Below are 55,776 nucleotides of genomic sequence, written 5' to 3' on the forward strand. Positions count from 1 at the left end.
AGGGCGGTCACCGCGTCACCTCTCCTTCTGCAGCACGGACAGCGCGGCGATCAGTTCCGCCTGGGGTTCCGGGGTCACTTCGAGTGCTTCGAGGGGCGCGAGGCGGCGGTCGCGTTCGGCACGCAGCACCTGGTCGAGGTGGGCGCCGACCAGCTCCCCGCCGCGGTCGCGCAGCCGCAGGGCGACCTGTACGCCGACCCGCTCGGCCAACTTCTCGCCCGCCACGCGGGCCCGCTTGCCGCCGAGCAGCACCGCGACGAGCAGCGCGGCCACGCCGTCCGGGTCCGGCCCGGGCTGCTTCTCCAACTGGGCCACCTCCTCCTCGGCCAGCTCCTCCAGGACGCGCCGCCAGCGGCGTACGGCCATCCCGATCCGCTCGGCCGCCTCCTGGTCGGGGGCCGGCATCGCAACCGCGGCCGCGGCCGGTTCCCGGCGCCACGCCTGCGCGATCCGCTCGTCCGCGGCGGCCACGGCGCACTGCAACAGCGCGCCGAGCGACTCGGCGAGGGAGTCGAGGAGTTCGTCGGGGGTGGTGTCGAGGGGGTAGCCGCGCCAGCGGGTGAGGGCGTCCCCGGCGAGCACCGCGCCGCCGTCGAGCCGGGTGCGGACCCGCTTGCCCTCCCGCTTGTACGCGTCCTCGACGGCCGAGGTCAGGCGTACGGCGGCCGCGTGCTGGGCGGCGACGGCGGAGGCCAGTTCGGGCATCCGGCGCGAGAGCGAGTCCAGCATGCCGAGCGCGGTCCGCCCGACGGCCTGCTGCCGCGCGGCGGGGTCCTGCGCGTGGTGGCTGAGCCAGGCGAACAGCGGCGCCACCGCGCTGGCCGGCAGCAGCCCGCCGTCACCGGCCGACTCGGGCAGCTCCGGAACGGTGAAGCGCGGTACGTCGCCCAACCCGGCCCGGGTGAGCAGCGCGGCGTACTGCCGCGAGACCTCGCCCAGGACCTGGTGCGGCACCCGGTCCAGGACGGTGACCAGGGTCGCCTTGTACTCCTTGGCGGTGCGCAGCAGGTGCCAGGGGACGGCGTCGGCGTAGCGGGAGGCGGTGGTGACCATGACCCAGACGTCGGCGGCGCAGATCAGTTCGGCGGCCAGGGTCCGGTTGTCGACGACGAGGGAATCGATGTCGGGGGCGTCGAGGACGGCCAGGCCGCGCGGCAGGGTGCTGACGGTCTCGATGCGCACCTCGCGCGGCTGCCCGCCGCCCGCGGCGGCCGAGCGGCGACCGAGCCCCTTCAGGCCGACCGGAACGGCCTCCTCCTCGCCCTGCGGGAGCCAGACGCGCATCAGGTCGGGGAGCACGCGCATGCCGGCGAACCAGTGGTGGTCATCCGGATGGCAGACGAGAACGGGCGTGCGGGTGGTGGGCCGGAGCACTCCGGCTTCACTCACCTGGCGGCCCACCAGAGAGTTGACGAGGGTGGACTTCCCGGCTCCGGTGGACCCGCCGACGACGGCGAGGAGCGGGGCTTCGGGGGCTTTGAGCCGGGGCACGAGGTAGTCGTCGAGCTGTGCGAGCAACTCTGACCTGGTCTGACGGGCGCGCGGGGCACCGGGCAGGGGCAGCGGTAGACGCACGGAGGCTACCCGGTCGCGCACGGCGGAGAGGGCATCGAGCAGCTGAGGCCGAACATCCAAGGTCACCACATGTGAAGAATGCCCAATTTGTGACCTTTTTTGAAGCTTATACGCCTCCTGCGCGGCGAACGCGACTCGGGTGGTGCATCAAAGCCACTTCCGACGGGCTCCGGACGGCCCCCACGCGGGCGGGCGACGGGCGGGCGGCACGCGGCCGCCGGGGCGGCGCCCGACGGTGGATGCGCCCCCTGCCGAGACATCACAGACAGACGGGACGAGTGGGGCACAGGCATAACGAGTGCACAACACCCGGGGCGCCGCGGCGCAAAAGCGATGCGAGAATCGCACCTGCCTGCGATTATCGGGACCGCTTCACCGAACCTCCACATCGTGGCACGCGGGGGAAGCAACCGGGACAAGGCGGCCGGAGCCCTATCCTTGACCCGGCACGGACCGCAGCCCCACCCCCACCCCGGGGCTCCAGGCCCCACAAGGCCACCTTCCGGCCCCCGTAGCTCAGTGGATAGAGCAGGTGCCTTCTAAGCACTTGGCCGCAGGTTCGAGTCCTGCCGGGGGCACTTTTTCTCCACCACCTCAAGCCCTCCCCCCGGGGAGGGCTTTCGTGCAGGTCAGAGCACCCTAGCGAACGCGCCATAGCGATGACGTAAGCGCCCGACGACCCTTTTGGTGATCTTGCGGGCGGTCCGGCGCTGTCCGGCTGTCACCGGCTTCCTGCGGGTGGCTGCGGAGAATACGCGGAGAAGTTTCCGCGTCGGATCCTCAACCCGCCGGACCCACTTCGGGGAGGTCGCCACCAGCCTCGATCCGCTTCTTCAGGTCGGCGAGGTGCCCGGTGATGCACCGGGCGTAGACGGCCAGCAGGACAGGGACGCTGTTACCGGCCCACTCCGCCACCTGCGCCGGCGGCACACCGTCATTGAGCCAGTTCGTCAGGCAGGTGTGCCGCAGGTCGTAGACCTTCTTGGCCAAGGGCGACGCGTAGTCCTCCGGTGACAGCACCCCCTTGCGCGAGGTGGTCCATGCTCGCCGGATGACCGATCCGGCGAGCATGTCCCCCTTCTCCCCCTGGAACACGAGATCCCCGGCCTTCAGGCCCTCCGCCGCGATGTGGTCCCGCAGGATCCTCGTCAGCGCCGGGCGGCACGGGACCGTCCTCATGTCATCGGACGCGCGCCCCTTGAGCCCCCGTTCCTCGTGGATCGCACCGGAGTCCGTCCAGTGCTTCCCCACCTCGGGCTGGGCAGTGTGGACCAACAGCTCCCCCCACTGGTCCGCAGCTTCGGGGGCGGGCAGTCGAACATCGGAGACCCGGAGCGCCACCGCCTCCTCCGGGCGCGTACCGACGTAGTACATCGTCGCGAAGAAGGGGTACAGCCGCGCGCCGCCTCGCGTACGTCCCTTGATCGCGCCCAGCAGTCGCGCCGCCTGGTCCGGGCTCATCAACGCCCGCTTGTCCACGGCCAACGAGGTCTTCGGCGCGCTCCCCTTGCCCTTCGGGAGAGGATTCTGGCCCAAGACTCCGTCTTTGACTGCCTGCTCCATCGCCACGTTCATGACCCGCCTGCTGCGCTTGACCGAACTCGCCGCGACCGGAGTGCCGTCGAGCTTCCTAGACAGGCAGCGGAGTACACCGTCGACCTTGCCCGCGTCCTCCCATGCCGCCATCGAAAGGGTGTTCCGCTCGACCCACTTGAGAATGGCCGCAGTCTCCGGGGGTGCCTCCTCCCGTCGCCTGGCGTTGAACCCGTATTCGCGAAGTGCGGTCCGCAGGTCCACTGGAAGGATGTGGCCCGGCACTGGCGCCCGGAGCAAGGCCACGGTGGCAGCCATCAATACCTTCGACACCACTTTGCGGTTGTTCGCCGACGTGCGCTCCCACTGCGCATCGGCGAACCCGACCGCGAAGGTGTACCAGTTGGTCTCGCTAGCCTTCGACTCCTTCGAGAGCGGGCGGCCGGTCGTCGTGCTGAATGCCTTGCCGCGGCTTGTCGCGAGGACGAGTTCCGCGCGGAAGGAATCCGCGAGGGCGACCGTGGCGAAGGGCTGGCGCCATTCTTTGCCGTCAAGCTCCCACCGCACCGTGTACGTGGTCTTGCGGGTGCCCTTGTAGACCGAGGTCTTCCAGAGCTTGACGTTGTAGGTGGTCTCCATCAGGCAGCGTCCTCGCAGTCGCCAAGCCACATCTCCAGGTCACCGCGACGAACCCGCAGGTCTCCGTTCGGGAGTTTGATGCAGCGAGGTGCACGTCGCTTTTGGCGCCAGTCGTAGAAGGTGGATCGCGAGATCCCGAGTTCCTCACAAACCTCGGGGACGGTGAGCATCACACGGCTCCCGCTGTGGCTGGGCAAGGCTGCCTCCGCGTAGTCACTTTGAAGCATTCGAGGGGTGAAGAGACATCTCGCCTCTCCTAGCAATCCGCTACTGCCGCTACCTCCGCTACCGCCCTGGTCAGGGGCTTGATCTCGGTAGCGGATTGGGTAGCGGTAGCGGATAGATACGCGACCGGCCCGGCCGTTGGGGGCCGGGCCGGTAGCGGGTGTTGCTGTCGAGGTAGCGGATGATTTTGCGCTTCCCGCTACCTCGTCATGCCCTCTGACCTGCGAGGTAGCGGCGGTAGCGGAAGTAGCGGATTCTCAGGGGGTGGGGGGCGGGCAGTACCGCGTCCACGCGTCCGCGAGGTCGGCGGCGTAGTAGCCCTTGAGGACCGCGCCGCCGTTCTTGATGTTGCGGGGCTCGATCGGCTTGTTGGCCCCGGTCATGTACTCGCCGAGCATCTTCGCGAGGCTTCGGGAAGTCAGGGGCTTGCCGCCCATGTCCGCCCACGGCGCTTCCTCCAGCGCGTACAGGCGGTCCAGTACGGCGACGGTGGGCAGGCGCTCGATCCCGTTGAGGACGTGGTCGCGCAGGTCGGTGAGCAGCCGGATCCCGATGCTGCCCTTGTCGTCGACCTTGGACGCGGCGACGATTTCTGCGCACGCGGTGCGGGCTCGTGCCGGCCAGTCGCCTCCGGCAGCGTCGGCGACGGCGATGAGCGGCTCCCAGACGTCGGCAGGCCGGTCGGTGACCTCGTCGGGCATTTCGGGGAAGACCCCGTCGACGAGGTGGCGGACGCTGTCGGCCCATTCGGCGAGGCGGTCGCGCAGAGCGTGGCCTTCGGGGGCGTGCAGGCGGCGGCGGAACGGCTGAACGTGCTCGTTGCGGGCCCTGCGTCGCATCCGGATGATGACCGACCGGGTCAGGATCGTGTCGGGCAGCGAGCCGAGTCCGGCCATGGCGACCACGCAGAAGCTGGGGAACTCCTGGACGGTCTGGTTGGTGCCGTCGCCGACGCAGCGCCACATGCCGGCGCCCCGGTGGTGGCCTGCGTTCATGAAGCCGCGGAGCGGCTCGTTGTCCCCGGCCTTGGGGCCGAAGATGGTGTCGACCTCGTCGAAGAGGATCGTGGGCCGGGTATCGAGGGTGGAGACAGCGCGGAAGAGGACCGGGGCGGACGCGTTCGCGGCGACCAGCGGCTGGGGGACCAGGGTTTCTACAATCTCCAGCGCGCGGGACTTCCCCGACCCCGGTTCGGGGGAAAGGAAGGCGAGGCGCGGGGTGGAGTCGAAGCAGTCGAGCAGGTGCGCGTGGGCGTCCCACAGGGTGACGGCGACGTAGGCGGCTTCGGTGGGGAAGACGTTGAACCGGCGGTGGAAGGCTTCGACCGCGTCCAGCAGGGCGGAGCCGTCCGTGGCCGTGTGCATGGGCGCGGGCAGGGTCTGGGTGTCGGCGGTCATGCGGCCTTCCTCCGGTCGGTGGTGGCGGTGCGGCCCAGGGGGCACACGGCGCGGTGGTTCTCGTGGGCCTTGATGAGGACGAGGACGGCGCGCTGACCAACCGCGCTGCGGTCGTGGCCGCCGCACTCGCACTTCGAGGTGGCGGTGGGGACGGCGCCGCGCGGGGCGCAGATGTGGAGGACGGCGACGATGTACCGGCCGTCCGCCGGGTGCGAGTCAGGGCGAACAGCAGAAGGGACGCCTTCGGCGACGACCTTCGGCGCCCCACCGCCGTCCGTGGCGGGGGCCGGTTCGGCGAGGCGGGGGCCGGTGGGGGCCGGGGTGAGGCTCTTCAAGGAGGAGCGGGGGAGGTCGCTCATGCCGCCCGCCGCATCGCGTTGCGTGTGATGGACCAGTTCAGACCGGAGCGGATCGTGCTGCGGCACTCGGCAGCCGGCAGACCCGCCGACTCCCCCGCCCATTGAAGAGCCTCCTCCACCACGTCGCGGGGAAGGTCGCCCGCGGCGATGAACCGCCCCAGAGCACGAGCGGCCCGCAGCAAGGTCCCATTGCGCTCCCCGGTCGGGGCGGACTCGACCGACGCGGTCTCGGCAGTCAGCGCGGCGGCCGCGTACCTACCGGTCCGGTGAGTGGCGGGGCGGCCGGTGAGCTGGCGCAGAGCCTGCTTGGGCGCGAGCAGGGCGTACAGCCACGAGGGAAACGGGGCCGGGGCCGCGGGGTGGGTGACCTCGTAGGCTCCTCCCGCGCCCACGCTGCCGGGTGCGACGACGTATCCGCCCCAGGCCCGGGTATCGATGAGCCGGCCGAGACGCCCCGCCGTGTTCCCGAGCCGGACCGCATGCGGGGCGGAGAAGTACAGGTGCGTCCCGCCGGTGGGAGTCCGCACCGTCAGCGTGGCGGGGACGGTCTGCCCGGCGCGCCCGCAGAGCGCCAAGAAGGTGTCCGCGCCGCAAGGCGCGTCCGCACTTCCCTTGCCCTTAGGCATGTCGAGGTCGACGACCACCAGTTGGGAGGGGCCGGTGGCGATGCCGACGTTGAAGGGGATCCGGTCCCACGCGCGGCGGATCCGGTCCGGGTCGCTGGTGGCCCGATCCTCCCACTTGCGGTGGCCTCCGGCGCAGTCACCAAGGGCGGGGCAGTGCTCTGCGGGGTGAAGAGCGGGCCGCTTCTGTCCGGGGCGGAGCGGGAACACGCTCCAGCCAAGTGCGGCAGCATCAAGCGCGGCAGTCAGCAGCGCGGATGCGGGTCGATGGGTCATGCTGGATTCCTCCAGTGGTTGCTGGAAGAGAGCGGCCCCAGTTCATTGGCGTGAGAGGGGGCCGCTCTCGGCGTTGTCAGGAAGGCCCGTAGCCGCTATAGCTCATGGGACGGTTCAGGGGTCTGGCCGCCGTGGGGCAGGCTGAGGGGGAGAACTGAATTGGCTGATCTCTGGAGTGCGGCTATCGGTGCAGGCAGCGCCTTGATCGGCGTGGCCTTGACCGGGGGGTTCAATCTCCTCAAGGGAAGGCAGGACTTCCGAGAGAAAGAGGCAGAGCGGCGAGAGCAGCGCAGAGTGATGCACCGCACGACCCGACGCGATGTCTATCTGGAAGCGCTCAGGGCCTACCACGCGGCTGACAGAGAGATACAGGACCTGCTTAGGGCCTATCCGGGCATCGCGCCCGATGCCCCTGCCGATCCCGCGTTTGGGGAGACAGAAGCTGCGATCCTTGTTCTTCGCGAGGCGTGTGCCGCAGTCGTCCTTGAAGGCCCGGACCTCGTATCTGAAGCCGCTCATAATGTTTGGACTTCTTGTCTGGACGTTTATACGACGGCGGCCGATGTTTCCAATTCAAACCCCGGAAGCACCTCTCGCATCTTTATGCTGATGACCGATGAGCAAAGCGAAGTTGAGTACGCCCGGCATCACGCGCGTGGACAGTTCATCCGAGCGGCTAGCGACGCTATTGGGGGCCGAGCTCCCAATTTCTATTAGTGGGCTGCCCCCTTTCAGCGGTGGTTGTCCTCATGCGGCCACCGCCCCGGAGAGGACGTGGGCAAGGAGGGCCTGGCCGATCCATTCGGTGTAGGCGGGCGGGATGGCTTCGGTGAGTTCCTCGCGGACGTCGGTCCAGCCGATGCCCATGGCCGTCTGCATCTCGGCCACGGTGGCCTTGCCGCCGCCGGTCCCGTAGGCGGCGACGTAGGGGCCGTCGAAGTAGCGGCCGTGTCGCCAACCGCGGACCCGGCCCCGGTGCGGCTTGTGGGCCGGCTGGGGGGTGGTCCAGCCGCCGAGTTCGAAGTTCCTGTGCCTGAGGACGCCGAGGTCGAACATCTCCCCGCACAGGCTGATGTCCTTGCGGACGTCGGCCTTTCCGTCGGGCTGCTCGATGACGTACGGGAGTCCGGATGCGTCGAGGAGTTCGCGTGTCGGCGCGACGAGGTCGAGGTGGGTGCCGCCCCAGCCCTGGGACCGGTTGGTCCCCACGGTCAGCGCGCATCCGGCCTGACAGGGCGGGGAAGCGTGAACGGCCGCGTACCGGCGGATCTCCCCGGAAGCGATCAGAGCGGCGAGGAAGGTCAGGGCGTCGCCCTGGCGGAAGGTGAACGGGTAGCGGGCGGAGCGGTCGACGATGTCGACGCCCTCGACCGTGAACCCGGCCTGGTGGTAGCCGGTGGCTGCGCCGCCGGCGCAGCAGAACAGGTCCAGGAGCAACGGCCGATCGCCGTGGCCCTCTCCCCTGATCAAGGTGGGGTGGGTCATGCTGGACTCCTCAGCTTGGGCTCTCTGTTGAGTTGTGCTGGGGGAAGGCGGCCCGGGCTTTGGCGAGAGCGGGCCGCCTTCGTTGTGTCTGGTCTGGTGGTGCGGGTTATGCGGGTGCGATGACGAGGGTGGTGGCGTCGTCGCGGTAGCCGTCGTGGTCGGGTTGGGCGACCGCGGTGAGGCTCTGCACGAGCGCCCTGGGGGTGTTCGCGTGCTTCGCGACAAGGTGCTGCATGTGGTCGTGGGTGATCTGGTCGTGGATTCCGTCGGAGGTCAGCAGGACCAGGTGGCCGGCGGGGATGGTCACGTGGTGGACGGTGGCGGGGCTGGCGTCCACGAGGGCGATGTTGATGCGGTTGGCGAACCGGTCCGCGATCTCGGCCGGGATGCCGTGGGTGGTCAGGTAGGTAGTGACGTTGTGGTCGGTGGTGTAGCGGGTGAGGGTGGTGCCGTCCCAGCCGTAGGCGCGGGCGTCTCCTGCCCAGCAGATCCAGGTGGCGTGCCCGGGGCGGGCGCGGGCGGTGACGGCGACGGCGTCCACGCGGGGCGTGACCGGGACGGCGCCGGGGTCACGGACCAGGAGGGACGCGGTCAGGAGCCCGCTGAGCGCGCCGTCGGTGGCGCTGGTCCGCGCGGCGGCGACGGCCAGGACCGGGACGAGGTCGTGCAGGGGGTCGCTGTGGCCGATGCCGTCGATCACGGCGGCCCCGACGGCCCCGTCGGCCGCGGTCCAGGTGTGGGCGGCGTCGGCGTTGGTACCGCGGGTGCCGGTCCGGGTGGCGACGGCAGTGACAAAGCTGCTGGGCACAGGGTCTCCCGGTTCGGGTCAGTGGGTGCCGGTGACGTGGGCGACGTAGCCGGGGCACGGGGTGTCGGGGCAGTCGCAGCCGCCGCACTCGGTGCAGAGGTCGCCGTCGCAGTCCTCGCACCAGGAGTGGTCGCCGTCGTGGTAGTCGCCGCACTCGTCGCAGTAGATGTCCTCCACGGACGGTCCTTTCAGCGGTGGTTGATGGTGCCGGTGGCGCGGCCGAAGAGGCCGGTGGCGCTGATGTTCTGCGTGACGTGCTGGACCGGTGCGGCCCCCCGTCCCGCGCCGCGTCCGGCGCGGAGGAGGAGCGGGGCGAGGGTGCCGGCAGCGATGAGGGTGATGGCGGCCCAGAGGGCGTCGGTCATGGCGATCAGTCCCGGGGCGGCGTAGGAGATCCCGAACCCGGCGGCGGCGATCCCGCCGCCGACGGTGGGGGCGAGGAGCGCGGTCGTCTTGGCCCATGCGGGGATCTGCTGGGCAACGGGGGCGGGCGCGGGGGTGGGGTGGGTGTAGGCGAGGGTGCGGTGGCCGCCGGGCAGGGTGACCAGTTCGACGCCGGGCGGGAGTTCGGCGGGCAGCATCGCGGGGTGCTGGATGGTGGTCGGGTAGAGGACCGGGTCGCCGTAGCGGGCGGGCGCGGGGGTGCTCGTGCGGGTGCGTTCATGCACGACGGGGCTCCCTGATGAGCGCGACGAGCACCCCTTAACGGTTAAGGGGTGGTTGCCGCGTGGCTTGTCGTCTGCTTGTCGTGTGGCTTGTCGCTTGTCTTGTCTTGTCGCTTGTCGCCTCCCAGGTCAGCCACCGTTTGCAAGCCCCCAGGAGGGCTAGCGGCGGTGTCTGCTGGTGGTGGGGCGACAAGCGACAAGGTCAGTCCTCACAGGGCCCTTCAGGGGCGTGCTGGCGGTGGACGTAGCGGGTTTTGGTGCCGGTCCCGATCCGGATGGCTTCGCCTTCCTCGGTCCAGGTCTTGAGCCATCCGGCGACGGTCTGGCGGGAGGTGCCGTACCGGTCGAGGTGGCGGGCGATCGCGGACGCTCCGGTCCCCTCGGGTCCCGCGGCGAGCAGGAGGGTGAACGCGGCCTGTTGGGCGGCGTTGTCCTCGGCGCGGTGCGCGGAGAGGTTCAGCCCCGGGTGCGCCGGTCGCTCGGCCGGGGTGTCGGGGTCGGTGGTGGTGGCGAACTGGGCGTCGATCTGCCGCATGAACTCCGCCGCGAGGGCGTCCTCGTCCAGGACCGCCGGGCCGGTGGCGGCGCGGTGGGCGGAGAGGTTGAGCCCTGCGGGCCGCCCCTCTGCAGCCGGGTCCGGGAGGCCGGTGGTGGGCTGCTGGTGGTCGGTGATCCAGGCGGTGCGGTTGTGGTCCCAGCGGCGGGCGTAGTCGGTGCCCGCGGCCTTCGCGGAGATGGCGTCGAGGTAGGGGTGGCGGTCGCTGGTGGCGTGGACGATGTCACGGATCTGGTTGGGCAGGATCCGCCACGTCCCGAACAGCGCGGCCGGGGACTCAGGGGTCCCCATGAACCCGGTCCCCTTGTAGGGGGCCTGCTCGATCCGCAGACCCCGGCCGCCGGGGAACAGCTTCGAGAGGTCCATGCCCTCCGTCGCCCCGCCCGTGAGGGCGATGCGTGTCTTGGCTTCGCGGCGGATCATCATGTTCCCCAGCACGGACCCGGTCGCGCCGAGCGCGGTGAGTACGGTGCGGATGCCCATGGCGCGGAGCATGCGGATCACTTCGAGGATCTTCTTCGCGAGCCGCTTCTTCTCCGGCTCATTACTGATGAGGATCTCGGCGCCCTCGTCGATGACCAGCATGATCTGCGGGATGTCCGCGCTGATCGGGAGGAGGTCGGTGTTGGCCTGCGCCATGAGGTCTTGGTAGGCGCGCTTGCGGTAGAGGCCGATCCGCAGCGCGGCATCGAGCATCAGGTCGGCTTCCTCGTGGGTGGCGGCCAGCCAGTCGATCCCCGGCCGCACCACCGCGCCGCCCTCCCCGGCGGGTGCCATGGCGGGGCGGACCCAGGGCAGGCCGGCGGAGCCGGCGTTGAGGTCGATGACCCAGGTCAGCATGTCGGTGGCGCGGGCGAACCCGGCCAAGATGACGTGGACGATGTTCGTCTTCCCGGATCCGGTCGGCCCGACCACCAGCGCGCACTGCTCCCGTAGGTAGGCGAGGATCTCGTCCGCGTTGGTCCGGTACCCCCACGGCACCCCGGTGTGGATGGAGAGGGGGCTGTAGTCGGTGGGGTAGGGGACTTCGGCGGCCAGGACGTTGACGGTGGTGACGTCGATCAGGACGCGGCCCTGGTCGATGCCGGGCGTGGCGGCGGCGCTGCATCCGTGCGGCAGGCGGGCGTCGGCCGACAGGCTGGCATTGTGCTGCGCGATCTTCGCGTAGGTGGCGCCGCCGGGCGGCAGTTCGGCGTCGATGGTGAACCCGCTGTTCGTGGGCCACATCTCCACCGCGAGGATCCGGACGGTGATCCCGCACACGCGCTGGATCCGGTCGACCCACTCCGCGGCGATCGCCCGACGCTCCGCGGACAGTTCACGGGCGACGTGCCGTTCGGCAGCGGCGATCGCCTCCAGCTCCCGGGCCTCCTCGTAGAGGCCGACGGAGCGGGCCGTAGCGCCCATGCCGACGCCGATCACGGCGAGGGAACCGAGGGCGGCCCAGGTGAGGGGGCCGGTGGCCAGGGCCCAGGTGGTCCAGCCGGAGCCCAACAACCAGGAGGCGGCGCGGGCGCTGATGGTGCGGGCGGCGAGCTTCTGGCGCAGCCCGGAGGCGGTGTGGCCGATCGCCCCGACCGCGCCGGCGGCGAGGGCCCAGGTGGGGGGCATGTGGGCGAGGGTGCCGACGGTGGCGATCGCGTAGGCGCCGGTGGTCGCGGAGAGGGCGCCGGTCACGGGTCCGTGACCGGCCGCCCAGTCCAGCGCCAGCCCGTTGTGCGTGACGGTCTGGGAGGTAGCCATGATCAGACGTTCCAGCCCTTCTCGGCCTCGGGCCCGTTACGGGGGTCCTCGTGACGGGCGATGTCCGGCTCGTGCACCAGGCGGAAGGTCTCGCCGAGGTCCTCGGCGGCGGCGGTGGCCGCGTTGAGGGTGCCGAAGATGTCCGCGAACCCGTCCGCGACCGCCTTGTCCAGGGGGAACTCGTTGTCGGAGCGCTCCGCGAGGATCCGCATGATGTTCGCGATCGACGCCAAGGCTTCGGGCAGGCCCTCGACCATCGCGAGGATCTCCATCGCGCTTTCCGGCTCGTAGGACTGCGCGGCCTGCTCCATCTCGGCGGCCAGTTCCTCGAACCTGAATCCCGTGTCCGTGCTGCTCATACCGGGCTCTCCTTGACTGGTGGGCGGTGCGGGAACATGCGTTGCGGGACGGGCGGCCTGATCCCCGATCTCGACCTCGTCCTCTTCCTCGGCAGCGGCGACCTGCTCCTCGGCCGCTTCTTCGTCGGCGTCCAACTGGGCACGGATGGAACCGTCCTGGTCCTCGCGCTCGATACGGGCCCGCCCCGCAAAGAAGCGGTACAGGCGGCGGCCCGGGTGGATCAGCCAGCCCCAGCCCAGCCACCGCCCCAACGGCGTGGTCACCATGCCGAGCAGGCCAAGGGCGCCGCCCAGGACGGCGGCCAGCGCCCGGCGGGCCTGGAAACGAGCAGCGGAACGACGCAGCGCCCGGCGCGCGGCCTGGCGGGCCGGGGCCTTCGCCGCGGCGATCCGCTGACGACGAGCCGCCTGCCGAATGCCCTGACGACCTGCGTCCACGGTCCGCGCCGCGCTGCGATCCCGGGCACCCCGGGCCGCAGCGGCGGCCTTGTCCCGGAGCGCGACGGCTTTCCCGATGCCCTTGCCCAGGGTGCGGGCGGCGACGCCGCGCGGGTTGCCCCCGGCGCCGGCCGCGCGCTCGTTGGCCTTCGCCGCGCGGCGGGTGTCGGCGACCTGGCGGCGGGCCTGCGTGGCCGCTGTACGGGTAGCGGCCCGGGTCGGCGATTGCGAGCGGGCTTGGGAGCGCAGTGCCCGTACCTGCCCGGCCCGACCACCCGCTGCCGCGTCGACCGCGCGGGCCGCACGCTCGCGGGCCGACACCCGGGACGATCCCGCCGCCGGGCCGCCCGACCGGCCACCGGCCGACGTGCCTGCAGCGCGGTGGCGGGCCTGCCCACCAGCGGTCTTGCGGGCGCCGGTTCCGCCCGCGGTACGTGCTGCGGGGCGGGGCTGGGAGGGGATCTGGCCCAGGAGGCCACGGCCGGCGCTCGTGCCGGTGGTCCGGCCAGCGGCCGGGGCCGGATGCTTGGCGGGGTTCTTCCTCTTGGTGGTTTGGGCGCGGTGTCGGGCGGCGGCGGTGCCTAGGACGGCGGCGCCGGTCATCGCCACGGCGACGGCGACCGGGCCACCGGCCAACGCGGCCGTGGCCAGGAGGCCGGCGGCGGTGTTCGTACCGGACAGGGACAGCGGGACCACGGGGAAACCACCCGTGCTCTGCTCCACCTGCTTGCCCACGGTCGCGGTGCCGGCGTCCAGCGCGGCGACGGGGGGAGGGGTGGATTCTTCGGGGGGAGCCTGCGGATCGGTGACGGTCTCGGTCATGCTGAACGTGCTCCTTCAAGGGAGTTGAGGGCCCGGCCGGTGCTGTAGGAGGCGGTCGGCCGGGCCCTGCTGGAGTTCAGACGGACAGGGCGGTGCGGGCGGCGCCGGTGAAGGCGTCCATCGCGGACAGGGCCTCGGTGCGCCGTGCGGTGAGCTGGTCCAGGTGGGAGGCGTTGCGCAGCGCGTAGGTGGCCTCCACCGCGACGAGTGCGGGGCACTGGAGCGTGGGGAGGAACAGGCTGACGGCCAGATGCGGGGCGGTCAGCGCCGAGCGGGTGACGTGACTGGCCGCTCGGGCGTCCGCGATCTGCTGGCCGGGCGCGCCGTTCAGGCGCAGGTGCTCGCGCACCCACATCGCCCGGCGGTGGTCGGCGAGCACGGAGGCGAAGGCCGTCACCGCGGTGAGACGGTCAGCGGCCGCCTTGTCCTGGCGGGCGATCTCGGCCTGCAAGCGTGAGGCCCGGCGCTGGAGCAGGGCGGTGACCAGGGAACCGGCGAGGGTGCCCAGGACGGCTATGACGGTCTGCCACACGAGGCAACTCCGAGGTAGAAGAGGAGACAGGGCTCAGGCGGCGCTCTGTTCTTCGGGGTAGGCGCAGGTCACGCACGTGCCGAGGGAGGCCGGTATGACGTATCCGGCATCAGAGCGGCAGGCGGGGCAGGTGCGGCGGGCCGTGTTCGCTTTGGCGAGGGCGGCCCACCGGCCGGGGGTCATCGGACGGACCGGCCGCGCGAGGTCGACGCGGTAGAGGTAGGCGACGAGCGGCCCGCGCCGGTAGCGGGGCCGCTCGACCTGAGCGACGACGTCCTGTCCGCCGGGCCGCAGGCCCAGGGCCCGCAGCTGCCGGCGGGTGGCGAGGCCGTCCGGGGCGAGCCTCCAGCAGTAGACGGCGGTCACCGGGGGCTCTCCTCCTGGGCCATGAGAGTGGCCCAGGCACTCCGAATGCGGGCTTCGCCGCCGGTGAATCCGCTCTCGCGGAACGCGGCGGCGGTCTGCCGGTAGGACAGGGGCGGGTCGGTGGAGTAGCGCAGAAAGCGGAGCACGACCACGATCTGCTCATCGGCCAGCGCCTCACCGATCAACGGTGTCGGCACCCCAGCGATGGCGGCGACCTCGGCGAGCGTCACGGGCGTGACGGCGGGCGTGACGCCCTCTCCCTCGGCACCGGCCAGCGAGTCGCTGACCTGCGTGTCTTCCCCGTCACGGCCCTCCGTGACGGCACCCTTCTCAGGGGCCGGTTCGGGCGCGGACGGCAGGGCGGGCGTCACGGCCGCCGTGACGGCGTCACGGGTGGGCGTGACGGGCTCGCGCGGGGGTGTGACGGTGATCGCGAACATGTCACCGAGGGCGACGTCGGCGCCGGTGGTGATCCGTTCTCGCTGAACCTCCAGCAGCCGGGCACCGAGCGTGGTGTCCGCGGTGCCGACCTTGCGGGCCAGACGCCACGACGCCCGGTCCGAACGCTTGCGCACGTTCTTGTCCGGGTGGTTCTGGGCGCGGGCGCGGTGGTAGGCGAGGGCCTGGACCACGGCGGCCGCGCGGGCTTCCGTTTCGGCGTCGCGGCCATCGACGTGGATCACGATCCTGCGTGCGAGGAAGGCCATACCCTCGGCCGACACCGACATGCCCAGCGGCGTGATCGCGTAGATCACGGTGCGGGGCCCGTCCGGCGCGGCGACGGCGGACATCGCCGACGCCGCGGCGGGCAGGGCCCACAGGCCGGCGCGGACCACGGCCGGGGAGGACTGACCCAACATGGTCAGCCCCAGCAGCACCAACGCCAAGACCGCGGTCGCGCCCTCGCCCGCGGCGACCGCGCCGAGCGCGGTACCGGAGTTGTAGGCGCCCTTGATGTTGGAGAAGGTCCCGTACCCGCCCGCGCCGCCGGTGACGAGCATCGGGACGAACGCGAGCCCGAGTACGAGCTTCTGGGCGAGGGTCAGCGGGCGGCCGCTCACCGCTCGTCCTCGCTCTTCTTGCTCTCCCACGGGGTGTAGGTGACGGGCTCTTCGGCGGTCCGGCGGCGGATCGCGTCCGCCGCCCACCGCGGGTCCCGGCTCACTGCGCGGTTCGCCTCGATGACAATCCGCACCGCGAGGGCCCGGCGCTCCAGCAACCGGAAGTACAGCCGCTCATCCGCATCCGCGATCGACGGAAGCGGCAGGTTCAACGCCTCAACGATCGCGGCCAGCAGGTCGACGTGCGCCGCTTCGGTGCGCTCGTTCATGCCGCGTCCCCCGAGACCTGCGAGCCGACCGTGCGGTTGGCCGCGTCCTTTCGGGCGGTCAGCACCCGGTGGTGGGCCCGGCGGATCCGGCGGGCGTCGAACTCCGACGCCGGCCGGTCCAGCAGCACGATCAACGCGTCCAGCAACTCGACCTCGGCGACGATCAGCGGCATCTCGGCCTCGATCGCGTCCAGCTCCGCGGCCGACGGCTCCAAACCGTCGGACCACGGCGTAACAGCAGCCTGAAGTGCGGCGATGTTCTTCATGAGTCGTGTTCTCCCTAGCAGGTGGACGGCTCGAAGCGGCCCCGGTGTTCCAGCACCGGGGCCGCACGCCGTTAGAGGGTGGAAGGGTCAGGCCGGGCGCGGGAAGTGGAGCGCGCTCGGCGCGGTGTGCGCCGGGTCGCTCTCGCAGTCCGCGGCCCAGCCCTGATGGGACCAGCAGGTCTTGCGGTCGTCGCCGTGCATGCCCGCGTCCTCCAGGTCGTTGTCACGCTGGATGGCCGCGGCGAGCTTCTTGTTCATCTCGAACCCCTTCCGGGGCCGATAACTCCGGCTCCCCTCGACCCCGCCCGTACGGCACCGAAGGGCACCGGACGGGCGGAGGAGGCAGCCGGCCGGTACGCCGAGACGTCCCGGAGGTTGAGGGCAGTGCGAGCTAAGGTCGGCTGAGCCGCCGGTGCCCGCACAGCGGTTGAGCAGTGACGCGAAGGGCGCGGCCAGCCGTACCGGTCTAGTACGGCTGACGCCCGCAGATGTCGGTGGAACACAGCAGCCTCCACATCCGGAGGGGCAAGGCTTCACCGGATCCGTTGCCACGGAGTTCCGGTCCCGAGCCTGAGAGTCGGGCGCGTCATCGTCGCTGCTCTGACGCCAGCAGGGCGGCCTGCACGAATCGGTGCAGGATGGCGTGCCGCCGACGACTTCACCCGGTCGTCTCGGGGGCGGTCTCACTCTTGCCGCCACGTGCGTTGGAGCCTCGCTGTTCCTCCCCACACCCGAGCCCGGGTAGCGCCTGCCAAGCACATAGGGGGAGTCAACGGTGCATCACGGCGGTTTGCCCCCGGACCCTCGCCCTAGGCACCTACCGCGACCGCCGACTCGCGTCAGCCCCGCACGATCACTGTTCAGTTCTCAAGAGAGCAAGACCGCCGGCGGTGCGCGGTAGACCTGTCAGGCCTCCCGTAAGCACGGGGCAACGCCGGAGCCAAAGCGACTGCCACGCACCGCCTAAGCGACGCATGTATTACATGCCTCTCACCGTGACAGATCAAATCCGCGCCGTCAATCGGCTGGCTTCGGGGTGTCGGATCCGCCGCCCTCGGTGGCGACATGACCAGCATGGCTGGGAAGCGCGGGACGTTGGACTCCGCGCATGTACGACTCGGTGCCGACTCGCTAGAGTCAAAGTCGTTCCAGGGCGTCCTAGTTGGGGGAAGTCGTATGGCCAACGAACGTCTTCGCGGAGCCATCGTGGAGAGCAACCTCAAGCTGGAGCAGGTCGCGGCACGTCTGGGCGTATCCCCAAAGACCGTCGAGCGCTGGATCGCCGACCCAAAGCGCAAGCCCTACAGGCGCTTTCAGTACGCCATCGCTTCCCTGCTGCGTCGCGAAGTCTCCTACCTCTGGCCGGACGAACGGACCTCCGAGGAGGTCATGGCGTCCAGCGGATCCGAGGTGCTGACGCTCTACCCGCACCGGTCCGTCGTCCCACCGGACACCTGGACGAAGCTCTACTCGGGCGCCGCCGCTCACTTCGACGTGCTCGTCTACTCGGGCTTCTGGCTGACCGAAGATCCGCGGTTCCACCGTGTCGTGCGCGAGCGCTCGGCAGACGGAGTTCCCGTGCGCTTCATGCTGGGCGACCCCAACAGCCCTGCCGTGGCGGTCCGCGGCGAGGACGAGGGGATCGGTGCGGCCATGGCCTCCAAGGTCCGAAACGCCCTGCTCAACTACGCGCCGCTGTTCAAGCTGCCCGGCGTGGAGTTCAGGCTGCACTCGACCACGCTCTACAACTCGATCTACCGTGCAGACAACGAACTGCTCGCCAACGGACACGTCTACGGAGTCGGCGCCTACATGGCACCCGTGCTCCACCTTCAGCGTGTCCCCGGAGGGGAGCTGTTCGACACCTACGCCGAGAGCGTCGAGCGGGTCTGGGAGTCCTCCCGCCGGATCACCTCGCCCACCGACTACGAAGGCACGTCATGAGCCGTATCGACTACTTCCGCGACCCGAACGCCCCGGCAGCCAACTCGGTTGTTCCGTCCGTGACCGCCATCGTGGTCAATGAGGAGGGGAACCTCCTGCTCATCCACAAGACGGACAACGGGCTATGGGCCCTGCCCGGCGGTGGGCACGATGCGGGCGAGAGCGTCACGCAGACCGTCGCTCGGGAGGTGGACGAGGAGACCGGGATCACGGTCGTCGTCGAGGACATCGTGGGGCTCTACACCGACCCGCAGCACGTCATGGCATACGACGACGGCGAGGTTCGGCAGCAGTTCTCGATCTGCTTCCACGCCCGACCGGTCGGCGGCTCCCTGCGCACCAGCTCCGAATCAAAGGAGGTCCGCTGGTTCTCCCCCGCGGACCTGGACAAGCTGGAGATCCACCCGTCCATGCGACTGCGGATCACCCACGGGCTCGACCGCACCCGGAGCAGGCCCTACATCGGCTAACCGGCCTCCTGGGTCGCGGTCAGACGGCCCTCGACCCGCTGAACCGCAGCGTGAATCTCGGGGGCCGCCCGTTGGATGAACCGGCCCACGATGGTGTCGGGGCCATACCTGCCGACGATCTCCGAAACCCGGGCCTCGGAGGTGGTGTGCCCGCCGTCGGGGGTGGTCGTCATGTCGCAGAACAGCAGCGCGTCCACGAGCGCCGGCCGCTCCAGTTCGAACTCCGCGGCCAGCTCAGTTTTCAGCCCGCGCTCTTCAGCCTCCAGCAGGGCGCAGGAGTGATGAGCCACGAGCCGAACGACCCGCTCGTCCACCCCCTCCTGATCCCTGAGGAAGCGCGCGCCGTCGAGCGGGTGGAAGCCCGTGGACGCGATGCGGGGCGAGTAGCCGACGTCGTGCAGGACCGCGGCCGCCTCCATGAGCGCGGCATCCGTGCCCAGGACCCCCTGGAGAGACCGCGCACGCTGAGCCACCCCGAGGGAGTGGGACCAGCGGCGGGGCAGCGGCTCGGCCAGCAGGGATTCAGCGAGTTCGTAGGCCCGCGCGGTGACATCTGTGATTGCCATGCCTATGAGCCTCCCGACCCGGTAGGGAGGGCGCGAACCTGACGGCGTCGGCTCGGCCCCATCTCGATCAGGCCCCGCCCCTCCAGCAGGGCGATGGCCGTACGCACTGCGGTCCGGGACACCCCGAAGGCCTCGCACAGCTCACCCTCGGAGGGGAACACGTCGCCCACCGCCACGCCGTCAACGCGCAACAAGTCGGTGATCCGCTCGACCAGCGGCCGCCGATCACCCGTGCCGGTCACGTACCACCCGGCGCCCTGTACAGACTCGATCACGCCGTCAGTCTTCAACACCTTGAGTGCACGCCCGACGGTCGACCGGCCGACTCCGTAGGTAGCCATCAGTTCGGCCTCGGAGGGCAGCCGCTCCTCGATCTTGCCCTTCTCGATCTGCAGTCTCAGAGCCTCAGAGACCTGCAAGTACGTACCCCGCGGACTGGCCTGCGGCACCCGGTCTCCCTCGTTCGCGACTCCGCCGGCGGATTCCGGCAGGGCTTTGCCTTCGTCCAGCTTCCCACGGGCACTCCCTGACCAAGCCCCCGCACAGGTCCCGAATTACGGTGCGGGCGGCGGTGGGCAGGTGACTCGGAGTCCCGGAACCCACGGCTCCGGTGAATACGCGGTGAGGTGACGAGCAGATTCCCCACGGGGTTAGACTCCGCCGCAGGTCAGGGGCACTTCGTGAGGGAACCGTGCCGGTCTCTTCTAAGCACTTGGCCGCAGGTTCGAGTCCTGCCGGGGGCACTCTCTTCGCGCCACCTGAAGCCCTCCCTCCGGGGAGGGCTTTCGCGCAGGTCAGAGGCACTTTAGCGTGAGCGCCGTTGCGGTGACGTAAGCCCGCTCGGGGACCCTGGTGCCAGCGCCGGCAGTCCGACTGAAACCGGCTCCGGACGGCTCTCGGCGGCTGTTCTTCCCGAAAACTTCCCGAAGTTCCGCCCCGACCGGTCCGGCGGCGAGACTACGGCGGGCAGCTCCTGCGGTCCCTCGATGCGCTTCTGAAGATCGGCGAGCTGGCCGGTCACGCATCGAGCGTAAGTAGCGAGCAGGACGGGGACGCTGTTGCCCGCCCAAGCGGCCACCTGGGCCGGCGGGACTCCATTGTTCAGCCAGGTCGTCAGACAGGTGTGCCGGAGGTCGTACACGCGCTTGCCGACGGGCGAGGCGTACTCGTGTTCGTCGAGCACGGCTTGCCGCGCCTTGCTCCAGACGCGCCGGAACACGGATCCGGCGAGCAGCCCGCCCTTCTCCCCGGGGAACAGGAGGTCGCCGGGCTCGAGATCGTCACGCGCTACGAGCTCGCGCAGGATCGCGGCGAGCGCCGGGTGGGCGGGCACCGGACGGGTATCGCCAACGGCCCGGCCCTTCAGCTGACGGCTCTCGTGGACCTTGCCGTCGTCCGTCCACTGACTGCCGACCTCGGGCTCCGCCCTATGAGCAAGCAGTTCGCCCCAGCCCATTTCCGGCAGCGTCGCATCGGCGACGCGCAGGGCGACGGCCTCCTCCGGGCGCAGGCCCGCGTAGTAGAGGGTGGCGAAGAAGGCGCGGAGCCGGTATCCGGTGCGGGGACGCCCACCGATCCAGACGAGGAGTCGGGCGACCTGGTCGGGGTTGAGCAGGGAGCGCTTGTCGACGGCGTCCGCCTCCTTGGGCGCAGCGCCCTCCTCCCTCCCCTTGGGCAGCGGGTTGACCTGGAGAATCTTCTGGCGAATCGCGTACTTCATGACGACGTTCATGATCCGCCGGTCTCGGTTGACCGAAGTGGCGGCGGTCGGCGAGCCGTCGAGGCGCGCGCTCAGCGCGTGCATGACGCGGTCGACGTGCTGGACGTCCTCCCAGGAGGACATGTGCAGGGAATTCCGCCGAACCCAGGACAGGATGGTTCGCACCTCCGGCGGGGCCTGGCCGCGGCGCCCTTTGTTGAAGGCGTACTCCCGGAGTGCCGTCCGTACCTCGACCGGATCGAACTGGTCCGGCACCTCGGCACGCAGGAGCACAAGGGTGACTTTGGTCAGGGCCTTCGCTGTGCTCTTGCGGTTGTTCGCTGAAATGCGGGGCCACTTCATGTCGACGTATTGGAGCGCGAACTCGTACCAGCTGACCTCGGCCGTCGGTGGGGCGTGGGACACGGGCCGTCCGGTGTCGTGATCGAAGGGCTCGCCGTTGTTCGCGGCAGTGAGGAGAGAGGCACGGAAGGAATCGGCGAGGGCGCGAGTCTTGTAGCTCTCGCCTCGCCTCTTCCCGTCCACGGACCAACGGACGGTGTAGGTGGCGCCTCGCTTGCCCTTGTAGACCTCCATGTCGTAGATGCGGACCTTGAAGGACCGCTGCGTCACGCGTGGTCCTCGCAGTCGGCGAGCCAGTTCTCCAGGTCACCGCGGCGGATGCGCAGGGCTCCATTGGGGAGCCGTATGCAGCGCGGCGCGCGGCCCTTCTGGCGCCAGTCGTAGAACGTCGATCGTGCGATGCGCAGTTCGGAGCAGAGCTCGTCGACGGTCAACTTGTCGCCGGGCCGACGGGAGGCGGGCGCCGTGCGGATGCCGCTCTCGGCTCGGCGCCCCAAGCCAGGGGATATCGGGGATCGGTGCAACGGGGACGTTCCTTTCGGCGTGCGCACGAGGGCGCGCACGCAGGGAGAGAAAGTCCGACTGCTCCACCACAGGCAGTCGGAGGTAACTCCCACAACGATCCGGAGAATCCCCGGTTTGGCTGACCGGGGATTGCCTGGTATACCGCGCAGCGCACGGCCGATGGAAGCGATTCGCGACCCCCTCGCCGAGGGCTCGCGAGGATGCATCGAGGGTTCGATCGTCCCAATTGCCCGATCTCCCAGAACTCCCGGCCCTACCATACGACGAAGTGCGGTGCTGGTGGGCGCCATTCGCCCGCCACTGGCGCTCCTTCCAGCAGGACAGAAAGAAAGACCAGGTCAGAAGGGATTCGACGAGGGCTCGACGAGCCCTCGCGAGGATGAGGCGTCTGGATCTAGGATCTTGGATCCTGGATCATTCCTTACGGGGCGCCAAGCGCCAGCGCCGCTCGCCATCTCCGAATCTGCAACGAACTCGGCTCCCGGCCGGAATCTGCGTCATTTCGCCGACCGGGGTTTTGGACCCACAGTTGTGGACATCCACCACACCGACTAGCCGCTACCGCCTTTAGGGCGGCCCTGTCGGGCAGCTAACGGCCTTTCGGTTCACTCCGCAAGCGAGGAGGCCGAAGCGCCTCGTTCGGGCGCCAGATCGCCACTAAGCGCGTTTCCTCGCGAGCGACAAGCGGTGACAGGACATCGTCCGGTTGCAGACCACAGGGCAGCTGCCGCATCCGACGCGAGAAACGGAGACTCCTCGACTCCCGCGGACCGTCCCAGCTGACGGAACCCCCGAGCCCACCGTCCCGAAAACAGCTGTTGACGGGCCAGCCTCTCCCAGGATGATCCCGGACCATATGGAAGGGCGGCGGCTGCCCGCGTCCCGGGCGGCCGATCACACCAGCACGTCGGGCTCTCCCCAGGACACAGGGACCGGCAGCGCTTCCGGCCCCCAAGAGTTCACGCTCGGTCCCGCAGGGCGGTCCCATCGATTCGGTCCCCGCCGCAGGCCCGGGGACCGGTCCCCTGAGACGTGCGAACCCGGTCCCCGATCGACCGCGATGTCCTTGGAACCGCTGGCGGGCGGCCTCATACACCGAAGCAGCCAGGCCTCGTCTGCTTCGGTTCCCGTTGACGGCCGGGGACCGGGGATGCGGGAAAGGGACCGAATAGGAGACACCCCGAGTTGGGGACCGTGCTCGGGACCGAGGGCCGGGGACCCGTTGGGGACCGCGCTTGGGGACCGGGGACGGGGACCGGGGACGGGGACCGGCTGGAGCGGGGACCGGGGACCGGGGACCGGGGACCGGGGACCCGTTGGGGACCAAGTCGGGAGCCGGGAGCACGTCGGGGACCAGCCTCCGAAGGGGCAGCCGCCAGAACCCCACACCAGCCGTATCGCTGGCACACCTCGGAACCCCAGCACCCACCGCGCCCAGGCCGTCACGACCCCACGGAACCCGTCGTGCCGCATAAACCCGACACCATCCACCGCGCCGCACAGCCAATGATGCCTGCCAAGAGAAGGACGCCACGTGCACGACCAGAACAACCTCGTCAAACTGCCCGGCTAGCAGCAAGCATCCACAACCCCAGCCATGGGCGGAGCAAGTTGGGACGGAAGCGTAGCTTCCGTCGACCCCGCCCCCGAGAGGGCTGGGGAGGACCTGCACCAGGTGGCACAGGTCCGCGAGGCTTCGACCGAGGGCGGATCGAAGCCTCAGCGGGAAGAGAAGCCGTCCGAGCGCCACAGCCGCCGTACCCGCGCCGATCGTGCCCGAAAGCACCCGCGACAGCCGCATGAGAAGAAGCGCCTGCGCCAGCCCAAGACCACGCCGGTCCGGACCTGGGCCAGGGTGAGGACGGAGCCACCACTTTGGGCGTCCTCGCGCCGCGCCTCCCGCGCAGCCCGTGCTCCACCGGCACACCGCCACCCCTTCGGCGTTCAGTCTCGGAACACTCCCAGCAGGTCTTGGCCGAGCCGGGATGGCCCGCCTTGACTGCCACTCTCGCCGACGCCCTGAGGATCGGACGCGACCCGGCCTCCCTGACCGCCGAGGCCACCCGCCGCCAAGAACTCGACACCGCGGCATCCATTAGCGACGTCCTCGCCTGGCGCCTGCGCCACAGCGCCCACTTGCCCGGCACCCCTGCCCAAGGCAGCCTGCGCGCACCGTTCCCGGCTCCCGCAACACAGTCTGCGTCCAAGGCGGCGAGCGGGCCAGTCCGACGGCTCTGAGCAGAGGCGAGCGGCGAAAGATAGCCGACGACCCCCGGTCAGCCAAACCGGGGATTCTCCAGACCATTAAGACATCACCCGTTCCACACACCCTCGAGGAGCACACCTATGCCCGAACCCGAAATCCGACCCCACATCGTCGCCCTCCTCTGCGACTCGCACCTGAAGTACCGACGCGACACCAACACCTGGTCCCACATAGACGGCCGCCCCTTCACCATGGAGGAACAGGCCACCGCTTTCTCGACCACCCGCGCCGAGTTCGAAGAGTTCGCGGCACAGCACACTCGCTACATGGAGTACCTGCGGATGAAGACAGAGGCCCCAGAAGCCCTGCAGCGGTTCCTCGCCCCGTTCATGGATCAGCTCACCACGAAGACCCTCGGCAATGCCGTAGAGCTCATGGCCAAGGACGACAGGGCAGAATTGGATCGGCTTCTTACCGTCGTGACCGAGCCCGCTCGCCGCTTCACCCCGTACACCTTCTGACGAACACCACCGGGGCCAACGCAACTCACCGTTGGCCCCGTCGGCATGCCCCCATGTCGTACCGCTAGATCACGGCCCCGGACCCGAGTGCGCCGGCATCGATGGCGTCCCGCAGGACGTAGGCAATCTCCTCGGGCTTGAGGTCGATGCCGTCGATCCCCTCCGTGGTCAGCGGGATCTCCTCCAGGGCGTATTCGCCGCGTCCCTCGGCACTGAACTCGGGGCCGGTGCGGTCTGCGAAGGACCACGTCGCGATGCGGGCGAGGTAGAAGAGCTGACGCTCGGCGTCGGACTCCATCGTGTGCAGGAGGCGGACGATGTCCGCCTTCCCCGCGATCTCCTCATGAATCTCCCGGTGGAGAGCGGCCTCCCGGGACATGTCGCCCTCCTCGACCCCGCCGCCGGGCAGCACCCAGTACACGGGGAATCCGGGCCTGGTGCGGCGGATGACCAGCATCGTGTGGTCGGCGGTGACGAGGACGGCTCGGACTCGTTCGATCATGTCGGTCTGTCTCCTTGCTCGTTGACACCTCAGTGGAGCAGCTCGACACCATCGACGTGGACGGACTGCCCAGTGATGAACGACGTTCAGCAGCGCGGGGGGACGCCAGGCAAAGCCCGCCCGGCGATGCGCCCGCTGAGGTCGAACACGCCGAACACAGAAGCAGTTGTGCAAAAACTTCGACATCAACTAAAGTCAAGACCGCACTGGAATGCTTCGATGCGTAGTCCGACCCTAGGAGTCGTCCGCATGAGTGTGCCTCCGTCGCAGTGGGCGACCAACGTGTTCGGCGATCAGGCCGCAGCTGTACGCCTCGGCGTCGGACAGGGCCTTCGCAACATGCAGGCCAACGCACAAGCCGCACAGGAACAAGGCGCAGCTCGCACCACTCGCGCCTACGGCACCAGCCGGTACGAGAACCAGTACGAGCGGCTGCAGGACGAACTCAAGGACCTGCCGGGCGCCCGTGCGGTCCAGCCCTTCGGGTTCCCCTACGAGCTGATGCTCATCGGCAACGGACTGCTCTACCCGTTCCGGTACGCCAAGACCAAGTCCGACGTGCGCAGCGCGCGCATCCCCAACGAGACGCGGCTGGTGAAGGAACTCTTCACCTTCGCGCCGACGCCGAAGCACACCCAGGACCCGTTCGACCTCGACTTCGGGGCGGCTGTCACGGTCGCTGAACCGCGTGGCGCCCTGGCCACAATCCCGCCGGACACCCAGCTGATCCTGGTGCCCTTCGCCTGCAACGCCTCTGAACTGCTGGAGGCGTACTGGGGTATCGCCGCTCTCGGGATGAACCAGCAGCTGGAGTGGACCACCGACCCCGAGGCGCTCCACCTGCCGCAGGCGGTCGCCTCGTACACGTCGCGGCCGATCATCATCCCGGGCCAGATCACGGCGCACACCAGCTTCGCCGACGGAACCGAACCCACCCTTACGCTGTCCTCTCGAACCGCCTCGGACCGGGCCCTGCACGTGCCCGCTCAGACCGAGGCAGAACCCGTCGAGGACCAGACCAGCGAAGACGATGCGACTCACTAAGCAAGACCTGATTCCCGGTACGGAAGAACGAGGCGCCACGCCGCGTGCCATCTCCGACGGCTTCGATCCCACTCGGCTGACGCAAGCCCGTCGGCTGGCGGAGATGACGAAGAAGGACGTGGCGGCGCAGCTCGGAGTGACGCCTGCCGCGGTGGGTCAGTACGAGACAGGGGTCTCCAAGCCACGGCCTGACCTGATTCCCCGTCTCGCGGAGATCCTCGGAGTTCCGGTGACGTTCTTCCTGTTGGGAAGGCCGGCCAACCGGCTCGACGCCTCCATGGCGCACTTCCGAAGCCTGCGCAGTACGCCGAAGTCCCAGCGAGAGCGCGCTCTCGCCTTCGCCGAGCAGGTCTGGGAGCTCACCTACGCGCTGGAACAGCGGATCCAGTTGCCCCTCGTGGATCTGCCCGGCTTCGCCGGCGGGGAAGTCCACCCCGGCGAGGAGCTGTCCACCGATCCCGCGTCCGCCGCCCGCGAGCTTCGCAGGCGCTGGGGTCTCGGCGACGGCCCTGTCACACACCTGGTGCGCCGGATGGAGTCGCACGGCATCGTGGTGGTGATGCCACCAGCCAGTGATCCTTCCGCTGCGAGCGTGGACGCCTTCTCCACCCGGGCCGCGCGGCCGCTCGTCGTTCTGACGGCCAACCGGGCGGACGACATCTACCGGCACCGGTTCACTGCCGCGCATGAACTGGGCCACCTGGTGCTTCACGGCGATGCCACCGGCGACAGCCGCCAGGAGAAAGAGGCCGACGCGTTCGCAGCCGAGTTCCTGACACCTCAGGCCAGCATCCTGCCCCTGTTGCCCAGGCGGATGGATATCGCACGACTGACGGAGCTGAGGGGAGTCTGGGGGGTATCCCTCCAGTCGCTCGTCTACCGATGCCGCGAGCTGGGACTGATCTCCGACGCCACCGCCAGCAGGACGTACCAGCGCCTGCGCGCGCTCGACGGCCAGCCCGGCTTCACGCCAGAGTCGGTCTCGAACTTCTCCGGTGAGCAGCCTTCGCTGCTCGGTCAGGCCTTCGACCTGGCGTCCAAGGAAACGAATCTCTCGGTGTCCGAGCTGGCGCATGAACTGGCTTGGACCAACAGGCGGGTTCGAGATCTACTCGGCGTCCAGGAACAACGGCCCGTACTCCACCTCGTCCAGTAAGGCGAAGGCTCCGACTACCAACACAGTCCACGCCGACCGCGAGGCATCTCAAGGGCGTTCGACCTCGGTGCGGATTGCTGGGGCCAGGAGTTCGACCGCCTCCAGCCAGGGGAAGCGGTCGGCGCCTCCGCCGGACTTGGGAGGGTGGGGCTGGTAGCTGCTGACCAGGACGCCCATCTCGCGGAGCTCGGCCAGGCTTCTCTGGTACGCCCGGTGAGCGGCGAGGGCGCTGTTCACGTACGGGAGGACCACGGTCGGGACTCCCATGCCGGTGGCCTCGCACAGGATGCCGAGGGCGAGGTTGTCCGCGAATCCGGCCGCCCACTTGTTGACCGTGTTGAAGGTGGCCGGCGCGACGGCGATGGCGTCGGCCGGCGGGAACGGCCGCGCCTCGCCGGGTGAGCGCCACGCCGAGCGGATCGGGTACCCGGTCTGAGCCTCGATAGCCGCGGCGTCCAGGAAGCCGAGCCCCTGGGGTGTTGCGACCACACCCACGTCCCAGCCCCGCTCCTGTGCGGCGCTGATCAGTCTGCCGACATCGTCAGCCACCCCGGCCGCGCACACGACGACGTACAGGAAGGGCTTGCGCTGCGGCTCGGTCACGCGGGTACTCCCAGTCGGCGGCTGAAGTGGTGGAGCTCTGGCAGCGTACGACGGCGGTCCCGGGCGGCCATGTCGGCGACCAGTTCGCGGACAGCGGGACGGCGTACATCCTGGGCGGCGCAGGTCTCGGCGATCCGCAGGGCCTGATAGCCGTCGGCGAGACGACCCTGCTGGGCGTAGGCCCGGGCGGTCTCGATCCAGAGGGCGGCTCGGCGCTCGGGTACCGGGATGTGGCGGCGCATGAGCGGGCGGGCCGCGTCGAGGGCGATGCCGGCGTCACCGAAGGACACGGCGGCGCTGATCTGGTGCAGCGTGACGTTGGTCGGGCTGAAGTTGGCCCAGACGTCCGGCTGGTCCAGAGCGATGTACTGCGCGACCTCTTTCGCTTCGGCGACGAACTCGCTGGTCGCAGCTCGGTCGCCGGCGCGGCTCGCGGCCGTGACTCCGCGAAGCAGGAGCAGGCCGAGGACGGCGAGATGGTGCGGAGAGCGGCGGTCGTACGAGCCGGTGAGCTGGGAAGCGGTGTGCTGGACCAGCGTGACCGCCTGGCGAGCATGCTGCTCACGCACCAGGACGTGCGCCTGGAGCCGAACGCTGGCGGCGAGGACGAGCGGGTCACCGAAGCGCTCCGCCTCGGCCATGGCCCGGCCGACGGCGAGCCACGCCGTACCCGCGTCTCCCCGCTTGAGGAAGAGGCTGGCCGAGGTCTGGTAGGCAGTGGCCAGGAAGCGGGACACCTCCTCCGGCTGCCCTGAACTGCGGGCCGCCTGGCGCAGATCCGTGATCAGGCCGGGAAGCGTTCGCTCCAGCTCCGTGTAGTCGCATGTGGTCAGAAGCTGCCGCACGTTCATGGCTCGTTGCCGAAGCTGTTCCGCGGAGGGCGACTCGGTCGTCGAAGCCGCCAGCACGCCGGGAAGTAGAGCCTGGACCAGGGCCGGATGCGCCGCCGCCACGGGTACGGGGGTAGCGAGCATGGTGACACTGGCGGCAAGCAGGGTACGGCGGCGCAGCATGTCCTCGGTCTCCGGATCGTCGGGCTCGGCTTCCAGGGCGGTCTCCGCCAGCCCGAGATGGGCCGGCGGGATCCGCAGGACGCGGGCGACTTCTCGGAGGACTCGGATGTCCTCGGTTCCGCGCCCGCCCTCCAGGCGGCTGATCTTCGACTGGTGGTAGCCCAGATCGGCGGCCACGTCCGCTTGTGAGCGGCCCCGTAAGACCCGCGCTTGGCGGAGCAGCTCACCGACGCGGTGTGCCTCGCCCTGTGTGTCGGCCATCTGCGCCACGGCCCCTTCTGCCGAGACCGATCCTGCCTGCTCAACCGAGCCTAGCGGCAGGGAACTTGCCCGCCATGCACAACCTGCATAAGCGATGCAGCGCCCGCACAGGACATCGCGGAGCCCGTCCACGAACCGGTTGCCTGGTGGAACCGCACCCCTCCAGGAGGAGTTGATCGTGGCACTCACCCAAGCCTCTGCATCGAACCCTGAGGTGATCGCCGTACGCCCTGGGAGCCCGCTGTCCGGCTCCGTCCGCGTCGACGGTTCCAAGAACGCCGCCCTGCCGATGCTGGCCGCAGCGGCGGCCGTGCGACGGACGGTTCAGCTGGACAACGTCCCGGCCAGCGCCGACGTCCAGTCCATGCTGGCACTGCTCCAGGGAGCCGGCTGGCATGTCGCTCAGGCCGTCGGGCAGCAGGGCAGCCTGCTGGTCATGGCACCGGAGACCGCACCCACTGCTCCCGATCTGGGCCGTGCCGCGGGTATCCGGGCTTCCTACTACCTGGTGCCCGCCCTTCTAGCCCTACAGGGCAGCGCCCGGCTGCCCTGGCCCGGTGGCTGCCGGATCGGGGAGCGCGGGATGGACCTGCACTTCAAGGTCTACGAGGCGTTCGGCGACCGCGTGACCGTCCAGGACGCCGGTTACATCGTCGAGGCCGGTGAACGGCGTACCGGCGTGGTCTCCCTCGCACTGCCCTTCCGGTCGCGCGGCGCGACGATCGCCGCCGTGCTCCGTGCGGTCGTCTCCGGCCAGGCCTTGCGCCTGGGTCTGCCGAACCTGTCGCCGGAAGTCCTCGCTGTGCTGGACGCCCTCGGCTCGGCGGGTTGGGAGGCCCGGGTCGGTGAGCAGGTCCTCGACCTCACGACCGCGGTGGTCCCCGCCGAGATCCCCGCCTGGCGAGTACCGGGCGACAAGATCGAGGCGGGGACCCTGGCCTGTGCCGTGGCCGCCACCGGGGGCAACGCTCGGATCGAGGGCATCCGCGGGCGCGACCTCTTGCCATTGCAGGCCGCGCTCCAGCGTCTGGGCATCCCTACCTCAGTCCGAGACGAGGCCCTCCTCGTTGACGGCGGAAACGCCCGGCCGACAGGTCAACCCTTGCGGGCCATCGCCACCCTGTCGCCGGGCGGCCTGGACGCGGACTTCGAGCCCCCGCTGATGGCCCTCGCCCTGAGCCAGCCCGGCACGCACCTGTTCGCCGACTCGATCAACCCCGGCCGACACGGCAACCTGCTTCCCCAGTTGGCCAGGCTCGGCGCCACGATCGAGGAGATCTCGCCCACCGAGTGCCGGCTGACCGGGCCGCAGCGCCTGACCGGGGCCGGCGTCGAGGCCACGGACATCCGCACCGGATCCGCCCTGATGGTCGCCGCTCTGACCGCCCGCGGGATCACCACCCTCGGCGGCGTCGACCAGCTCCGCCGAGGCCACGCCGACCTGCCCGGCAAGCTCCTCCACCTCGGCGCCGACATCTGCGAGGTCACCCCATGACCGCGAGCCGTTCGGTGCGCCAGATCATGGCCACCACCGACGTCCACTCCGCCCTCGGCGCGGGCGACCTGCTGCTCGGCCACCTTCACCAGTCGCGGGCGGACAATCTCCTGGTCGACTGCGGTGACTTCTTCGAGGGCACCGGCTACTACCGGCTTGGCCAGGGCGCCCTGGAAAGGGAGATCCTGCTCGGCCTGTACGACGTCATCGCGCCGGGGAACCATGGCTGGCCGCACTACTTCGAGCCGATGCTCCGGCAGCGGACCGTGTGCGCGAACACGGTCGACGCCGCGAACGGCAGCGCCCTCTTCCGGCGTCTGCGCATCGTGGAGGTCGCAGGTCGGCGTACGGCCGTCACCGGGGTGATCGGTCTCCAGGCATTCGAATCGATCCCCGTCGGCCAGCGGTCCGGACACCGGGCGACCGACCCAGTGCAAGCGCTGCGCGAACTGATGCTCGCGCACCACCACGAGGTCGACTCCTGGGTGCTCCTCAGTCACTCCGGTTTCGAGGAGGACCTCAGGCTCGCCGAAGCCTGCCCCTTCCTGGACGTGATCTTCGCGGGCCACTGCCACAGCCGGCACACGGGCCCTGCCCGCGTCGGCAACACCGTCGTCCTCAAGGGCCGCGAACTCGCCGTCGGCTACGCCATCGCGGCGCCCGGTTCCGCCGGCTGGGTCGGACGTACGGCCCTGTTCCCAGACTCCGCCGAGGCCGTAGCACCGGACCTGCCGCTCGAGCTGGCCTCCTTGCGGGACCGCATGGCCATGGTCGAGGCCCAGCTGGCTGAACCCCTCGGACGGATCGCGAAGCCCTACCGAAATCACCAGCTCGACCGCCGGGCCCTCCTCCAGGCCGTCGCCGACCGGCTCCACAGCGGACTGGGCAGGGAGGCGGTCGTTCTGAACGAGACCACCGTTCGCACGACCCTGCTCGGCGAGGTCCTGACCACGGGTGACCTGCTGACCATCGAGCCGTTCGCGAACACCCTGGTCGAGGCCCGCGTCGCGCTGGCCCACCGCCACGATCCCGAGGCCCTCGTCGCGCACCTCGCCGAACGGGTCGGCCCACTCGTCACCTCCCCCGACCCCCTTCCGGCCGGGCTGACGAGCGTGCTGACCACCGACTACTTGGCCGACAGCTGCCTCGACGGCCGCACCCACCCCGCCGGCCTCGGCCTCGGCTCGGCGATCCGGAGCATGCTGACGAACGGAGACGACCAGTGATCCTGACCGGCCCCGAGATCACGTCCGCGTCGCAGGACGGGCGGTTGCGCATCAGTCCGTTCCTGCCCACCCAGGTCAACCCGAACAGCTACAACGTCCGCCTTGGACCGGTCCTTCTCACCTACACGGAGGAGGTCCTGGACTCCCATCGCCCCAATCCCACGCGCCGCATCCAGATCGGTGACGACGGGTACACGCTGCAGCCCGGCGAGCTCTACCTGGGGCACACCCAGGAGGAGGTGGGCTCCGACTGCTTTGTCCCGCTGCTGTTCGGCCGTTCCTCCGTGGGCCGCCTCGGCCTCTTCGTCGAGATCACCGCACCGATCGGGGACATCGGGTTCCACGGCCAGTGGACGCTGATGCTCACCCCAACCCGTCCCGTCCGTATCTACGCCGGGATGAGGATCGGGCAGATCATGTTCTTCGTCTCCGAAGGCGCGGTGGACCTGTACGCAGGCAAGTACCAGGCGGCCTCCGGTCCCCAGTCCTCCGCCTACTGGCGCGACCTCGACGCGTCGGAGGCGGCGTCGTGATCCTGACCGGACGTGCCATCGCCGCCGCCCACGCCGCGGGCCACCTCGCCATCGACCCGTACGACCCGAGGCGCCTCTCCCCCAACGCGTACGACTGGCGACTGGGAAGCACCCTCCGGGTCTGCGAGGGGGACCTCGACGCCGCCGTTCCCACCGCCTTCCGCGAGCTTGCCCTCCCCGACGACGGATACGTCCTGGAGCCCGGCCACCTCTACCTCGGCCACACCCTGGAGCGCACAGGCTCCGAGACCTACGCCCAGCTCCTCAACGGCGACCGGACCACCGGATCCCTCGGCATCTGGGTCCACGTATCGGCGCCGCTCGGGCACCAGGGCCACGCGATCCGCTGGACCCTGGAGATCCGAGCCACCCGCCCCGTACGCGTCCGGCCCGGCATGACCTTCGGCAAGCTCGTCTTCCTCCGCACCCATGGCTCCCCCGCCAGCTACCAGCAACACGGCCTCAAGTACCGCACCAGCGAAGGCATCGAGACGTCACGCCTCTACGAGGAGAACCCCGGAGGCCGTCGATGAACGCCCTCGTCGCCACCGCCCTCGACCTGCCGTACCCCAGCCCCGGCGGCAGCGTCGAACTCTTCCTCGACCTCTACACCGGCGCACAACCCGCCATCCCCGCCCGTGCCTTCATGCTCGCTCCCGATGGTCCCCGACCCCGCACGCCTGCCGGCCTCGACCTCCTCCACGCTTCAGGCAAGTCCATCAGCGGACCCGCCTTCAGCCGGTACATCACGAACCTGCGCCACGCCATGACGACCGCCATCGACCCGCGTCAGATCGGCATCCTGCACCTGCACCACCTGGCCTTCGGCGCCACCCCCGCTCTCCTGCGGGCGCTGCCCGCTCACCCGCGGATCGCATTCGTCCACGGCACCGACCTGCTGTATGCCGAGAACCACAGCACCCAGCTACGCATCCTGCGCGAGGCCGCCTCCGAAGCCGACGCGATCGTCGTCCCCACCGGTGCCATGGCCGACCGCCTCCTCAAGCTCACTCCCAAGACGGACAGGCGCAAGATCGAGAAGATCCCCTGGGGCGTCCCCGACCACCTCCTGACCAGCCCACCACCCCGGCCCGCCCGGCGCCCCGCCAGCCATCTGCGAGTGCTCTTCGCCGGGCGCCTCAGCTCCGAGAAGGGGCTCGAACCCCTCCTGCAAGCCATCTCGGCCACCCCCTCGGTCGAGCTGAGCATCGCCGCCCCGCGCGCCCAGTTCCACGACCTCACGCCGGTCATCCGCCAGCATGGTGTCCACGTCCGCTACCTCGGCTGGTTCCGCCGGCAACAGCTCTGGAAGGTCTTCGCTGACCACGACGTCCTTGCCGTGCCCTCCACGACCCTGGAGGCCATGGGGCTCGTCGCGCTCGAAGCTCAGGCTTGCGGACTCCCTGTCCTCTACCAACCCGTCCCCGGACTCAGCGAAGCCCTCTCCGGCAGCGGCCTGGCAACCGACTTCACCAACGCCACCACCGCAGCCCACGATCTCCACCGCCTGCGCACGACACCCGGCCTGCTGGAGATGCTCCGGGCATCCGGCCGCACCAACGCCGCCCGCTTCCCTCTCAGCACCACCGTCGCAGCCATCTCCGACCTCGGCCGACGGCTCGCCTGACCCCGCCTGTGGCGCAGCGGGCACTGCCCTGGCCGCGTCACTAACCTGGCCAGTGGACCACCCGCGACCCACGACGATCGGGAGACCATGACCCCCACCAGCGACCGGATCGAAGCCCTCCTGCAGACCGGAGTGCGCGACGAGGTCTATCCCGGCGCGGTGTGGGCGGTCGGGGACGCCGCCGGCATCCAGGCCAGCGGAGCCGTCGGCCTCCTCGACCCCACCCAGCCGGACGAGCCGATGCGGCTGGACACCGTCTTCGACGTGGCCAGCCTCACCAAGATTCTTGCCGTCTGGTCCACGATCGGCACTCTCGTGGAAGAGGGGAAACTCCAGCTCCACGCACCCCTGGGCGCCTTCTGGGACGAAGTCGCGGGTCACTCCCTGGCCGAGGCCACGACCCATCACCTGCTCACCCACACCGCCGGCCTGCCGCTGCGCGCCAACCTGAAGAACCTCTACGGCACCGACCCCCAAGACATCCGCGACGGGGTCCTCCACGAGGCCCTCCACCGCCCGCCGGGCGAAGCCGTCGAGTACACCGACCGAGCCGCCCTCATCCTCGGCTACCTCGCCGAGCACCTCGCGGGCCAGCCCCTGGACCAGCTCGCCACCGACCGGATCTGGCGCCCACTGGGCATGACCGGGACCAGCTTCGGCCCCCTCCCCGATACTGAGGCGGCCCGCTGCGCCCCCACCGAGTACGACGACACCACCGGCACCCACCTCAAGGGCACCGCCCACGACTTCTCCGCCCGTCTCCTCGGCGACGTCTGCGGCATCGCCGGCACCTTCTCCGTCCTCGACGACCTCGCCCTCTTCCTCCGCCACATGCTCGCTCCCACCCAGGCCGCCTTCGGCCCCACCTGGATCAAGGACTCCCTCCGCCTCCACACCGGCGACCTCACCCCCGCCCGCGGCCTCTTCTGGCACCCCGCCCCCGGCACCGACCCCGCCGACGACATCTGGGTCCACTACGGCTTCACAGGCACAGGCATGTGGATCAGCCCTACGCAAGCCCGCTGGGCCGTCCTTCTGACCAACAAGCTCCGCCTCAACCGCGACCGCGAGCCCCTCACGGCTGTCCGCAACGCCTTCCGGGCAACCGCCTTCGACACAAACGATCCGCAGTAGACGCAGCCGGGTCGAAGGCGGCCACATCGGTCCCTCGCCTGATCGAACGTGGAAACACGAGTCCGCCTGCGCCGGTACAGCGGGGTCTCTGAGGTCCAAGAGCTCCGCGAAGTGGGCGTCCCATATCGCGGGCTAACTCCCCTAGACGTCGGAGTCATCCGCGCTTGCGAGAGGGCCCAGGTAAGTGACCTGAGCCTTTCTTCGTTGTCTAGACCTCTTGGGGTCGGCGTGCCACTCGCGTGCCATAGGAGACCTCGCATGACGTCAGGGCGCTGGGTGGCAGGCAGCACGATCCGAAGCCCACCCCGCCGTACGTGCGATTGGGTGATGACGCAGTGATCGTGGATCTGAGCAACTACGAGCTGGTGTGGCCGACATCGCTGTTCGTGTCGTAAGGGGAACGGATCCTGAGGACCAAGGGCTCCCAGCCCTCGTGGGAAGAACACGTGGAGTGCTCCTGACGAAGGCCCTGGTCGGATCGACAGCCGTGACGGACTCCCAGGAGGTCGAGACTCTCCATGCCGGCTGGGGCCCCACGAGGGAAGGCCGGTACAGAGGAGACACCCGGGAGGACGGGTTCTCGGAACTCATGAGCCGTGCTTCGGAGATCCGGCCGCAGCCACGCCCTGACCGTACTGGCCTCAGTGCCAAGGGCGCGGCTCGCCTACCACCGGGAGCGCCCCGGCCCAGGCGTCCGCCAGCACCGTCGGCCAACGCCTGGGCCGGCCGACCAGACCCGCGACGGAGGGAACCTTGGCGATCAGGGGCATCAGCTGGGTGACGTCGTTGCGGTTTCCGCCGGTCAGCGACACGGCGAGCGGGATGCCCTGCCCGTCGACGAGAACGTGGTGCTTGCTGCCCGGCCGTACTCGGTCGACCGGGCTGGGCCCGCTTCTGGGCCGCGTCGAGCGGCCCGGACATGGCTTGAGTCGTTTCCCCGCCCGCGACCAGTCGAGCTGCCTGGCCGTCAGCAGCGTCTTCAGCAGGACCAGGCGGAGCCGGTCCAACACACCGGCCTCGTTCCACGCGGCAAACCGCCGCCAGCACGTCATCCCCGAGCCGAAGCCGAGCTCCTGCGGCAGGTACTCCCACTGGATCCCGGCATGGAGCACGAACAGGATCCCGCACAGAGCCTGCCGGTCCGGCACCCGAGGCCGCCCCGCCAGCAGCTTCGACGCCGGAACCGGAACCGGGAACAACGGCACGACCGGCGGCCGGCGACCACAGTTCGGCCGCGACGACGGCGACGAGGGTCTGGCCGCCCCAGTGGGGAGGGAAGTTGGCCGGCCCGGGAGAGTCGGCCTGCCGCACGGGGCCACCCGGGCGGGGGAGGCGGAGACCAGGGTCTCCGCCTCCCCCGTTGCGGCTCAAGGTGCCGAAGACCGTTACCCAGGGTCGACAGGGCGAGCGAACCCACCACCTGCCGCATGGTGTTGAGCAGGAGGGGGGAAGTGCACCCGACCCTTTCGGTTCGACGTCGGACAGCGCCGTGATGGTTGGCGAGTTCGACAACTCCAGGGGCCCCGCCGCGGCGGGGCACTATTCAGGAGCGGCGCAACTCCACCGCCTTGGACTGCAGTTCCTTCATCATGGCGATGCTGTGGAGCATTTTCCGGAAGGCCGACGTGATCCTGCGTACAGGGCGGCGCATGAGGCGACTGGCGGCACCGATCATGTTGATCATGGCCATGCCCTCCTGGACAGAAGCCGATTCGATCTCGGCGCCCCAGTCCGTCAGGGCGATTTGCTCCAGCACTCCCTCCGCGTCCTCCGACCATTCGGCGCGAGGAGTGGTGGCCAGCCAGTCCAGGAACACCTGGAAGCCGGTGCAGGAGGTGCGCATGCGTTCGGCAAAGCGGTCCGCCGCAGCCTCCAGTTCTCCGGTCGGTCCCTCGATGGCCTTGGCCAGGCGGTTCACCACGGCCATCATCTTGTTCGCCGTGGCCCCGGAGTGGTTGACCCGGGTCATTTCCTCCCCGAGGAGCATCATGAGCTCAGCGAGGTCCGACATGGCCGCTTCCACGTCGGCCATGTCGTCGGCGAGCGCCTCCATCTGGGCCTCGGCCTCCACGATCAGATCGAACAGGCCCGGGAGGTTGTCGTCGGGGCCGCTTTCCGCTCCGGTCGCGGAGCCCGTCTCGATCGCGCCGTCCGTCCGCACCGGGTCCGCCGCCAGCACATCCAGCAGTTGCTTCCGGGCAGTCGCTGTGCCGTCCGGATGGGACAGGAAGGCCAGGCGGAGCACCGTCCGGGGGGTGGGACGGCACTCGGCGTCCTGGGTGACGTGGACGGTGCGCCGGCCGAGGGCGTGGCGCGCGCCGAGGGCAAAGGCCAGGTCCGGGTCGGAACCGCCGAGGTCCGCGACGACGACGTCCGCCTCAGTGAGCAGGTGCAGCAGCTGGTCCAGGGGCAGGCCGGCCTCGGCGAGGCTGCCCGCCCTCAACAGGGTGAGGCCGAGCTGTTCGCACACCGGGCGCACGATGTCCTCGTGGAGGACGGCGGACCGGTGCCGCTCCTCCGGGAGGCAGGGAGTGGCGGAGTAGGCGGTGGTCGCGGTCCCGTCGATGACGAGGCAGGTGGGCATGGTGGTTTCCTTTCGGTGGCGGTCCGGGAGTGGGGCCCTGCCGGCGGCCTCGACCGCCGGCAGGGCGGGAGAGGAATCAGTCGAAGAGCGTGAGTGCCACGCCGTCGGCGACCTCGTCGGCGAAGACGGGACGCTCCTCGATGCCCAGCGCGGCCAGCAGCTCCACGGTCCGCACCCGGTGGCGGCGGCCGACGGACACCGTGGGACAGGGGAACTCGTCTCGGGCGACCAACCGGTAGGCGGTGCCCATGCATATACCGAACGCCCGGGCCGCCGTGCGCAGGTCGACGCTCACCGGCAGGTCGAAGATCTCGCGGAAGGTGAGGGGTGTGTCGTGGCAGCCGCTCATCCCTCCCTCCCGACCCGGCGCAGGGAGAGGGCGGCGACCTGGCGGCCCCGTCCGGAGTACCCGACGCTCGTGGCCGTACCGGCCACGCCCCATGCACTGGCGAGAGCGCCGATCCGTACGCCTTCGACACGGTGCGCGGGTACGGAGATCCGCAGGCTCGCGGAGAGCCCCGAACGGCGCGGGGCCGGGTCGTAGTCCGCCCGCCAGACGTCGTCCCTGCCCGCGCCGGGGGGAGTACCGCCCGCGCGTTCCACGTCCTCCACCGCGTTCTCGCGGTGCGTGTCGCGCCAGACCTCCCAGGCGCGGGAGCAGGCCGACCGCAGCACCGCACTCCCGGGTTCCGGGTCCCGCGGGTCCAGCTTCGCCAGTTCTTCGAGGTAGCAGGTGACGAGCTCCGCCTCGACGTCCTCGCGGTCGGCACGGCGGGACCGGGTGATCCGGGATGCGTTGCCGCGCAGCCCCGGGAGCCCCAGCCACACCACCGCCTCCCGCCAGTCGGGCCCTCCGGTCCGGAAGCGCTCCGCGACTTGGTGCCACAGGGAAGCCCGTGCCAGGGAGCACGCGGTGCGGTCGTAGAGCAATACACGGGCCCGGTCCAGGGAAAGGGGTACGCCCGCCGGTTCTGTGCCGTCGAACAAACGCAGCGGGGGCGTAGGTTCGTTTCCGGCGCACCGGCGCTCGACGGTGGTGAGGATGCCGGGGCGAGAGAAGAAAGTCATGGGTCGCCTCCTGTTCAACCAGCCTGCGAGGCCGGGGTGTTGTCTCGCCAGGTCTTCAGCGCGCGGGCGGCGGGTGCCTTGCCGGGCATCGCGTCCGGGCCTCTTTCCACGGCCAGGAGCCAGCGGAGGACGCCGGGCTCCCGAGCGGTCACCAGCCCGTCGAGGAGCCGGGCGACCGCCCGGGACCGGCCCTTGGCGCCGACCGCCCCGGCGCACCAGGTGAGCAGGGCATCTCCCATGCCGGAGAAGGCGACCGACTCGTTCAGGGAGTGTCCGACGAGGTGGACGGCGACCGCCGCCGAGCCGGCGCGGGCCAGAGCCCGTCCGCTCCACCACAGGGAGTCGGTGCGGGCCATGACGGGAAAGGCACAGGCGGTCAGCAGGCCGACCGTGCCGTCGGTCCGCGCCCAGTCCCGCATCCGGTGCAGGACGGTCACCCTGGTGGTGTGGTCGCCTCTTTCGAAGCGTCGTACGAGTGCCCCCTTGGCAGCCTCGAAGACGGAGAGGTCGTCCGTACCGGCGCCCAGGGTCTCGACGAGCTGTTCCAGCAGTCGCAACGCCTGCTCGTCCCCGAGCCCCTCGGGCTCCTGGCAGGCGTACGCCACGGCGTGCTTCAAGGAGGCTTCGGGCGTGACGCTCCACAGGTCCAGCAGGTCGGCCGCCGTCTGTGCCACCTCCCGGTCCCGGAAACGTGTCGCCAGGCATCGCCCAGCCACCCGCGGGGCGGGGAAGACCGGAGTGGAGGCCAGCGCGGGCAGCAGTTCCAGGGACTTGCCGCTCGTGGCCTCCGCCAGAGCGGCGACGGCCCGGCCGGCCCGCTCGATCTGGTCCTCCTCCGGGCCGGGGTCGGCGAGCCAGGCGTGTACCACCGGCACGAGGTCCGCACGGTCCCGGCACAGGCCGTCCCACACGGCCCCGCTCACGGCGGGCCAGAAGAAGGACACCCTGTCGGTGGCCTCGTCATCGGCGCGGCTCACACGATGGGCTCCGAGGATCCGCAGGACTTCGGCTGGCGGCCTCGTCGGAGGCTCCTCGCCCGGATGACCGTAGGAGCCGGGACCCCGCATCCTGTCCGGGCCCGCCAGCCGCAGCAGTTCTCGCGCCCGTTCCATCATCACGGCACGGTGCAGTCCTCCGTAGACGCCGAGGGAGAGCAGACAGGCCAGGAGTGCGGGATCGCGCTGGGCCCGGGCCAGGATCTCGGGACCCTCGGCGCCGGCCAGGATGCGCATGAGCTCCCCCGGGGCAGGGCCGCCCGCCGCCCCCAGGCGCCGCAGGGTGGCCGCGGCCTGTGCGGCGTGGCGTGGTGGCAGGCCGTCGGGCAACAGCTCGTCGAGATCGCCGGGTTGCAGGGCACGCAGCAACCGGGCGGGTACTGCCTCGTCGGGGCAGCCGTCCGCGAGGTGGGTGGTGAAGACCTTCCGGGGATCCGGCGGCCGGTGGCGCAGGACCGGCACGCCGAGCTGGTCCTCCAGTGCGCCCACCAGGCCGGGGGCCTCCACCAGGACGATGACGAGGCGGGCGCCCGCCTCGGTCAGGAGCCCTTCGAGGCGGGCCAGGTCCCACGCCCGGAGCGCGAAGGGATCCGCGAGCTCCGTCACCAGGTATCCGTCCACGCCCTGGGCGCGCGGCGACCACCGGGAGAGGTTGGCCGTTCCGTCGACCTGGACAAGCACGGGGGCCTCGTGGCCGTGCGCGAGCAGGTTGAGCGCGTGTGTCTCCCGCCCCGTCCCGGCCTCGCCGACGAGCACCACGATGCCGGATTCGCGCACCGCGAGGGCTTCCTCGAAGCCGGGCGGCGCCACGAAGCACCGCCGCGCCGCCTGCACGTGTTTCGTCCGTACGGGGCCTTGCCGCATCGGCCCCGGAACCGCGCCGCCCTCCACCGAAGGTGCGAGCCGCTGGTGCTGGCCGCCGGTCAGCAATCCGGTGTTGATGACGCCGTTGGGGGCCCAGATCGCCGGCCCCCGGCCCGCCACAGCCATCGCGAACTCGGCGAAGTCGGGCTCGGTCTCGCCGGGGAGATCAGCTGTCGCCATCGGTTCCTCCGCCGGTGTGGCCGGAGAATTCGACGGTGGTGACGTGCTGACCGCCGTGGACGGTGCCGGTGTTGATGATGCCGCGCTCGGCGTTCAGCACCGTCGCGGGGGAGGTCGCCGCCCGGGAAGCGGCGCCCGGGGCCGCCTCGGGCTCGGGTGCCGGGCCTGCGGCTTCCCGTCGCCGGCGGAACGCGAGGACATTGTCCGGGGTCTGAGGTTCTTCTGCTCGCATGTCGCCCTTTCCTTCCGTGGACGCCCGGGAATCGTGCGGACGTCCTCCTTTCGACACGTCGAGATTCCCGCGGATTCATCCCCGGAGCTGCTCCGGAGGACCAGGAATCAAGTAACCCCAGTCACACACGGAAAGGGTTTGCGGAACGGCATGAACAAGAAGAGCGGGTGCGTCACCGAAAGCGACACACCCGCCCATAAATTCGATATTCGAATACATCTCCACAGAGTCAGATGTACTCGCGAGGAACCGGCCTCCCGAGCGCCCCGATCCGGTCACGCAGCAGGCCGGAGAGCTCCTTGCGCTCCTGTTCGGTCAACGTGCCCAGCAGGGAGGCCAGCTCCTCCTGCCAGTCGGAACGCGGCGGAGTCAGCAGATCCTGGTGGTCGACCGCCCAGTCCAGCACCTGCCGCACCTCTTCGGGGTGACGAAGCAGCCATAGTGCCGCCAGCGACACCGGTCCGGCATGGAGTGCCTGGAGACAGAACTCGTACTCGCCCCGACGGCTGGCCGTCCAGGAGTAACGGACCCCGTCGCTTTCCCTCCGACCGAGAAGCAGTTCCTCATCGTTCTCCCGGAGTCGCACGTCGAACACCCGGTAGCTCAGACCGTGCTCCTCCAGGCGCTGCGGCAGGCCCAAATGCTGCATGATCTCCGGCGCCCCCAGCCCGTTGCCGGAGGCGGCCTGGGCCTCCGACAAGTAACGGAGGACAGAGGCGAGATGGGTCCGTACCAGGTGCCAGCCGTGCAGACTTCTTGCACGGACGACGCGTACGGGGTCGTGGACCCACCAGGAGACCCAGAGGTCGACCGACTCTGTGCCGTAGACCGTGGGGAGGCCGACCGCCCGCGTGTCCACGTGCTCCGTCGTGTCCACCCGGAAGACGTCGCTGTACTTTCCGTTCAGGTGGGGAGCGGGGGCCTCGTCCACCAGGGGCGGATAGGCGCCGGAACCCTCCGGGTTCCCTCGCCGGCCGAGGAAAGAGTACGCCCCCGCCTCGTCCCTGAGCACCAGTGCCCAGTCCTTCGGCGCGGACCAGCGATGGCCGAGGATCTCCCGCCAGGGCGCCCTGTCCAGCCGGTGAAAGAGACGGTCGGTGGTGTCGTCGTTCATGCTGTCTCCCTGTGCGCGCCGATCCGCCACCGATGGAGTGCGTCGCGGGCGGTGACGAGGCCGGGCCAGCCGTTCGCGCCCGCCTGGTCCATTTCTACGAACAATCGGAATTCACCGGAGCGCATGGACTGGGCCATGGCCGCGAACAGGTTCTCGACGGCCCGGAACTGTTCGTCGTCCCACTGGCCCGACTCCGCCCAGCGCAGCAACGTCCAGCACGTCGTTTCGAAGGAACTCTCCGTGTTCAGGGCGCGGCCCGTGAAGTCGGCCAGCGCCTGCCCCTGCGGCGTCCACAGGGCGAGGTTCCTCATGAACCACTGGGGAGACCAGAGCATCCGGCTGAAGAGCGAGAGCACCTGCTCCTGGTCGTACTCCTCGTCGTCCAGCCACTTCCGGAGCAAGTCGAATACCTTCGTCTCGTTGCCGGCCTGGAACAGCCGCAGGATCGCCGCTTCCACCGCCACCTTCACCTGGTACTCCTCTCCCTCCCGGACCTGTGCCGCGTGGAAGAGACTTTGAAGGAGCCGCAGGGCCAGGTCGGGGCGGGCCAGGCCGAATTCCTCGCCGCACGCGTGCGCCACCGTCGTCCTGAGACGGAAGTCGGTCGCCGTGCTCCAGCGATGCAATCGGTAACGAATCTCGGCGACGAGCACGGGGTCCTCGGCCGCGACGCCCAGCGCGTTCGCCACGACGAGCCGACTGGTCGCACGATCCGACCGGGCAAGTTCCAGAAGGTGCACCAGGGCGTTGCGCCCGCCGCCCCAGCTCGCCACCCGTCCCATGGCCCGGCCCGCCGGTTCGGCGAGCCCGCCGGTTCGGGGTACGTCCCGCAACCACTCGACGAGCAGTTCTGACAACTGCCCATACTCACGCCACACATGTCTGAGAACGGCCTCGGCCTGGCGATGCCTGATGAACGCCACAGCCTCCACACTGTGCGAGTAGGCTCCCTCCGCCCGGATCTCGCGGTTCTGACGGACCGCACGCACGGCGTGCAGCAGTTCTGTCAGAGAGTGCCGGAAGACGAACTTCGGATTGGGCCGGTCCTGTTTCGCGGCCCCGTCGGCATCTGTGCCGGGCAGCACCGCCGTCAGTCGATCGCCCGCCAGCTTGGTCAACCGGTCGGCCTCGTTCCTGACGATCTGCTGGTCCAGCCCCTCGTAGACCGAAGCGGCCAGCAGGAAGGCCAGTGGTTCCGGCTCGTCGCACAAGCTCTTGATGAGCTCCGGGACCTCCCGCTCGGCCCGGTAGCTCAGCCGGAGCCCCAGGTCGCCGAGAGCCTCCGGATCGCCGTCGGCCTCGACGAGGGCCGTCACCAGCTCCACCACTTCGGCGGGTACCAGCTCCGGCACCAGAAGTTCGCCCAGGTCATGACGGCTGGCAAGCGCGGACAGCAGCCGGTCCCGCTCCCACCGGTCCGGCACCACCGCCTCGAAGCGACTGCCGAACACCAGGGAGGGTGACGGCGGGGAGCACACGGTGGGGCTGATGTGGAGGTCCCGTTCAAGCCGGTGCAGCAGGGCCGTGTCGTCGGGCAGGACGATCACCATGCACGCTTGAGCCTTCTTGAGCAGCTCCCGCACGTTTCTCAGCATGACCGGGGAAAGAGGGCGGGAGGGGAACAGGCCGTCTATGAGATAGCCCCGAGCCGATGTGTCGGTGGGCTTCCAGCGGTCCAGTTCGGTGACGCCGTCCATGCCCGCAGTGGCGCACCAGCCCCGCAGCTCTCCCGCAGCAGGTTGAGCGCCGTGGTACGACGGCCTGTTCCTGGTCGGCCGACCAGGAACAGGGGCCCCTGCTTCAGCTTCGCGAGGGCTGCTTCGAACCAGTCGGGGCGTGCGAAACCGAGCGCGGCGGCCTCTCTCTCCATGTCCGGGATCGGGCCCTCGCGTACTCTGCTTTCCCGTAGCCGCCCTTCCGGCCTGGAGCCGTTGCGTACGCCCTGCCCGCCGTACACGGAACCGTTGTTGATGTTCCCTCCGGGGGCGTAGATCACGGACGCCCACTCCTTGGCCCCGCCGACCAACTCGGCGATGTCGTAGTCCGCTTCGGATCGCGGAGCCCCTTCCTCGGGCAGGGGTCCGGGGCCGGGCAGCCCGGCCGCCCCCACCCTCCCGTCCCCCGTCACTTGCGCCCCTGGCGCTTGTCGCCGCGGACCTGGTCGCCCTGGAAGCGGCGGATCTTGCCGATCTTGTGGCCCTCCACGTAATCACCGGCGATCCGGTCGCCCGCCACATGGTCACCGGCCACGTGATGGTTGCTCACGCTCTGACCGCCGTGGACGGTGCCGGTGTTGATGTTGCCGCGGGGGGCGGCGATGGCATCCGTGCCGCGGGCCGTCGTGTCGTCGCCGGACAAGTCGGCGGACTGCGGGGAGGGCTCCTGCACGGGCTCCGGAGCGGCGCCCTCGACGAGGGTTCCCTCGTAGAGAGGGCCGGAGGGCTGGGGGACGTAGAGCCATGCCCGTCGGGAGAACGACTTGCCCTCGACCGTCGCGGCCACCTCCACGAAGTGGTCGGGGTGGCGCCCGGTGTACCCGCCGGCGACCGCGTCCTCGTAGCACCGCTCGGAGAGGATGGCCGCGACGTGGGTGATGTTCTCGTTGTGGGAGGTGAGCACGGCCTTGACGGGGCGCGAGTCGAGCAGCCGGTGGGTGTCGTTGCGCGCTGTGCCGTTGCCGCCGAACTCGTCCCCGGTCTCCGGCAGCGGGCCGACGTGCAGACTGACGCGGAGCCTGATCGGCACCGCCCCGTGGGAGAGGACGTTGTAGTCGGTCAGGACCTCCTGGAGGGCGAGCAGCAGGGGGTGGATGACGAAGGGCATGCGTGCCGGGTCGAACCCGAAGACATAGCCGTCCCCGGTGGTGGCCGGGAACGTACGGTCCTCCCACAGGTCTCCGAGGTCGGTCCTGTGGAGCGCGGTCTTCAGGAGTTCGGGGACGACCCGGCTGACGGCCTCGTGCTCGATCGCCGGGCGGCCCGTGAAGTCCTTCGCGTCGACGGCCAGAATGCCCCGGTAGGGAGGCAGCGCCCTGCTGTGGGTGTACGGGGCGGCGATCCGCTGGGGCAGGGCGCTGCTGAACTCGGGCATGTCACTCCTCCGTGAAGCCCGCCCGGCCGCTCTCGGGCCGGGCGGGAAAGCTGTCGCGTGACGTCGAGCTTCACAGCGGGCGGGGAGCCGTTCCGTTCCGCAGGACCCGATAAGGAGTGATGAGGACCACATCCCCGACGGGGGTGTCAGCCGGCCGCGTGGCCGCCGGCCACCTTGCGCAGGCCCTCCACGCTGACAACCTCGATCCGGCGGTTTCCCACGCTCACGCAGTCGGGGCCGAGCCGCTCCAGCGCCGTGCTGACGGCTTTGCGGCCCACATCGATGTGCTGGGCCAGCTCCTCCCTGGTGAGGGAGAAGCAGTGCTTCCCTTGCTTGCCTTCACCGGCTGCCGTGACCAGGCGGAGCAGGGCCAGGGCGAGACGTTCATGAACAGCCCCCTCGCACAGCTCGGCCTGTTCGCGCATACGATTCCAGGCTAATTCAAAAATAGGGCGGGCGAGCTTGGCCTCTTGGACGAAGCGATGGAAATCCTGTGCGGGCACAATGCATGCCCTGCTTTTCCTCAGCGCCCACACATCGGCCATCCGGACGCTTTCGGGCTGAAGAGCCATCTCTCCCAGGATCTCGCCCCGCCCCCGGAAACCGAGCAGTCGCTGCCGCCCGTCGGGCTCGGTCCTGACGACCTTCACCAGCCCGTCCACCAGAGCAAGCACATGCGTCCCCCGGTCCCCCTGCCGCAACAGGGCGCGGCCCGCGAGGTAGGTCTGCTCCGGATACCGCGTCAGTCGTGCCCACTCCTCGTCCGGCACCAGAGCACAGAGAGGAGCTGACGGAAGGGAATCATCTTCGCTCATGCGGTCAAGCTAGAGGAGAAAAACTTCGGATAGACATGGGATTCACAATTCGGCGCGCGCATCACAAATAGAACGGCCGAATTTTTTCTGTTTAGCCGCCCGGCATCATCCCGCCACCCCTGAGCCGTTCCATGTCGGAGGGGCGGACCTGGATGGCGAAGAGGGCAACCAGGAAGACGATCACGGCGAGGCGGCGGAGACGATGAAGCCAGCCGAGACGCCGGAGGTGAGGATCAGGTTGCCCCAGGCGGGCGGGAGCCCGTCGGTGCGGGCGAAGAGGGCCTTCTCGGCCGGGCCCGCCCGGGCGAGGAAGGCCGGGATCTCCTGGTCGACCTCGTTGCGACTGGCGGTACCGAAGACGGTCACCAGGATGGAGAGGCCTTCGGCGCGGTCAAGCTGGAAGAAACCTGCCCCACCACAGACGCGCCCGCCCCGAAGCCGGCCGGCGACGTCATGCCGAACTTCGTCGGCCAGGGTATAAAGGCCGTCCGCTCCGCGATCCCGGCCAACGCGAGCATCACCGTGAAGGACGCGGTGCAGAGCCGCATGGTCCTCCAGGAGTCGAACTGGAAGGTCTGCACCCAGGACCCGAAGTCCGGTGCAGCGCTCACCGGCCAGCCCTTGACCTTCACCGTCGCCAAGACCGAGGAGTCGTGTCCCTAGCTCTCCGCACCGGTCGGCTTCACGCCCTCGCCCTCGGCTCCCCTGGGACAGGGACTCGACGCAGCCCCTGGCAATGCCTGTGGGGGGCCATACGGGTTTCCCGATAACGGCGGAAGCTATAGGCGACCAGTCGTGGGCCGCAGCCATTCGTGCAGGTCAGGGAAGCATCGTCCTGACAGACGCCAGGTGCCTTCTAAGCACTTGGCCGCAGGTTCGAGTCCTGCCGGGGGCACTTTTTCTCCACCACCGCGAGCCCTCCCCCGGGAGGGCTTTCGCACAGGTCCCCGGACCCTACCGAGCCGCTCGTAGCGCCCCGGTAAGGGCCCGGATCGCCACGCGGACCACCACCGCACCGGGACCACCACGCGGGCGCCCGCCCGCGCCGTTCCCTGGCAGCGCCGCTGTTCGTAGGATCGGTCCCCACCGACGATCGGGCAGGGGCGGCATGCAGGATTCCGAGTTATCGGGCGCGGCGGTACGGATATTGACCGGTGGCGTGCGGGTCCCGGCGGAGCAGGCCGCGGCGGTTCGCGAACTGGTCCGGGGGCAACTCGGGAGGAGCGTCCTGGGAGCTTCGGCGCTGGCCCGTCTGGACGAGCAGCCCGGCGAGGGGTCGGCACGCATCGTCGGCTCCGTGATCGCCGATGAACTGCGGTCCGATCCGCGCTTCGCCGAACGGCTGCGCGAGGCGATCCGGCCGCCGCACGCCCTCCCGGCCCACGAGCCCTCCCCCGGCCTCACCGCGGCTCCGCCACCGCCACCCCTCCCTCCCCTGCCGCCCCTGCCGCCCCTGCCGCCCGCATCCGCGCCTCCGGCCGTCCTCGCCCCGGCCAAGTCGGGGAAGGTGTGGGTCCTGGGGATCCCGCAATTCTTCCTGGCCTACGTGGTCCTCTTCGTCACGTCCAACCTGTCCAGGGACAACGCCCTCTCCCTCCCCCCGTTCTGGGGCGCCGTGCAGTTCGTCGTCCTCAGCGCCTCGACCGGCCTGGCCGTGTACGGAGTCCGACTCGGGTACCTCCTCCTGCGCCGGACACGCACCACGCCGCTCGTCATCGCCACCGTGCTCAACGCCCTCGTGCTGCTCCTGCTGGTCCGATTGCTCGCCGGCACCGTGGTGCTCGTGACGACATAGGTGCAAGGGGCTTCCCAGGACGGGAGGCGGGCTCGCGTGAGAGTGTCCGTACGGGCGGTCGTCGACGCTTCCGAGGGGCGGCGGTCGGCGGCTCGGGGCGGGGACGCCGGCGAGGGACGGGGTGGCTATGGCGGGGCAGCGGGGGCGGTCGCGCGGGGAGTTGATCCGGCAGCGGGCGCGGGGGCAGTTCGTGGGCCGGCGTGCGCAGCTGTCGCTGTTCGCGGACAACCTGGCCAAGGATCCGGAGTCCGAGGTGGACCCGGCGGAGTTCCTCTTCCACGTGCGCGGGGTCGGCGGTGTGGGCAAGTCCACGCTGCTGCGGCAGTGGCAGGAGGCGGCCCGGCGCGCGGGCGCCGTGACGGCGGTGGTGGACGAGGGCGACGTACAGGGCGTCCAACGGACCCTGGTCGAGCTGGCCCGGCAGTTGGCGGAACAGGCCGGTCCGCTCAAGGAGTTCGACCGGGCCGCCGAGCAGTACCGCCGGGAGCTGGAGGCATCGGCCGAGCCGATGCCCGCGGAGGACGCGCAGCAGGAGCAGGCCTCGCTGTCGAGTCGGCTCGTGACGCAGGCGGCGCTGGGCACGGCCTCGCTGCTGCCCGGCGCCTCGGTGGTGACGGCGATGACCAATCCGGACGCGGCCGCCCAGGGCCTGGACCGGCTCCGGGCCGGTGTCCGCGGCCGTGGCCGCCGGGCCCGCGGGGGTGACGCGGCCGGGGTGAGCCGGGTGTTCGTCGCCGAGCTGGGGCGGCTCTGCGACCGGTACCCGTGGGTGGTGCTGTTCTTCGACACCTGGGAGCAGACCGGCCGCGCCTTGGACGAATGGCTGCGGGACCTGCTCGACGACGCCTTCGGGCCGGTGGCGGTCAACGTCATGGTGGTGCTGGCCGGCCGGGACGAGCTCGCCGAGCGCGAGTGGGCCGCGCTGCGGGCGCAGGTGGCCGACGTACCGCTGGAGGAGTTCACCGAGGTCGAGACGCGGGCGCTGCTGGCCGCGCGGGGGGTGACGGACCCGGGGGTGGTGGAGGCGGTGTGGCAGCTGTCCATGGGGCTGCCACTGCTGGTGGAGCTGCTCGCGCTGGCCCAGCCCGGCTCCGCCGAGGACGTGGACTCGGGCGGCGACGTGGTGGACGCGGCGGTCGACCGGTTCGTGCAGTGGTGCACGGACCTGCTCCAGCGCGAGGCCGTCCTGGCGTGCGCACTGGCCCCGCGGCTCAACGAGGACGTCTTCGCCGCGGCCGTGCCGCCCGGGGCGCTGGAGCTGTGGACGTGGTGGTGCGGGCAGCCCTTCGTCACCGGCCACGGCGGCTACAAGCAGTACCACGCGGTGGTGCGGGCGAGCATGGTGCGCCAGCAGCGCACCCGTTCGCCGCGCCGTTGGACCGACGCGCACCTGCGGCTCGCCGATGCGCACGCCGGCTGGCGGGCCGCCGTGGAAGCGGGACTGCCCGAGGCGAAGTGGTGGGGCGACGCCCTGTGGCGCGGGCACCTGTTGGACGAGGCGTACCACCGGCTCTGCGCGCACCCCACCGCCGCGTTACCGGAGGCGCTGGAGCTGGCGGTCCATGCGGCCGGGGAGGATCCCGCGGCCCTGTGGCAGTACACGGACACCCTGGCGCAGGCGGCCCGGGACACCTCCGATCCCGCCCTCGCGCGCTGGGCCGAGCGCCTCCAGGGCGCGATGGCGGGCGACCAGCCCGCGCTCGACTGCCTCACCGGGCTGCTGAACCACGGTCACCTGCCGCAGTCCGTACGGACCCTGGCCCACACCCTGCGCGGCCGGCAGCTCTACGTCGACGACCGCGAGGCGGAGGCAGTCGTCGAGCTCGACCGGGCGATCGCCGCCGATCCCCGCAGCGGCCGCCCCTGGGCCCTGCGCGGTGACGCCCACCGCTGTCTCGGCGACTACGAACGGGCCGTCGCCGACCTGACGATCGCCCTGGGCATCGACCCCGGGGACTCCTGGTCCCTCTCCCGCCGCGGCGAGGCCCACCGCATGGCCGGCCACCACGAGCAGGCCATCGCCGACCTCGACCGCGCGATCGAGGCCGACCCCGACAGCGACTGGGCCTTCGCCTCCCGCGGCGAGGCCCACCGCGAGGGCGGGCAGCACGACGCGGCCCTCGCGGACTTCACCAGGGCGCTCGACATCGACCCCGACTACGTCTGGGCCCGCACGCAACGCGGCCGGACCCACCGCGAGAGCGGCCGCTACGACGAGGCCGTCGCCGACTACACCAGGGCGCTCGCGATCAACCCCGACTACTCCTGGGCGCTCGACTCCCGCGGCGAAGCCCACCGGATGGCCGGCCGCTACGACGAGGCCGTCGCCGACTTCACCAGGGCGCTCGACATCGACCCCGCCTACACCTGGGCCACCGCCCAGCGCGGCCTGGCCCACCGCATGGCCAGCCGCTACGACCTGGCCGTCGCCGACTTCGACACCGCGCTCGCGCAGGATCCCACCCTCCTCTGGGCGTTCGGCCAGCGCGGCGAGGCCCACCGCCAGGCCGGCCGCCACGAACGGGCCCTCACCGACTTCGACGCCGTGATCGCACTCGACCCCGGCGACGCCTGGGTGCTGGGCTCGCGCGGGGAGACGTACGGGCAACTCGGTCGCTACGACGAGGCGCTCGCCGACCTCGCCGCCTCCCTCTCGCTCGATCCCACCCAGACCTGGGTGCTGGGCGCCCGCGGCGACCTCCACCGCCAGTGCGGCCGCTACGGCCCGGCCGTCGCCGACTTCACCAGCGTGCTGGCCCTCGACCCCACCGCCGCCTGGGCGAGGGTCCTGCGGGGCGCCGCCCGGCGGCAGGCGGGCGACCTGGCGGGGGCGCGCCAGGATCTGGAGCGGGCCTCCGCCGTGGAACCCGCCGACCTGGCGTACCGGTTCGAGAAGGTCCTGCTGGACACCCGGGAGTCGGGGTTCGCGGCCTGTGCGCAGCAGTGGACCGACGTGCTCTCCGCTCCGGTGTCCGGACCCTTCGCGGCGGAGATCGACCGGCTGTTCGCGCTGTTCCGGGTCCTGCTCCTCACCCCGCACGAGGACCGCGCTGACGAGGAACCCGTTCACGACGACGGCCTCGTGGAGGCGGCCGTCACCTTCCTCGACGGTGCGCGGTACCACGAGCCCGTCGTCGACCTGCTCCGCTACCTGGACGAACTCTCCTCGCTGGACGGCCCAGCGGCCGAGCGCGCCCGCCGGTGCCGCCGGATCATCCGGAGGCGGTGGGCGCCGGCGAGTACGGATCCGGGTGCGGGTAGGGGTGCAGACGCGGGCGCGGGCGAAGGTGCGGGCGCGGACGAAGGTGCGGTATCGCACGATGCGTCCGGACCGTTGTGACACGGCACGGGTGCCGATCTTGTTCGAGGATCCGTCGAGTACCTAGATTGCGGGGATGACCACCTCGTCCACCTCCGAACGTCCCGGGACGGACCGGCGCGCGCTGCTCGCCGCGGCCGTCACCGTGCTGCTCTGGGCTTCCGCGTTCGTGTCCATCCGTGCGTCCGCCGAGCACTTCACCCCCGGCGCCCTCGCACTCGGGCGACTACTGACGGGGTCCGTGGTGTTGGTGCTCCTCCTGGTGACGCAGCGCGGCGGGGTGCCGCCGCGGCAGGCGTGGCCCGGGATCCTGGGGTCCGGGCTGCTCTGGTTCGGCGTCTACATGGTCGTCCTGAACTGGGGCGAGCAGTTGGTGGACGCCGGGACCGCGGCCATGGTCGTCAACATCGGCCCGGTGCTGATCGCGCTGCTGGGCGGCTGGTTCCTCAAGGAGGGGTTCCCGCCGCTGCTGCTGGCCGGCATGGCCGTGTCCTTCGTGGGCGCGGTCATCGTCGGCTTCTCGACCTCAGGGAACGGGTCGTCCTCGGTCGTGGGCCTGCTGCTGTGCCTGCTGGCCGCCGTGGCGTACGCATCGGGGGTGGTGCTGCAGAAGCCCGCGCTGAACCACGCGACCCCGCTCCAGGTGACGACGTTCGGCTGCGTCATCGGCACGGTCCTCTGCCTGCCGTTCAGCGGGCAGTTGATCTCCGACCTCGCGCGGGCTCCCGCGTCGGCCACCCTCAACGTCGTCTACCTGGGCCTCTTCCCGACCGCGCTCGCCTTCACCACCTGGGCGTACGCGCTGTCGCGGACCACCGCCGGAAAGATGGGCGCGACGACCTACGCGGTGCCGGCCGTGGTGATCCTCATCTCCTGGCTCGCCCTGGACGAGGTGCCGGGCTGGCTGACCCTGCTCGGCGGCGCGGTCTGCCTGAGCGGCGTCGCCGTGTCCCGGCGGCGCCCCGCCCGCCCGGCGGCGCCGAAGGGCTGACGTCCGGCACACGGTCGAGGGCCTCCCGGACGACCATCGCATTCCGGCCGATGCTGGCCGGAATGCGCCTACGCACGCGATCGGCACGCCCACCACCCCGAAGGAAGCCACGCCGTGAACCAGCACGACCCCGTGAACCAGCTCGACCCCGCGGATCAGCTCGCCCGCGCCCTCGCCTTCCGCAGGCTCCACGAGGAGCCGCGCCCCTTCGTCGTCCCCAACCCCTGGGACGCGGGCACCGCCCGCCTGCTCGGCGGACTCGGCTTCGCCGCGCTCGCCACCACCGGCGCGGGACTGGCCTACGGGCTCGGCCTGCCCGACGGCGGGAACCGGGTCACCCGGCACGACGTCCTGGCGAACGCCGCGGTCATCGTCTCCGCGACGCACCTGCCCGTCTCCGCGGACCTGGAGAGCGGTTTCGGCGAGACGCCGGACGAGGTCGCCGAGACCATTCGGCTCGCCGCCGCGGCCGGGCTGGTCGGCGGCTCGATCGAGGACTCGACCGGCCGCGCCGAGGATCCCGTGCGGCCGCTGGACGAGGCGGTGGAGCGGGTCGCCGCGGCCGTCGCCGCCGCCCGCGCGCTCGGCTTCCCCTTCACCGTGACCGCCCGCGCCGAGAACTTCTTCCAGGGCCGGCCGGACCTCCCCGACACCATCCGACGGCTGCGGGCGTACGAGGCCGCGGGCGCCGACGTGCTGTACGCGCCCGGGCTCCCGGACGCCGAGTCCGTGCGCGCGGTGTGCGCCGCCGTCGACCGCCCGGTCAACGTCCTGATGGGCTCGCCCGCGCTCGCGCTGTCCGTGGCGGACCTCGGTGAGCTCGGCGTGCGCCGGATCAGCGTCGGCTCCGCGCTGTCGCGGGCCGCGCTCGGCGCGGTGGTCCGCGCCGCCGAGGAGATCCGTACCCAGGGCACCTTCGGCTTCGGCGCCCAGGCTCTCCCCTACCCCGAGGTCAACGCACTGATGACGGCGACCGCACCGACCGCACCGACCGCCACGGAGGACTGAGACCCGATGGACGCTCCTACGGACGCCGGGGAGGAGGCCTCCGCGGTTCTCGCCGCCGGACCCGCCGCCGTGTTCCGGTGGTTACTCGACGACGAGGACCGCGGCGGTGCGCGGCCCCTGGACGAGGAGGGCGCGGCCGGCCCCCGCGGAGCTCAGCGCGCCACGACGGCGCTCGTCGCGCGCCGGATCCTGGACGCGTTCCTGTCCGCGCCCACCGGAGCCCCCGGTCCGGGCCCCGCGGATGCGGATGCGGACGCGGGTGCGGATGCGGATGCGATCGCCGACCGTGTGCGCGCGGTGCGGGACGCGTTGGAACCGCTCCTCACGAACCTGGTCGGGCGGGGCTGCGCCACCCGGCGCCTCGTCCTGCGCCAGCGGGCCCCCCTCCTCCTGCCCGGCTGCGCCCGACGGCGCGGCCCGGCCCTCGTCGGACTCGGCGTACGACTGCCCGCCCCCGGTACCCCGGAGTTCCTTAGGCGCTCCCAGGCGCGCCCCCTGACCCTCCTGCACGCCGCCTTCCACCTGGCGCTCGCCCGGCTGCCCGGCCCGTTCCTGCCCGAGGTGGTGGGCGCGCACTACGCGATGAGCGCCCTCGGCGCCGACGCGCTGCTGCTGGGCACCGACGACCCCGGGGACGAGCCGCGGGCCCGTACCGTCCTGGTCGACTACCTCGCCCTCACCGAACACGCGCCGGACGGCGAGCGGGACCGGCGGCGCCTGACCGCCGCCGTCGCGCTGGTGTTGCGGCTGGAGCGCGAACACGCCGCGCTGCTCGGCGAACTGGCCGACTGGCACGACGGGCTGGCCCCCGACGCCCGGGTCGCCCGGATCCTGCTGCGGCACGCCCCGTGCTTACGGGGCCCGGACTTACGGAGCGCCGATTTACGCGGCCCGGACTTATGGGGCCCGGACTTACGGAGCCCGGACCTGCCGGGCTCGGACTTACCGAGCCCGGGATCAGTGAGCCCCGACGTACGCCGCCCGGACCTGCGGCGGCTGGACGTCCGGCGGCTGCCGGAATGGCTCGACGACGAGGACCGCGAACTGACGTGCCTGGTCGAGGCGTTCCGGTGCTCCTTGACCACCGGGCCGGCTCCCGGAAGGGCGACGGACTTCGGCCGGCCACTGTTCGAGTTGCTCGACGAGGACGAGGCCGAGCACTTCGCACGGTGGGGCGAAACCGTCGCGGCCGGCGGACCGGCCGGGCTCACCCGGCAGCCGAACCCCGTCGGTGACGCGGCGGCGTTGGTCTGGGCGCGCCGCATCGCCAACGTCGAACGGTTCCCGCACCTGCGGTCCTCCCCCGACCCGGTGCCGGCACCGGCACCGGCACCCGCGCCGACCTCGGCCCCGGCCCCGGCATCGGCGCCGGACCCGGACCCGGACCCCGTCGAGGCCCGAGCCTGATCTCCCGATGTCGCTGAACCGCCCCACACACCACCCCACACGTAACCCCGCACGCCAGCGCGCGACCACCGACCGCCCGCAGACCGGCCGGCGTTGTCAGACCCCGGTGCCACCATCGCCCCATGGACGAAGAGCGCTTCTGGCAGTTGATCGAAGAGGCCCGGACCCGGGCGGGCGCCGATGCGCGCACCGGCGCCGATCCGGCCGCGCAGGAGGTCGCGGGGCAGGCTTCCGCGCTGCTCGCGGAGCTGGCTCCCGCGGACATCGCGCGGGCGCAGCAGGTGCTGTGGGACCTGCTCGCGCAGTCGTACCGGAACCCCTTGTGGGCCGCCGCCTACCTGATCAACGGCGGTTGTTCGGACGACGGCTTCGACTACTTCCGCGGCTGGCTGATCACCCGCGGCCGGGCGGCGTTCGAGCGGGCGCTGGCCGATCCCGACTCGCTCGCGACCCTGCCCGCGGTCGCCGCGGCCGTGGCGGAGGGCCTGGAGTGCGAGGACACCCTGGACATCGTCTGGCAGGCCTACCGCGCGGCGACCGGGGGAGAGTTGCCGGACGGTTCGCTCACGATCAGCTATCCCGACCTCGACCCGGAGTGGGACTTCGACTTCGACGACGAGGAGGAGATCACCCGGCGGCTGCCCGCACTGGCCGCGCTCTGCCTGACGTAGCCCGGCCGGTTCAGGCGTCGGGCGGGCCGGGCAGGGCGCCGGATCGGGCGTCAGGCCCCGGGCGCCGGGTCCGCCGGGCCGTCGAGGCCCACCTGGTGGGCCAGCAGGGCGGCTTGCACCCGGCTCGCGCAGCCCGTCTTCTCCAGGATCGAGCCGACGTGCGTCTTGACGGTGCCGATGCCGATGCCGAGCCGGACCGCGACGGCCGCGTTGGCCAGCCCGGCACCGAGCAGGCCCAGCACCTCGCGCTCGCGCTCGGTCAGCGCCGCGATCCGGGCGTCGGGGGCGCCCGGTGCGGGACGGCGCACGGGTTGCACGGCTCCGCCGCCCTCCAGCATGCGCCGGATGACGGTTCCGGTGACCCCGGGCGAGAGCACGGCGTCCCCGGCGGCCGCCGACCGTACGGCGCTGATCAACTCGTCGGGGCCCTCGTCCTTGAGCAGGAAGCCGGTGGCTCCGGCGGCCAGCGCGCGCAGGACGTTGTCGTCGTCGCCGAAGGTGGTGAGCATGACCACCTGGGGCCGGGGCTCCAGGGCGGTCAGCGGGGCGATCGCCGCGAGGCCGTCGAGGACGGGCATCCGGATGTCGATGAGCACCACGTCCGGGTGGTGCAGGGCGGCGAGTTCGACGGCGGCGGCGCCGTCGGCCGCCTCGGCGACGACCTCGATGCCCCCCGCGTGCCGCAGGATCATCCGCACGCCGGCCCGGATCATCTGCTCGTCGTCGGCGAGCAGCACCCGCACGGCGGCGCCGGAGGC

At 70.7% G+C, this 55,776-nt stretch carries 56 protein-coding genes, 2 tRNA genes and 1 pseudogene (2 of these 59 running past the window's edge); 21 read left to right on the forward strand and 38 right to left on the reverse strand.

Annotation, left to right across the window (positions count from 1 at the left end; genetic code table 11):
• Together ACIBEA_RS36525 and ACIBEA_RS36530 are read right to left on the reverse strand one after the other, a co-directional pair.
• Positions 1-11, reverse strand: partial view of a GTPase gene (locus tag ACIBEA_RS36525; protein WP_399267516.1) — the 5' end (the start) only. It extends 1,927 nt beyond the left edge of the window; 11 of the gene's 1,938 nt are visible here — the first part of the coding sequence; it begins with the start codon at positions 9-11; its stop codon lies off the left edge, out of view.
• 4 nt (positions 12-15) lie between these two features.
• Positions 16-1,635 carry a dynamin family protein gene (locus ACIBEA_RS36530; protein WP_399267517.1) on the reverse strand — a complete coding sequence of 540 codons (1,620 nt, stop codon included), beginning with the start codon at positions 1,633-1,635 and terminating at the stop codon, positions 16-18.
• A gap of 445 nt (positions 1,636-2,080) precedes the next feature.
• Here ACIBEA_RS36530 and ACIBEA_RS36535 point away from each other — a divergent pair.
• Positions 2,081-2,153, forward strand: a tRNA-Arg gene (locus ACIBEA_RS36535).
• A 202-nt stretch (positions 2,154-2,355) separates the two neighbouring features.
• Here the strand turns inward: ACIBEA_RS36535 and ACIBEA_RS36540 are convergent.
• The 5 genes from ACIBEA_RS36540 to ACIBEA_RS36560 form a co-directional block, all read right to left on the reverse strand.
• Complete coding sequence (locus ACIBEA_RS36540) at positions 2,356-3,747, reverse strand: tyrosine-type recombinase/integrase (protein WP_399267518.1); 1,392 nt, start codon at positions 3,745-3,747, stop codon at positions 2,356-2,358.
• Positions 3,747-3,917, reverse strand: coding sequence for a helix-turn-helix transcriptional regulator (locus ACIBEA_RS36545; protein WP_399267519.1), 171 nt, complete (start codon positions 3,915-3,917; stop codon positions 3,747-3,749). Before ACIBEA_RS36545 ends, ACIBEA_RS36540 begins: the two co-directional genes overlap by 1 nt.
• 312 nt (positions 3,918-4,229) lie before the next feature.
• On the reverse strand, positions 4,230-5,369 hold the full coding sequence (locus ACIBEA_RS36550; protein WP_399267520.1) for a DUF3631 domain-containing protein: 1,140 nt from the start codon (positions 5,367-5,369) through the stop codon (positions 4,230-4,232).
• On the reverse strand, positions 5,366-5,728 hold the full coding sequence (locus ACIBEA_RS36555) for a hypothetical protein (protein WP_399267521.1): 363 nt from the start codon (positions 5,726-5,728) through the stop codon (positions 5,366-5,368). Before ACIBEA_RS36555 ends, ACIBEA_RS36550 begins: the two co-directional genes overlap by 4 nt.
• Positions 5,725-6,627 (reverse strand): bifunctional DNA primase/polymerase, encoded by a 903-nt coding sequence (locus tag ACIBEA_RS36560; RefSeq protein WP_399267522.1) that lies wholly within the window; start codon positions 6,625-6,627, stop codon positions 5,725-5,727. Before ACIBEA_RS36560 ends, ACIBEA_RS36555 begins: the two co-directional genes overlap by 4 nt.
• Before the next feature lie 159 nt (positions 6,628-6,786).
• Here ACIBEA_RS36560 and ACIBEA_RS36565 point away from each other — a divergent pair, with 159 nt between their 5' ends.
• Positions 6,787-7,344, forward strand: coding sequence for a hypothetical protein (locus ACIBEA_RS36565; protein WP_399267523.1), 558 nt, complete (start codon positions 6,787-6,789; stop codon positions 7,342-7,344).
• A gap of 30 nt (positions 7,345-7,374) precedes the next feature.
• On the opposite strand, the gene ACIBEA_RS36570 is transcribed toward ACIBEA_RS36565, so the two are convergent.
• The 12 genes from ACIBEA_RS36570 to ACIBEA_RS36625 form a co-directional block, all read right to left on the reverse strand.
• The gene (locus ACIBEA_RS36570; protein WP_399267524.1) at positions 7,375-8,112 is read right to left on the reverse strand and encodes a DNA methylase; all 738 of its coding nucleotides are present in this window, start codon (positions 8,110-8,112) and stop codon (positions 7,375-7,377) included.
• A gap of 106 nt (positions 8,113-8,218) precedes the next feature.
• A complete protein-coding gene (locus tag ACIBEA_RS36575) occupies positions 8,219-8,920 on the reverse strand; it encodes a hypothetical protein (RefSeq protein WP_399267525.1) in 702 nt (233 codons plus the stop codon).
• An 18-nt stretch (positions 8,921-8,938) separates the two neighbouring features.
• Positions 8,939-9,097 carry a hypothetical protein gene (locus ACIBEA_RS36580; RefSeq protein ID WP_399267526.1) on the reverse strand — a complete coding sequence of 53 codons (159 nt, stop codon included), beginning with the start codon at positions 9,095-9,097 and terminating at the stop codon, positions 8,939-8,941.
• Positions 9,098-9,108: 11 nt separating this feature from the next.
• A complete protein-coding gene (locus tag ACIBEA_RS36585) occupies positions 9,109-9,588 on the reverse strand; it encodes a hypothetical protein (protein WP_399267527.1) in 480 nt (159 codons plus the stop codon).
• Between the two features lie 199 nt (positions 9,589-9,787).
• Complete coding sequence (locus tag ACIBEA_RS36590) at positions 9,788-11,884, reverse strand: hypothetical protein (RefSeq protein WP_399267528.1); 2,097 nt, start codon at positions 11,882-11,884, stop codon at positions 9,788-9,790.
• Between the two features lie 2 nt (positions 11,885-11,886).
• Positions 11,887-13,503, reverse strand: coding sequence for a hypothetical protein (locus ACIBEA_RS36595; protein ID WP_399267529.1), 1,617 nt, complete (start codon positions 13,501-13,503; stop codon positions 11,887-11,889).
• A 76-nt stretch (positions 13,504-13,579) separates the two neighbouring features.
• Complete coding sequence (locus ACIBEA_RS36600) at positions 13,580-14,035, reverse strand: protein kilB (RefSeq protein WP_399267530.1); 456 nt, start codon at positions 14,033-14,035, stop codon at positions 13,580-13,582.
• 33 nt (positions 14,036-14,068) lie between these two features.
• On the reverse strand, positions 14,069-14,401 hold the full coding sequence (locus tag ACIBEA_RS36605) for an RRQRL motif-containing zinc-binding protein (protein WP_399267531.1): 333 nt from the start codon (positions 14,399-14,401) through the stop codon (positions 14,069-14,071).
• Entirely contained in the window at positions 14,398-15,402 is a 1,005-nt protein-coding gene (locus ACIBEA_RS36610) for a hypothetical protein (protein WP_399267576.1), read from the reverse strand. The genes ACIBEA_RS36605 and ACIBEA_RS36610 overlap by 4 nt, the downstream gene beginning before the upstream one ends.
• A gap of 56 nt (positions 15,403-15,458) precedes the next feature.
• Positions 15,459-15,731, reverse strand: a complete 273-nt coding sequence (locus ACIBEA_RS36615; protein ID WP_399267532.1) for a hypothetical protein — start codon at positions 15,729-15,731, stop codon at positions 15,459-15,461.
• Entirely contained in the window at positions 15,728-15,997 is a 270-nt protein-coding gene (locus tag ACIBEA_RS36620) for a DUF6284 family protein (RefSeq protein WP_399267534.1), read from the reverse strand. The genes ACIBEA_RS36615 and ACIBEA_RS36620 overlap by 4 nt, the downstream gene beginning before the upstream one ends.
• Before the next feature lie 87 nt (positions 15,998-16,084).
• Positions 16,085-16,255 (reverse strand): hypothetical protein, encoded by a 171-nt coding sequence (locus ACIBEA_RS36625; protein ID WP_399267535.1) that lies wholly within the window; start codon positions 16,253-16,255, stop codon positions 16,085-16,087.
• 918 nt (positions 16,256-17,173) lie between these two features.
• Here ACIBEA_RS36625 and ACIBEA_RS36630 point away from each other — a divergent pair.
• Positions 17,174-17,941, forward strand: a complete 768-nt coding sequence (locus ACIBEA_RS36630; protein ID WP_399267536.1) for a helix-turn-helix domain-containing protein — start codon at positions 17,174-17,176, stop codon at positions 17,939-17,941.
• Entirely contained in the window at positions 17,938-18,411 is a 474-nt protein-coding gene (locus tag ACIBEA_RS36635; RefSeq protein WP_399267537.1) for an NUDIX hydrolase, read from the forward strand. Before ACIBEA_RS36630 ends, ACIBEA_RS36635 begins: the two co-directional genes overlap by 4 nt.
• On the opposite strand, the gene ACIBEA_RS36640 is transcribed toward ACIBEA_RS36635, so the two are convergent.
• The 4 genes from ACIBEA_RS36640 to ACIBEA_RS36655 form a co-directional block, all read right to left on the reverse strand.
• Positions 18,408-18,977: an HD domain-containing protein gene (locus ACIBEA_RS36640; protein ID WP_399267538.1), complete on the reverse strand. Its 570-nt coding sequence runs from the start codon at positions 18,975-18,977 to the stop codon at positions 18,408-18,410. The two genes, ACIBEA_RS36635 and ACIBEA_RS36640, sit on opposite strands and share 4 nt — an antisense overlap.
• Before the next feature lie 2 nt (positions 18,978-18,979).
• Positions 18,980-19,426 (reverse strand): GntR family transcriptional regulator, encoded by a 447-nt coding sequence (locus tag ACIBEA_RS36645; RefSeq protein WP_399267539.1) that lies wholly within the window; start codon positions 19,424-19,426, stop codon positions 18,980-18,982.
• Positions 19,427-19,782: 356 nt separating this feature from the next.
• A complete protein-coding gene (locus ACIBEA_RS36650; protein WP_399267540.1) occupies positions 19,783-21,309 on the reverse strand; it encodes a tyrosine-type recombinase/integrase in 1,527 nt (508 codons plus the stop codon).
• A complete protein-coding gene (locus ACIBEA_RS36655) occupies positions 21,306-21,536 on the reverse strand; it encodes a helix-turn-helix transcriptional regulator (protein WP_388832930.1) in 231 nt (76 codons plus the stop codon). Before ACIBEA_RS36655 ends, ACIBEA_RS36650 begins: the two co-directional genes overlap by 4 nt.
• Before the next feature lie 2,374 nt (positions 21,537-23,910).
• On the opposite strand from ACIBEA_RS36655, the gene ACIBEA_RS36660 reads away from it, so the two are divergent.
• Positions 23,911-24,291: a hypothetical protein gene (locus ACIBEA_RS36660; RefSeq protein WP_399267541.1), complete on the forward strand. Its 381-nt coding sequence runs from the start codon at positions 23,911-23,913 to the stop codon at positions 24,289-24,291.
• 64 nt (positions 24,292-24,355) lie between these two features.
• Here ACIBEA_RS36660 and ACIBEA_RS36665 read toward each other — a convergent pair whose 3' ends face one another.
• Positions 24,356-24,793, reverse strand: coding sequence for an NUDIX domain-containing protein (locus tag ACIBEA_RS36665; RefSeq protein ID WP_399267542.1), 438 nt, complete (start codon positions 24,791-24,793; stop codon positions 24,356-24,358).
• A 249-nt stretch (positions 24,794-25,042) separates the two neighbouring features.
• Between ACIBEA_RS36665 and ACIBEA_RS36670 the strand changes: the two genes are divergently transcribed.
• Positions 25,043-25,837 (forward strand): hypothetical protein, encoded by a 795-nt coding sequence (locus ACIBEA_RS36670; RefSeq protein WP_399267543.1) that lies wholly within the window; start codon positions 25,043-25,045, stop codon positions 25,835-25,837.
• On the forward strand, positions 25,824-26,993 hold the full coding sequence (locus tag ACIBEA_RS36675) for a helix-turn-helix domain-containing protein (RefSeq protein ID WP_399267544.1): 1,170 nt from the start codon (positions 25,824-25,826) through the stop codon (positions 26,991-26,993). Before ACIBEA_RS36670 ends, ACIBEA_RS36675 begins: the two co-directional genes overlap by 14 nt.
• Before the next feature lie 48 nt (positions 26,994-27,041).
• Here the strand turns inward: ACIBEA_RS36675 and ACIBEA_RS36680 are convergent, their stop codons facing one another.
• Positions 27,042-27,596 carry a flavoprotein gene (locus ACIBEA_RS36680; protein ID WP_399267545.1) on the reverse strand — a complete coding sequence of 185 codons (555 nt, stop codon included), beginning with the start codon at positions 27,594-27,596 and terminating at the stop codon, positions 27,042-27,044.
• Complete coding sequence (locus ACIBEA_RS36685) at positions 27,593-28,870, reverse strand: helix-turn-helix domain-containing protein (RefSeq protein ID WP_399267546.1); 1,278 nt, start codon at positions 28,868-28,870, stop codon at positions 27,593-27,595. Before ACIBEA_RS36685 ends, ACIBEA_RS36680 begins: the two co-directional genes overlap by 4 nt.
• A gap of 214 nt (positions 28,871-29,084) precedes the next feature.
• On the opposite strand from ACIBEA_RS36685, the gene ACIBEA_RS36690 reads away from it, so the two are divergent.
• The 6 genes from ACIBEA_RS36690 (at position 29,085) to ACIBEA_RS36715 (ending at position 34,885) form a co-directional block, all read left to right on the forward strand.
• Positions 29,085-30,365 (forward strand): UDP-N-acetylglucosamine 1-carboxyvinyltransferase, encoded by a 1,281-nt coding sequence (locus ACIBEA_RS36690; RefSeq protein ID WP_399267577.1) that lies wholly within the window; start codon positions 29,085-29,087, stop codon positions 30,363-30,365.
• Complete coding sequence (locus ACIBEA_RS36695) at positions 30,362-31,591, forward strand: metallophosphoesterase (protein WP_399267547.1); 1,230 nt, start codon at positions 30,362-30,364, stop codon at positions 31,589-31,591. Before ACIBEA_RS36690 ends, ACIBEA_RS36695 begins: the two co-directional genes overlap by 4 nt.
• The gene (dcd, locus tag ACIBEA_RS36700; protein ID WP_389697142.1) at positions 31,588-32,124 is read left to right on the forward strand and encodes a dCTP deaminase; all 537 of its coding nucleotides are present in this window, start codon (positions 31,588-31,590) and stop codon (positions 32,122-32,124) included. The genes ACIBEA_RS36695 and dcd overlap by 4 nt, the downstream gene beginning before the upstream one ends.
• Complete coding sequence (locus tag ACIBEA_RS36705) at positions 32,121-32,657, forward strand: dCTP deaminase domain-containing protein (protein ID WP_399267548.1); 537 nt, start codon at positions 32,121-32,123, stop codon at positions 32,655-32,657. The genes dcd and ACIBEA_RS36705 overlap by 4 nt, the downstream gene beginning before the upstream one ends.
• Positions 32,654-33,751, forward strand: coding sequence for a glycosyltransferase family 4 protein (locus ACIBEA_RS36710; protein WP_399267549.1), 1,098 nt, complete (start codon positions 32,654-32,656; stop codon positions 33,749-33,751). Before ACIBEA_RS36705 ends, ACIBEA_RS36710 begins: the two co-directional genes overlap by 4 nt.
• Positions 33,752-33,838: 87 nt before the next feature.
• On the forward strand, positions 33,839-34,885 hold the full coding sequence (locus tag ACIBEA_RS36715; RefSeq protein WP_399267550.1) for a serine hydrolase domain-containing protein: 1,047 nt from the start codon (positions 33,839-33,841) through the stop codon (positions 34,883-34,885).
• A 698-nt stretch (positions 34,886-35,583) separates the two neighbouring features.
• Here ACIBEA_RS36715 and ACIBEA_RS36720 read toward each other — a convergent pair.
• The 11 genes and pseudogenes from ACIBEA_RS36720 to ACIBEA_RS36770 all read right to left on the reverse strand — a co-directional run.
• Positions 35,584-36,045 (reverse strand): annotated as a pseudogene (locus ACIBEA_RS36720) (transposase); the annotation flags it as partial.
• Between the two features lie 383 nt (positions 36,046-36,428).
• Positions 36,429-37,469: a hypothetical protein gene (locus ACIBEA_RS36725; protein WP_399267551.1), complete on the reverse strand. Its 1,041-nt coding sequence runs from the start codon at positions 37,467-37,469 to the stop codon at positions 36,429-36,431.
• 76 nt (positions 37,470-37,545) lie between these two features.
• Positions 37,546-37,818 (reverse strand): DNA-binding protein, encoded by a 273-nt coding sequence (locus ACIBEA_RS36730; RefSeq protein ID WP_384663756.1) that lies wholly within the window; start codon positions 37,816-37,818, stop codon positions 37,546-37,548.
• Positions 37,815-38,537, reverse strand: coding sequence for a hypothetical protein (locus ACIBEA_RS36735; protein WP_350914222.1), 723 nt, complete (start codon positions 38,535-38,537; stop codon positions 37,815-37,817). The genes ACIBEA_RS36730 and ACIBEA_RS36735 overlap by 4 nt, the downstream gene beginning before the upstream one ends.
• 14 nt (positions 38,538-38,551) lie before the next feature.
• Complete coding sequence (locus ACIBEA_RS36740; protein ID WP_399267552.1) at positions 38,552-40,576, reverse strand: hypothetical protein; 2,025 nt, start codon at positions 40,574-40,576, stop codon at positions 38,552-38,554.
• Entirely contained in the window at positions 40,563-40,808 is a 246-nt protein-coding gene (locus ACIBEA_RS36745; protein WP_384649024.1) for an S-type pyocin domain-containing protein, read from the reverse strand. The genes ACIBEA_RS36740 and ACIBEA_RS36745 overlap by 14 nt, the downstream gene beginning before the upstream one ends.
• Positions 40,809-41,037: 229 nt before the next feature.
• A complete protein-coding gene (locus ACIBEA_RS36750) occupies positions 41,038-41,922 on the reverse strand; it encodes a hypothetical protein (RefSeq protein WP_399267554.1) in 885 nt (294 codons plus the stop codon).
• Positions 41,919-43,619, reverse strand: coding sequence for a hypothetical protein (locus ACIBEA_RS36755; RefSeq protein WP_399267555.1), 1,701 nt, complete (start codon positions 43,617-43,619; stop codon positions 41,919-41,921). Before ACIBEA_RS36755 ends, ACIBEA_RS36750 begins: the two co-directional genes overlap by 4 nt.
• 427 nt (positions 43,620-44,046) lie before the next feature.
• Positions 44,047-45,012 (reverse strand): hypothetical protein, encoded by a 966-nt coding sequence (locus ACIBEA_RS36760; RefSeq protein ID WP_399267556.1) that lies wholly within the window; start codon positions 45,010-45,012, stop codon positions 44,047-44,049.
• Positions 45,013-45,158: 146 nt separating this feature from the next.
• Positions 45,159-45,827, reverse strand: a complete 669-nt coding sequence (locus ACIBEA_RS36765; RefSeq protein WP_399267557.1) for a Crp/Fnr family transcriptional regulator — start codon at positions 45,825-45,827, stop codon at positions 45,159-45,161.
• A 180-nt stretch (positions 45,828-46,007) separates the two neighbouring features.
• On the reverse strand, positions 46,008-46,193 hold the full coding sequence (locus tag ACIBEA_RS36770) for a hypothetical protein (protein ID WP_399267558.1): 186 nt from the start codon (positions 46,191-46,193) through the stop codon (positions 46,008-46,010).
• Positions 46,194-46,349: 156 nt separating this feature from the next.
• Here ACIBEA_RS36770 and ACIBEA_RS36775 point away from each other — a divergent pair, with 156 nt between their 5' ends.
• The 8 genes from ACIBEA_RS36775 (at position 46,350) to ACIBEA_RS36810 (ending at position 55,018) form a co-directional block, all read left to right on the forward strand.
• Complete coding sequence (locus ACIBEA_RS36775; RefSeq protein ID WP_399267559.1) at positions 46,350-46,490, forward strand: hypothetical protein; 141 nt, start codon at positions 46,350-46,352, stop codon at positions 46,488-46,490.
• A 132-nt stretch (positions 46,491-46,622) separates the two neighbouring features.
• A tRNA-Arg gene (locus tag ACIBEA_RS36780) sits at positions 46,623-46,719 on the forward strand.
• Between the two features lie 216 nt (positions 46,720-46,935).
• On the forward strand, positions 46,936-47,622 hold the full coding sequence (locus ACIBEA_RS36785) for a hypothetical protein (protein WP_399267560.1): 687 nt from the start codon (positions 46,936-46,938) through the stop codon (positions 47,620-47,622).
• Positions 47,623-47,749: 127 nt separating this feature from the next.
• Positions 47,750-50,962 (forward strand): tetratricopeptide repeat protein, encoded by a 3,213-nt coding sequence (locus ACIBEA_RS36790; RefSeq protein WP_399267561.1) that lies wholly within the window; start codon positions 47,750-47,752, stop codon positions 50,960-50,962.
• 55 nt (positions 50,963-51,017) lie between these two features.
• Complete coding sequence (locus ACIBEA_RS36795; RefSeq protein WP_399267562.1) at positions 51,018-51,932, forward strand: DMT family transporter; 915 nt, start codon at positions 51,018-51,020, stop codon at positions 51,930-51,932.
• A 114-nt stretch (positions 51,933-52,046) separates the two neighbouring features.
• Entirely contained in the window at positions 52,047-52,940 is an 894-nt protein-coding gene (locus ACIBEA_RS36800) for an oxaloacetate decarboxylase (protein ID WP_399267563.1), read from the forward strand.
• Between the two features lie 6 nt (positions 52,941-52,946).
• Positions 52,947-54,347, forward strand: coding sequence for a hypothetical protein (locus ACIBEA_RS36805; RefSeq protein WP_399267564.1), 1,401 nt, complete (start codon positions 52,947-52,949; stop codon positions 54,345-54,347).
• 122 nt (positions 54,348-54,469) lie between these two features.
• Positions 54,470-55,018, forward strand: a complete 549-nt coding sequence (locus tag ACIBEA_RS36810) for a DUF4240 domain-containing protein (RefSeq protein ID WP_399267565.1) — start codon at positions 54,470-54,472, stop codon at positions 55,016-55,018.
• A gap of 50 nt (positions 55,019-55,068) precedes the next feature.
• On the opposite strand, the gene ACIBEA_RS36815 is transcribed toward ACIBEA_RS36810, so the two are convergent.
• Positions 55,069-55,776: the 3' portion of a response regulator gene (locus ACIBEA_RS36815; RefSeq protein WP_399267566.1), read on the reverse strand. The gene runs 72 nt beyond the window's last position; only the last 708 of its 780 coding nucleotides appear in the window; its start codon lies off the right edge, out of view — the gene reads right to left on this strand; its stop codon occupies positions 55,069-55,071.

Source organism: Streptomyces sp. NPDC051555 (genome assembly GCF_044454405.1).
Taxonomy (GTDB): domain Bacteria; phylum Actinomycetota; class Actinomycetes; order Streptomycetales; family Streptomycetaceae; genus Streptomyces.

Bases quoted from the DNA above. Each gene is read 5' to 3' on its own strand.
- ACIBEA_RS36640 (WP_399267538.1), bottom strand. From the start codon at position 18,977: ATGGCAATCACAGATGTCACCGCGCGGGCCTACGAACTCGCTGAATCC.
- ACIBEA_RS36675 (WP_399267544.1), top strand. From the start codon at position 25,824: ATGCGACTCACTAAGCAAGACCTGATTCCCGGTACGGAAGAACGAGGC.
- ACIBEA_RS36625 (WP_399267535.1), bottom strand. From the start codon at position 16,255: ATGAACAAGAAGCTCGCCGCGGCCATCCAGCGTGACAACGACCTGGAG.
- ACIBEA_RS36745 (WP_384649024.1), bottom strand. From the start codon at position 40,808: ATGCGAGCAGAAGAACCTCAGACCCCGGACAATGTCCTCGCGTTCCGC.
- ACIBEA_RS36660 (WP_399267541.1), top strand. From the start codon at position 23,911: ATGCCCGAACCCGAAATCCGACCCCACATCGTCGCCCTCCTCTGCGAC.
- ACIBEA_RS36785 (WP_399267560.1), top strand. From the start codon at position 46,936: ATGCAGGATTCCGAGTTATCGGGCGCGGCGGTACGGATATTGACCGGT.
- ACIBEA_RS36555 (WP_399267521.1), bottom strand. From the start codon at position 5,728: ATGAGCGACCTCCCCCGCTCCTCCTTGAAGAGCCTCACCCCGGCCCCC.
- ACIBEA_RS36715 (WP_399267550.1), top strand. From the start codon at position 33,839: ATGACCCCCACCAGCGACCGGATCGAAGCCCTCCTGCAGACCGGAGTG.
- ACIBEA_RS36805 (WP_399267564.1), top strand. From the start codon at position 52,947: ATGGACGCTCCTACGGACGCCGGGGAGGAGGCCTCCGCGGTTCTCGCC.
- ACIBEA_RS36630 (WP_399267536.1), top strand. From the start codon at position 17,174: ATGGCCAACGAACGTCTTCGCGGAGCCATCGTGGAGAGCAACCTCAAG.
- ACIBEA_RS36695 (WP_399267547.1), top strand. From the start codon at position 30,362: ATGACCGCGAGCCGTTCGGTGCGCCAGATCATGGCCACCACCGACGTC.
- ACIBEA_RS36710 (WP_399267549.1), top strand. From the start codon at position 32,654: ATGAACGCCCTCGTCGCCACCGCCCTCGACCTGCCGTACCCCAGCCCC.
- ACIBEA_RS36765 (WP_399267557.1), bottom strand. From the start codon at position 45,827: ATGAGCGAAGATGATTCCCTTCCGTCAGCTCCTCTCTGTGCTCTGGTG.
- ACIBEA_RS36560 (WP_399267522.1), bottom strand. From the start codon at position 6,627: ATGACCCATCGACCCGCATCCGCGCTGCTGACTGCCGCGCTTGATGCT.
- ACIBEA_RS36735 (WP_350914222.1), bottom strand. From the start codon at position 38,537: ATGACTTTCTTCTCTCGCCCCGGCATCCTCACCACCGTCGAGCGCCGG.
- ACIBEA_RS36725 (WP_399267551.1), bottom strand. From the start codon at position 37,469: ATGCCCACCTGCCTCGTCATCGACGGGACCGCGACCACCGCCTACTCC.
- ACIBEA_RS36810 (WP_399267565.1), top strand. From the start codon at position 54,470: ATGGACGAAGAGCGCTTCTGGCAGTTGATCGAAGAGGCCCGGACCCGG.
- ACIBEA_RS36665 (WP_399267542.1), bottom strand. From the start codon at position 24,793: ATGATCGAACGAGTCCGAGCCGTCCTCGTCACCGCCGACCACACGATG.
- ACIBEA_RS36685 (WP_399267546.1), bottom strand. From the start codon at position 28,870: ATGGCCGACACACAGGGCGAGGCACACCGCGTCGGTGAGCTGCTCCGC.
- ACIBEA_RS36790 (WP_399267561.1), top strand. From the start codon at position 47,750: ATGGCGGGGCAGCGGGGGCGGTCGCGCGGGGAGTTGATCCGGCAGCGG.
- ACIBEA_RS36795 (WP_399267562.1), top strand. From the start codon at position 51,018: ATGACCACCTCGTCCACCTCCGAACGTCCCGGGACGGACCGGCGCGCG.
- ACIBEA_RS36760 (WP_399267556.1), bottom strand. From the start codon at position 45,012: ATGCCCGAGTTCAGCAGCGCCCTGCCCCAGCGGATCGCCGCCCCGTAC.
- ACIBEA_RS36730 (WP_384663756.1), bottom strand. From the start codon at position 37,818: ATGAGCGGCTGCCACGACACACCCCTCACCTTCCGCGAGATCTTCGAC.
- ACIBEA_RS36595 (WP_399267529.1), bottom strand. From the start codon at position 13,503: ATGACCGAGACCGTCACCGATCCGCAGGCTCCCCCCGAAGAATCCACC.
- ACIBEA_RS36635 (WP_399267537.1), top strand. From the start codon at position 17,938: ATGAGCCGTATCGACTACTTCCGCGACCCGAACGCCCCGGCAGCCAAC.
- ACIBEA_RS36590 (WP_399267528.1), bottom strand. From the start codon at position 11,884: ATGGCTACCTCCCAGACCGTCACGCACAACGGGCTGGCGCTGGACTGG.
- ACIBEA_RS36615 (WP_399267532.1), bottom strand. From the start codon at position 15,731: ATGAACGAGCGCACCGAAGCGGCGCACGTCGACCTGCTGGCCGCGATC.
- ACIBEA_RS36670 (WP_399267543.1), top strand. From the start codon at position 25,043: ATGAGTGTGCCTCCGTCGCAGTGGGCGACCAACGTGTTCGGCGATCAG.
- ACIBEA_RS36755 (WP_399267555.1), bottom strand. From the start codon at position 43,619: ATGGACGGCGTCACCGAACTGGACCGCTGGAAGCCCACCGACACATCG.
- ACIBEA_RS36740 (WP_399267552.1), bottom strand. From the start codon at position 40,576: ATGGCGACAGCTGATCTCCCCGGCGAGACCGAGCCCGACTTCGCCGAG.
- ACIBEA_RS36610 (WP_399267576.1), bottom strand. From the start codon at position 15,402: ATGCTCGTCACCGGCGGCGCGGGCGGGTACGGGACCTTCTCCAACATC.
- ACIBEA_RS36570 (WP_399267524.1), bottom strand. From the start codon at position 8,112: ATGACCCACCCCACCTTGATCAGGGGAGAGGGCCACGGCGATCGGCCG.
- ACIBEA_RS36545 (WP_399267519.1), bottom strand. From the start codon at position 3,917: ATGCTCACCGTCCCCGAGGTTTGTGAGGAACTCGGGATCTCGCGATCC.
- ACIBEA_RS36620 (WP_399267534.1), bottom strand. From the start codon at position 15,997: ATGAAGAACATCGCCGCACTTCAGGCTGCTGTTACGCCGTGGTCCGAC.
- ACIBEA_RS36550 (WP_399267520.1), bottom strand. From the start codon at position 5,369: ATGACCGCCGACACCCAGACCCTGCCCGCGCCCATGCACACGGCCACG.
- ACIBEA_RS36540 (WP_399267518.1), bottom strand. From the start codon at position 3,747: ATGGAGACCACCTACAACGTCAAGCTCTGGAAGACCTCGGTCTACAAG.
- ACIBEA_RS36750 (WP_399267554.1), bottom strand. From the start codon at position 41,922: ATGAACGACGACACCACCGACCGTCTCTTTCACCGGCTGGACAGGGCG.